Source organism: Natrinema sp. LN54, assembly GCF_052439245.1.
Taxonomy (GTDB): Archaea; Halobacteriota; Halobacteria; order Halobacteriales; family Natrialbaceae; genus Natrinema; species Natrinema versiforme_A.
Genome location: NZ_JBQVRP010000001.1, coordinates 834476 through 889300, shown reverse-complemented (window position 1 = coordinate 889300; position 54825 = coordinate 834476). Strand labels below are relative to the sequence as shown.

56 protein-coding genes and 2 pseudogenes (2 of these 58 only partly in view) are annotated in these 54825 nt (G+C 65.1%); 22 read left to right on the top strand and 36 right to left on the bottom strand.

Annotated features, from left to right (window positions below; all coding sequences use genetic code 11):
* The 3 genes from ACT4ML_RS04465 to ACT4ML_RS04455 form a co-directional block, all read right to left on the bottom strand.
* Positions 1–128: the beginning of a DUF6276 family protein gene (locus ACT4ML_RS04465; protein WP_444719771.1), read on the bottom strand. 277 nt of this gene lie to the left of the window's left edge; the window shows 128 of its 405 coding nt (coding positions 1–128); its start codon is at positions 126–128; the stop codon falls past the left edge of the window.
* 54 nt (positions 129–182) lie between these two features.
* A complete protein-coding gene (locus ACT4ML_RS04460) occupies positions 183–929 on the bottom strand; it encodes a V-type ATP synthase subunit D (RefSeq protein WP_444719770.1) in 747 nt (248 codons plus the stop codon).
* A 107-nt stretch (positions 930–1036) separates the two neighbouring features.
* Positions 1037–1240 carry a zinc ribbon domain-containing protein gene (locus ACT4ML_RS04455; RefSeq protein ID WP_444719769.1) on the bottom strand — a complete coding sequence of 68 codons (204 nt, stop codon included), beginning with the start codon at positions 1238–1240 and terminating at the stop codon, positions 1037–1039.
* A gap of 63 nt (positions 1241–1303) precedes the next feature.
* Between ACT4ML_RS04455 and ACT4ML_RS04450 the strand changes: the two genes are divergently transcribed.
* Complete coding sequence (locus ACT4ML_RS04450) at positions 1304–1606, top strand: hypothetical protein (RefSeq protein WP_444719768.1); 303 nt, start codon at positions 1304–1306, stop codon at positions 1604–1606.
* Positions 1607–1637: 31 nt separating this feature from the next.
* Here the strand turns inward: ACT4ML_RS04450 and ACT4ML_RS04445 are convergent, their stop codons facing one another.
* The 13 genes from ACT4ML_RS04445 to ahaH all read right to left on the bottom strand — a co-directional run bounded on the left by ACT4ML_RS04445 (position 1638) and on the right by ahaH (position 15946).
* Positions 1638–2657 (bottom strand): ABC transporter ATP-binding protein, encoded by a 1020-nt coding sequence (locus tag ACT4ML_RS04445; protein ID WP_444719767.1) that lies wholly within the window; start codon positions 2655–2657, stop codon positions 1638–1640.
* 93 nt (positions 2658–2750) lie between these two features.
* Positions 2751–3641 (bottom strand): ABC transporter permease, encoded by an 891-nt coding sequence (locus ACT4ML_RS04440; protein ID WP_444719766.1) that lies wholly within the window; start codon positions 3639–3641, stop codon positions 2751–2753.
* 1 nt (position 3642) lies between these two features.
* Positions 3643–4566, bottom strand: coding sequence for an ABC transporter permease (locus ACT4ML_RS04435; RefSeq protein ID WP_444719765.1), 924 nt, complete (start codon positions 4564–4566; stop codon positions 3643–3645).
* A gap of 9 nt (positions 4567–4575) precedes the next feature.
* Positions 4576–5721 (bottom strand): extracellular solute-binding protein, encoded by a 1146-nt coding sequence (locus ACT4ML_RS04430; protein ID WP_444719764.1) that lies wholly within the window; start codon positions 5719–5721, stop codon positions 4576–4578.
* A 165-nt stretch (positions 5722–5886) separates the two neighbouring features.
* Positions 5887–7500 carry a long-chain-fatty-acid--CoA ligase gene (locus tag ACT4ML_RS04425; RefSeq protein ID WP_444719763.1) on the bottom strand — a complete coding sequence of 538 codons (1614 nt, stop codon included), beginning with the start codon at positions 7498–7500 and terminating at the stop codon, positions 5887–5889.
* 199 nt (positions 7501–7699) lie between these two features.
* A complete protein-coding gene (locus ACT4ML_RS04420; protein ID WP_444719762.1) occupies positions 7700–9118 on the bottom strand; it encodes an ATP synthase subunit B in 1419 nt (472 codons plus the stop codon).
* Between the two features lie 2 nt (positions 9119–9120).
* Complete coding sequence (locus ACT4ML_RS04415) at positions 9121–10884, bottom strand: ATP synthase subunit A (protein WP_444719761.1); 1764 nt, start codon at positions 10882–10884, stop codon at positions 9121–9123.
* Between the two features lie 3 nt (positions 10885–10887).
* Positions 10888–11220 carry a V-type ATP synthase subunit F gene (locus tag ACT4ML_RS04410; RefSeq protein WP_138243679.1) on the bottom strand — a complete coding sequence of 111 codons (333 nt, stop codon included), beginning with the start codon at positions 11218–11220 and terminating at the stop codon, positions 10888–10890.
* Positions 11217–12269, bottom strand: coding sequence for a V-type ATP synthase subunit C (locus ACT4ML_RS04405; protein WP_444719760.1), 1053 nt, complete (start codon positions 12267–12269; stop codon positions 11217–11219). The genes ACT4ML_RS04410 and ACT4ML_RS04405 overlap by 4 nt, the downstream gene beginning before the upstream one ends.
* A complete protein-coding gene (locus ACT4ML_RS04400; protein ID WP_444719759.1) occupies positions 12266–12847 on the bottom strand; it encodes a V-type ATP synthase subunit E in 582 nt (193 codons plus the stop codon). The genes ACT4ML_RS04405 and ACT4ML_RS04400 overlap by 4 nt, the downstream gene beginning before the upstream one ends.
* A gap of 24 nt (positions 12848–12871) precedes the next feature.
* Positions 12872–13144: a hypothetical protein gene (locus tag ACT4ML_RS04395; RefSeq protein WP_444719887.1), complete on the bottom strand. Its 273-nt coding sequence runs from the start codon at positions 13142–13144 to the stop codon at positions 12872–12874.
* 227 nt (positions 13145–13371) lie between these two features.
* Positions 13372–15627, bottom strand: coding sequence for a V-type ATP synthase subunit I (locus ACT4ML_RS04390; RefSeq protein WP_444719758.1), 2256 nt, complete (start codon positions 15625–15627; stop codon positions 13372–13374).
* A complete protein-coding gene (gene ahaH / locus ACT4ML_RS04385) occupies positions 15614–15946 on the bottom strand; it encodes an ATP synthase archaeal subunit H (protein WP_006430417.1) in 333 nt (110 codons plus the stop codon). Before ahaH ends, ACT4ML_RS04390 begins: the two co-directional genes overlap by 14 nt.
* 157 nt (positions 15947–16103) lie before the next feature.
* Between ahaH and ACT4ML_RS04380 the strand changes: the two genes are divergently transcribed.
* Positions 16104–16727 (top strand): methyltransferase domain-containing protein, encoded by a 624-nt coding sequence (locus ACT4ML_RS04380; RefSeq protein WP_138243683.1) that lies wholly within the window; start codon positions 16104–16106, stop codon positions 16725–16727.
* A gap of 24 nt (positions 16728–16751) precedes the next feature.
* Here the strand turns inward: ACT4ML_RS04380 and ACT4ML_RS04375 are convergent, their stop codons facing one another.
* Positions 16752–17252, bottom strand: a complete 501-nt coding sequence (locus tag ACT4ML_RS04375) for a type IV pilin (RefSeq protein ID WP_444719757.1) — start codon at positions 17250–17252, stop codon at positions 16752–16754.
* Between the two features lie 116 nt (positions 17253–17368).
* Positions 17369–18610, bottom strand: coding sequence for a DUF7096 domain-containing protein (locus tag ACT4ML_RS04370; protein ID WP_444719756.1), 1242 nt, complete (start codon positions 18608–18610; stop codon positions 17369–17371).
* Positions 18611–18812: 202 nt separating this feature from the next.
* Here ACT4ML_RS04370 and ACT4ML_RS04365 point away from each other — a divergent pair.
* Both ACT4ML_RS04365 and ACT4ML_RS04360 read left to right on the top strand, forming a co-directional pair.
* Positions 18813–19472: pseudogene (locus ACT4ML_RS04365) on the top strand (DUF7345 domain-containing protein); the annotation flags it as partial.
* A gap of 39 nt (positions 19473–19511) precedes the next feature.
* The gene (locus ACT4ML_RS04360; RefSeq protein WP_444719886.1) at positions 19512–20162 is read left to right on the top strand and encodes a helix-turn-helix transcriptional regulator; all 651 of its coding nucleotides are present in this window, start codon (positions 19512–19514) and stop codon (positions 20160–20162) included.
* A gap of 30 nt (positions 20163–20192) precedes the next feature.
* On the opposite strand, the gene ACT4ML_RS04355 is transcribed toward ACT4ML_RS04360, so the two are convergent.
* Both ACT4ML_RS04355 and ACT4ML_RS04350 read right to left on the bottom strand, forming a co-directional pair.
* A complete protein-coding gene (locus tag ACT4ML_RS04355; RefSeq protein WP_444719755.1) occupies positions 20193–20927 on the bottom strand; it encodes a hypothetical protein in 735 nt (244 codons plus the stop codon).
* Positions 20928–21169: 242 nt separating this feature from the next.
* Complete coding sequence (locus ACT4ML_RS04350; RefSeq protein ID WP_444719754.1) at positions 21170–22165, bottom strand: radical SAM protein; 996 nt, start codon at positions 22163–22165, stop codon at positions 21170–21172.
* 143 nt (positions 22166–22308) lie between these two features.
* Between ACT4ML_RS04350 and ACT4ML_RS04345 the strand changes: the two genes are divergently transcribed.
* Complete coding sequence (locus ACT4ML_RS04345) at positions 22309–23973, top strand: response regulator (RefSeq protein WP_444719753.1); 1665 nt, start codon at positions 22309–22311, stop codon at positions 23971–23973.
* Positions 23974–24101: 128 nt separating this feature from the next.
* Positions 24102–25217, top strand: coding sequence for a DUF373 family protein (locus tag ACT4ML_RS04340; RefSeq protein ID WP_138246693.1), 1116 nt, complete (start codon positions 24102–24104; stop codon positions 25215–25217).
* Between the two features lie 8 nt (positions 25218–25225).
* Here ACT4ML_RS04340 and ACT4ML_RS04335 read toward each other — a convergent pair whose 3' ends face one another.
* From ACT4ML_RS04335 to ACT4ML_RS04315, 5 genes are all read right to left on the bottom strand, one after another.
* On the bottom strand, positions 25226–26068 hold the full coding sequence (locus ACT4ML_RS04335; RefSeq protein WP_444719752.1) for a polyprenyl synthetase family protein: 843 nt from the start codon (positions 26066–26068) through the stop codon (positions 25226–25228).
* A 107-nt stretch (positions 26069–26175) separates the two neighbouring features.
* Positions 26176–28857: a methyl-accepting chemotaxis protein gene (locus ACT4ML_RS04330; protein WP_444719751.1), complete on the bottom strand. Its 2682-nt coding sequence runs from the start codon at positions 28855–28857 to the stop codon at positions 26176–26178.
* On the bottom strand, positions 28857–30125 hold the full coding sequence (locus ACT4ML_RS04325) for an ABC transporter substrate-binding protein (protein ID WP_444719750.1): 1269 nt from the start codon (positions 30123–30125) through the stop codon (positions 28857–28859). The genes ACT4ML_RS04330 and ACT4ML_RS04325 overlap by 1 nt, the downstream gene beginning before the upstream one ends.
* Positions 30126–30610: 485 nt before the next feature.
* Entirely contained in the window at positions 30611–31564 is a 954-nt protein-coding gene (locus ACT4ML_RS04320; protein ID WP_444719749.1) for an electron transfer flavoprotein subunit alpha/FixB family protein, read from the bottom strand.
* Entirely contained in the window at positions 31561–32352 is a 792-nt protein-coding gene (locus ACT4ML_RS04315; protein ID WP_444719748.1) for an electron transfer flavoprotein subunit beta/FixA family protein, read from the bottom strand. The genes ACT4ML_RS04320 and ACT4ML_RS04315 overlap by 4 nt, the downstream gene beginning before the upstream one ends.
* A 206-nt stretch (positions 32353–32558) precedes the next feature.
* Between ACT4ML_RS04315 and ACT4ML_RS04310 the strand changes: the two genes are divergently transcribed.
* From ACT4ML_RS04310 to ACT4ML_RS04295, 4 genes are all read left to right on the top strand, one after another.
* Positions 32559–33041 (top strand): TRAM domain-containing protein, encoded by a 483-nt coding sequence (locus ACT4ML_RS04310; RefSeq protein ID WP_444719747.1) that lies wholly within the window; start codon positions 32559–32561, stop codon positions 33039–33041.
* 142 nt (positions 33042–33183) lie between these two features.
* A complete protein-coding gene (locus ACT4ML_RS04305) occupies positions 33184–34176 on the top strand; it encodes an MBL fold metallo-hydrolase (RefSeq protein ID WP_444719746.1) in 993 nt (330 codons plus the stop codon).
* Between the two features lie 157 nt (positions 34177–34333).
* On the top strand, positions 34334–34675 hold the full coding sequence (locus ACT4ML_RS04300; RefSeq protein WP_444719885.1) for a hypothetical protein: 342 nt from the start codon (positions 34334–34336) through the stop codon (positions 34673–34675).
* Positions 34676–34875: 200 nt separating this feature from the next.
* Complete coding sequence (locus tag ACT4ML_RS04295) at positions 34876–35334, top strand: Tfx family DNA-binding protein (protein ID WP_444719745.1); 459 nt, start codon at positions 34876–34878, stop codon at positions 35332–35334.
* Positions 35335–35376: 42 nt separating this feature from the next.
* On the opposite strand, the gene ACT4ML_RS04290 is transcribed toward ACT4ML_RS04295, so the two are convergent.
* Positions 35377–35697, bottom strand: coding sequence for a DMT family transporter (locus ACT4ML_RS04290; RefSeq protein WP_444719744.1), 321 nt, complete (start codon positions 35695–35697; stop codon positions 35377–35379).
* Between the two features lie 117 nt (positions 35698–35814).
* Here ACT4ML_RS04290 and ACT4ML_RS04285 point away from each other — a divergent pair, with 117 nt between their 5' ends.
* The 3 genes from ACT4ML_RS04285 (at position 35815) to ACT4ML_RS04275 (ending at position 38723) form a co-directional block, all read left to right on the top strand.
* The gene (locus tag ACT4ML_RS04285) at positions 35815–36600 is read left to right on the top strand and encodes an SDR family oxidoreductase (protein WP_444719743.1); all 786 of its coding nucleotides are present in this window, start codon (positions 35815–35817) and stop codon (positions 36598–36600) included.
* Positions 36601–36713: 113 nt separating this feature from the next.
* Complete coding sequence (locus tag ACT4ML_RS04280; RefSeq protein ID WP_444719742.1) at positions 36714–37676, top strand: hypothetical protein; 963 nt, start codon at positions 36714–36716, stop codon at positions 37674–37676.
* A 144-nt stretch (positions 37677–37820) separates the two neighbouring features.
* Positions 37821–38723: a transposase gene (locus tag ACT4ML_RS04275; protein ID WP_444719741.1), complete on the top strand. Its 903-nt coding sequence runs from the start codon at positions 37821–37823 to the stop codon at positions 38721–38723.
* A gap of 18 nt (positions 38724–38741) precedes the next feature.
* Here ACT4ML_RS04275 and ubaA read toward each other — a convergent pair whose 3' ends face one another.
* Complete coding sequence (ubaA, locus tag ACT4ML_RS04270) at positions 38742–39584, bottom strand: SAMP-activating enzyme E1 (RefSeq protein WP_444719740.1); 843 nt, start codon at positions 39582–39584, stop codon at positions 38742–38744.
* Between the two features lie 182 nt (positions 39585–39766).
* On the opposite strand from ubaA, the gene ACT4ML_RS04265 reads away from it, so the two are divergent.
* From ACT4ML_RS04265 to ACT4ML_RS04250, 4 genes are all read left to right on the top strand, one after another.
* Positions 39767–39952: an HVO_0416 family zinc finger protein gene (locus ACT4ML_RS04265; protein ID WP_138243702.1), complete on the top strand. Its 186-nt coding sequence runs from the start codon at positions 39767–39769 to the stop codon at positions 39950–39952.
* A 182-nt stretch (positions 39953–40134) separates the two neighbouring features.
* Positions 40135–40293 carry a DUF7563 family protein gene (locus ACT4ML_RS04260; RefSeq protein ID WP_444719739.1) on the top strand — a complete coding sequence of 53 codons (159 nt, stop codon included), beginning with the start codon at positions 40135–40137 and terminating at the stop codon, positions 40291–40293.
* A 63-nt stretch (positions 40294–40356) separates the two neighbouring features.
* Positions 40357–42234, top strand: coding sequence for a UvrD-helicase domain-containing protein (locus ACT4ML_RS04255; RefSeq protein ID WP_444719738.1), 1878 nt, complete (start codon positions 40357–40359; stop codon positions 42232–42234).
* A complete protein-coding gene (locus tag ACT4ML_RS04250) occupies positions 42231–43397 on the top strand; it encodes a M24 family metallopeptidase (RefSeq protein WP_444719737.1) in 1167 nt (388 codons plus the stop codon). Before ACT4ML_RS04255 ends, ACT4ML_RS04250 begins: the two co-directional genes overlap by 4 nt.
* 296 nt (positions 43398–43693) lie before the next feature.
* On the opposite strand, the gene ACT4ML_RS04245 is transcribed toward ACT4ML_RS04250, so the two are convergent.
* The gene (locus ACT4ML_RS04245; protein ID WP_444719736.1) at positions 43694–44770 is read right to left on the bottom strand and encodes a hypothetical protein; all 1077 of its coding nucleotides are present in this window, start codon (positions 44768–44770) and stop codon (positions 43694–43696) included.
* Positions 44771–44885: 115 nt separating this feature from the next.
* On the bottom strand, positions 44886–45143 hold the full coding sequence (locus ACT4ML_RS04240) for a DUF7533 family protein (protein WP_444719735.1): 258 nt from the start codon (positions 45141–45143) through the stop codon (positions 44886–44888).
* 122 nt (positions 45144–45265) lie between these two features.
* On the opposite strand from ACT4ML_RS04240, the gene ACT4ML_RS04235 reads away from it, so the two are divergent.
* The gene (locus ACT4ML_RS04235) at positions 45266–45871 is read left to right on the top strand and encodes a riboflavin synthase (protein WP_444719734.1); all 606 of its coding nucleotides are present in this window, start codon (positions 45266–45268) and stop codon (positions 45869–45871) included.
* A 72-nt stretch (positions 45872–45943) separates the two neighbouring features.
* A pseudogene (locus tag ACT4ML_RS04230) lies at positions 45944–46867 on the top strand (NAD-dependent epimerase/dehydratase family protein).
* Positions 46868–46944: 77 nt separating this feature from the next.
* Here ACT4ML_RS04230 and ACT4ML_RS04225 read toward each other — a convergent pair.
* Both ACT4ML_RS04225 and ACT4ML_RS04220 read right to left on the bottom strand, forming a co-directional pair.
* Positions 46945–47967 (bottom strand): PrsW family intramembrane metalloprotease, encoded by a 1023-nt coding sequence (locus tag ACT4ML_RS04225; protein WP_444719733.1) that lies wholly within the window; start codon positions 47965–47967, stop codon positions 46945–46947.
* Positions 47968–48048: 81 nt separating this feature from the next.
* Positions 48049–49356 carry a dicarboxylate/amino acid:cation symporter gene (locus tag ACT4ML_RS04220; RefSeq protein ID WP_444719732.1) on the bottom strand — a complete coding sequence of 436 codons (1308 nt, stop codon included), beginning with the start codon at positions 49354–49356 and terminating at the stop codon, positions 48049–48051.
* Between the two features lie 343 nt (positions 49357–49699).
* Here ACT4ML_RS04220 and ACT4ML_RS04215 point away from each other — a divergent pair, with 343 nt between their 5' ends.
* Positions 49700–50077: a DUF7532 family protein gene (locus tag ACT4ML_RS04215; protein WP_444719731.1), complete on the top strand. Its 378-nt coding sequence runs from the start codon at positions 49700–49702 to the stop codon at positions 50075–50077.
* Positions 50074–51510: a DUF402 domain-containing protein gene (locus ACT4ML_RS04210; RefSeq protein ID WP_444719730.1), complete on the top strand. Its 1437-nt coding sequence runs from the start codon at positions 50074–50076 to the stop codon at positions 51508–51510. The genes ACT4ML_RS04215 and ACT4ML_RS04210 overlap by 4 nt, the downstream gene beginning before the upstream one ends.
* 31 nt (positions 51511–51541) lie before the next feature.
* Here the strand turns inward: ACT4ML_RS04210 and ACT4ML_RS04205 are convergent, their stop codons facing one another.
* From ACT4ML_RS04205 to ACT4ML_RS04190, 4 genes are all read right to left on the bottom strand, one after another.
* The gene (locus ACT4ML_RS04205; protein ID WP_138243711.1) at positions 51542–51805 is read right to left on the bottom strand and encodes a hypothetical protein; all 264 of its coding nucleotides are present in this window, start codon (positions 51803–51805) and stop codon (positions 51542–51544) included.
* 112 nt (positions 51806–51917) lie between these two features.
* The gene (locus tag ACT4ML_RS04200) at positions 51918–52370 is read right to left on the bottom strand and encodes an NUDIX hydrolase (RefSeq protein WP_444719729.1); all 453 of its coding nucleotides are present in this window, start codon (positions 52368–52370) and stop codon (positions 51918–51920) included.
* Between the two features lie 110 nt (positions 52371–52480).
* Positions 52481–53467 (bottom strand): bile acid:sodium symporter family protein, encoded by a 987-nt coding sequence (locus ACT4ML_RS04195; RefSeq protein ID WP_444719728.1) that lies wholly within the window; start codon positions 53465–53467, stop codon positions 52481–52483.
* A 156-nt stretch (positions 53468–53623) separates the two neighbouring features.
* On the bottom strand, positions 53624–53758 hold the full coding sequence (locus ACT4ML_RS04190) for a DUF7560 family zinc ribbon protein (protein ID WP_444719727.1): 135 nt from the start codon (positions 53756–53758) through the stop codon (positions 53624–53626).
* Positions 53759–53968: 210 nt separating this feature from the next.
* Between ACT4ML_RS04190 and ACT4ML_RS04185 the strand changes: the two genes are divergently transcribed.
* Complete coding sequence (locus ACT4ML_RS04185) at positions 53969–54244, top strand: hypothetical protein (RefSeq protein WP_444719726.1); 276 nt, start codon at positions 53969–53971, stop codon at positions 54242–54244.
* 30 nt (positions 54245–54274) lie between these two features.
* Here the strand turns inward: ACT4ML_RS04185 and ACT4ML_RS04180 are convergent, their stop codons facing one another.
* Positions 54275–54825, bottom strand: partial view of an aldo/keto reductase gene (locus ACT4ML_RS04180; RefSeq protein WP_444719725.1) — the 3' portion only. It continues 505 nt past the right edge of the window; only the last 551 of its 1056 coding nucleotides appear in the window; the start codon falls outside the window, past its right edge; the stop codon is at positions 54275–54277.

The following is a 54825-nucleotide window of genomic DNA, read 5'->3' as shown; positions in this document are numbered from 1 at the left end:
GGAGCCGACTCGAGGGACAGACAGTGCGGACAGAACGATGCGACGGCGGCTCCCGACGGTGCGTCCGGGCGGTGTTCCGCCGGGACGGCAAACGAAATCGTGGCTGAACCGCACGCAGAACAGGCCATCGGAGTCGGTGGGTGAATTGCAGGGTGGGGACGACGCGAGACAGTCGGCGCGACTTACTGGTTGGCCGCGGGGGACTGTGCGGCGGTGTCCGGCTGTATATCTTCGAGTTCGTCTTGTGTCGCTTCGGCGTCCTCGGCCTCGGCGGCCGCTTCGGCTTCGCGTTCGGCCTTCTCCTCGGCTTCTTTCTTCTCCTTGATCTTCTTCAGGCGGAACGTCTCCTCGCGCTCCTGTTCTTCGAGTTTCTGCTCGATGTACTCCTGATTGTCGTACAGGTCCGGGAGGAGCTTGAACTCGAGGGCGTTGACGCGGCGTTTGGTGGTCTCGATCTCGCGGAGCATCTTCTTCATCGCCGTCTCGACCTCGGCAGCGAGGATGATGCTCTCGAGCAGGTCCTCGTAGGCCTCGGCGGCCTCGTCGATGCGGGCGGAGGTGCCCATGATCCCGTAGCCGCGCTGGTCGAGGCTCTTGGTGACCTTGGAGGACTCGATCTGCGGGACGACGACGCCCATGATGTTCTTCGACTCGGTGGTGATCTCGGGGTGTTCCTGCAGCGCCGATGCGGCACCGCGGACCGCGACGTCGCCTTCCATCGCCCGGGCCATGTTGATCTTCTTCTGGGCGTCCTCGTAGTCGTCGGCGAGCTCGCCGCGGACGTCCTGGGCCTTGTCCAGAATGTCCATGAACTCCATGATCAGCCCGTCGCGTTTCTTCTCGAGCGTGCCGTGTCCCCGCTCGGAAAGCTCGATGCGATCCTCGATCGCCATCAAGTTCTTGCGGGTGGGCTTGACGTCGTTGGCCATCTTGTGGGGGGCTAGCGCCCCCAGTCGGATAACTGTTTACAGTTTCCGCGCTCCCCACGCGCCCGATTCGTGCGATTCCGTGCCGTCGGTTTCGGTCCGACCGAGACCTATCCGAGGAACAGATCGACCATGTTGCCCGACGACTGACCCTTGTAGAGTTCCGAGTAGCCGCAGTTCGTACAGCTGACGACCATGAAACTCCGGTTCTGGATGTCGAACATTTTCGACAGACCGCCTCCGGTGGTCGAAATTTCGTCGATCTCCGTCTCCGTGTGGTCGCACTTCGGACAGCCGCGATCGTCGTCTCTCATAGTCGAACGGTTCCTGTCAATGCACAAATTCTTTGTGTTCGGGCCCTCGAGTATGCGTCGACCATGTCCGTCGTCTTCGCTATCCTCTTGGTCGTCTCTCTCGTGGTTCCACTGGTCCTCTGGCTGGCGATCAATCAGGAAACCTCGAACCCGACCGTTGTCGACCGCGAGGAGGCGGAACGAATTGCCAAAGCGCAGGGTGGCCGCGATCCGTCGCGGTCGGGCCCAGACTCGCCATCGCGGGGTACCGACGGCAACCCCACGGCCGCTGACCCGGACGATGGCCACCGACCCGACGAGCGCGAGGACCGGACGACGGGATTCGACTGGGACGAGCGCGACGAGTGGGGTACTCGACGCTCGTAACGCTCGCTCCGAATCGACCTCCCTCTCCCGATCACTCCGACTCGAGGACGTGAACCCGGTCCTCGTCGATCGAGAGCGACACGGCGTCGCCGGTGCGGTAGCCGTCGAGGCCGTCGGCGTGTAGCGTTACGGTCGTTTCGTCCGGGAGCGTCGCCGAGAGGTGAGTCCGCTCGCCGAGGTAGGTCACGTCTGCCACGTCGGCCCGAATCGGCCCCGAGCCGATCTCGAACGCCTCGGGGCGAACCGCGACTCTGACCTCGCCATCGGTTCGGGTTCCGACGGGAAGTTCCGCGAACCCGAGGTCGACGTGGCCGTTCTCGGCGACTCCCTCGAGCAGGTTCGACCGCCCGACGAAGTTCGCGACGAACGCGTTCGCGGGACGGCGGTAGATCTCCGCGGGCGTTCCGACCTGTTCGACGCTCCCGTCCTCGAAGACGGCGATGCGGTCGCACATCGCCATGGCCTCCTCCTGATCGTGAGTAACGTAGAGGGCGGTGACTCCGAGTTCGGCGAGCAGGTCGCCGATCTCCTCGCGGAGGCGCGTCTTGAGTTTCGCGTCGAGTCCCGTCATCGGCTCGTCGAGCAGGAGGACGTGCGGTTCGATCGCGAGCGCTCGCGCGAGGCCGACCCGCTGTTGTTGGCCGCCCGACAGCGTCGTCGGCCGCCGATCGGCGAGGTCGCCGATGCCGAGCAACTCGAGTAACTCGTCGGCTCGCGCCCGTCGCTCGGCGGCGGAAACGCCTCGCATCTTCAGCCCGAAGGCGACGTTCGCGCGGACGCTCATGGTGTCGAACAGCGCGTACGACTGGAAGACCAACCCGACGTTTCGCTCCTCCGGCGGGACGGTCGTGACGTCGGAACCGTCGAACAGCACCCGGCCTCGAGTCGGCGTCTCGAAGCCGGCGATCGTCCGGAGCGTCGTCGTTTTGCCACAGCCCGACGGCCCGACGACGCCGAGGACCTCCCCGTCGCGGATCGTCAGATCGATCCCGTCGACGGCCCTCTCGTCGCCGTACGTCTTGGTGAGCGACTCGAGCGCGACCTCACTCACAGCTGATCACTCCCATCGAACATGGATCGAACGGCGTGGTGTGACGAGCGGTTCGACTCGGTCCGTGACGATTTGAGTAGGGTCGTGGTCGTCTCATCGTTGTCGTGCGGTCGTGAATCCGCTATTGCCGATCAGTTGCAGGACGAGGATCGCGACGACGACGATCAGGAAGTAGACCGAGACGGCCGCCGCGGACTGCAGGTGCGAGGCGTTCGAGATGTTCTGATAGAGGAATTTCGCGAACGGATCCGGGCTGCCGCTCGCCACCTTGAACGTGAAGTTGAACTCCGCGGCGGCGAGCGTCCACGTGATAATACAGCCGGCGACGATCCCCCGCTTTGCGTGCGGGACGATGATCGTCAGGAACGTCCGGGGCCACGACGCGCCGAGCGACCGGGCGCTCTCCTCGAGTCGAACGAGGTCCATCGACTGGAAGGAGCTCTGGACGGTCAACACCATGTACGGCGACTTGAGCAGGCAGTAGCCGGCCATCAGCCCGAGCGCCGACCGGCCGTGTTCCGGATAGGTCTGGACGAACGCGATCGCCAGAATCAACCCCGGGACGATCGGCAGGATCGCGAGCGTGTTCACCCAGTGCTTGCCAGTGAATTCGTATCGCGCGAGCGCGTACGCGATCGGGACCCCGACCAGCACGTTCAACACCATCCCGCCGGTCGCGAGCACGATGCTAAACGCCAGTCCCGGAATCGCGTTGTCTCCCGTCTCGCCGAATCCGAGGACGTTTCGCCAGTGCTCGAGCGTGACGAATCCGCGGGGCAAGACGCTCGTCGCCGACTCCGCGAACGAGGAGATCCCTGCGACGACGACCGGAACCATCAGGAACGTGACGACCAGCGCGACGACGCCGACGACGATCGGTCTGCCGACCAGTGTGGAGAACGCCGTCTCCGAGCGGGACCACTCCTCGACCCGCTCGGGTGCGGTCGGCGATTCGCGTGCGTTCGCATCGGTGTCCCCGGTCATTTCAGATCTCCACCGCGTCGGTTTCGACGAACCGCAGTCCGACGAACGTGAACGCGACGATAACGCAGACGTACACGAGTCCGATCGCGGCCGCCACGTCGGGATTGTACGATCCGACGCTCGTCTCGTGGTGTATCTGGAGCGTGACCACTCGGTGACTCTGCAAGATTAGCACCGTCCCGAAGATCGCGAGCCCGGAGCGAAAGGTCAGGATACACGCTGCGACGATCCCCGGCCGAATCTCCGGCAGCGTCACGTGGTAAAAGGTCTGCCACCGGTTCGCGCCCAGTGCACGCGCCGCCTCCTCGGCCTGTGCGTTGACTTCGGCGTAGGTCCCGCGAAGCACCATGGTCGCACGCGGCACGAGCGAGTAGACGTAGCCGAGGAACAGCCCGGTGATCGCGGTCGCGCTCGCCAGATCGATCGCGCTCTGGCCCGTCGCCACCGCGGCCGCGTTCGTCACCAGCCCCTGTCGGCCCAGCAGGACCACGATCAGGTAGGCAACGATGATCCCCGGGAGCGCGATCGGGAACGAGACCGCCGCCACGACGGCCCGCTCGAAGGGAAGGTCGTACTTCTCGAGGGCGTGGGAGACGGCCACGCCGAGCGCGACGCTGACCAGCGTCGCCGCGCCGACGAACCACAGGGTGTTCCAGACGACCTGCCGGTACGTTGCGGTCGTAACCAGCGTTCGCCACGCGTCGAACGACAGGCCCTCGATCCAGACCGTGTCCTCGGCGAGGCTGATCCGAACGAGCATCGCGAGCGGGACGAATCCCGCGACGGTCGCGAGGACGAAAAACGGCAGACACATGATCGCGATCCGCCGGCGCTCGCGGTCGCGCTCGGTCGTCGGCCGGGCGGTCGCAGACGCGAGCGAGGCGACTCGACGCACCGAGGTCGCCGCCGATTCGTGGACGGACATACCGGACTCTCACTGGGCCCCTTGCAGCGGGGTCCGATCGACGAGCTCTTCCTGAATGTCGTCTTGCTTCTCGACCAGCTCCTCCTGATCGACCGTGAACTGCGCGTCGTCGTAGGCCGACTGGTCCGGGAACTCGTCGGGTTGGTCGAGTTCGTCCGCCCGGATCGGCCGGACGTAGGCGTCGAAGAACAGTTCCTGACAGTCGAGCGTGAGCACGAAGTCCATGAACAGCTTCGCCGCTTCGGGGTTGGGCGCGTTCCGGAGCAGGGCGTAGCCGTACGGGACGTTCATCGCGCCCGGTTCGCCGTCCGGTCCGGGCAAGACCGTGACGTCGATCTGGTCCTCGTCGAACTCGTCGTTGTTGTACTTCAGGTTCAGCCCCGTGTAGTCGTACTCGACGACCGTCGAGATTTCGCCGGCGGTCATGGGCCCCTCGACGTTGCGCCGGAAGTCGGCCCCGTGGTCCGCGATCTCCTCGTGGTATTCGATGACGGGGTCGAGATCGTCCAGATCGCCGCCGTAGGCCCTGTTGACCGACAGCGCGGAGGCCTGCCCGTTGGCCGTGTGCGGCGGGGTAAACGCGAGGTCCTTCGCGATATCCGGATGTTTCAGATCCTCCCACGTCTCCGGTGCGTCGAGGCCGCGTTCCTCGTAGACGTCCGTCCGGTAGGTCACCGCGGTCGTCATCTGTCGCGTCGCGGTCACGTGACCGTTGTCCGTCTTGAGGTCATCCGGGACGACGTCCCAGTTCGCCGGTTTGTACTCCGCGGTCAGGTCGTCGTTCATCGCGTCGAGGCCGAACGAGTAGCCGCCGTTGTAGGCGGAGTGGGTCGGGTTCCGAGCGTTCGCGCGCATGTCCTCGAGCGCTTCGCCCGACGACCCCTGCGCGTCGTACAGCGAGATCCCGTACTCCTCCTCGAAGGCGTCCATGACGGCACCCCAGTTGGACCACTCGGTCTGAACGCAGTAGACCTGCAGTTCGTCGGGAAACGACGAGGCGGTTACCTCCGTCTCGTAATCACCGTGGCCGACCGTGTAGGTCTGGCCTCCGCCACCCCCGACGAAATCGCTCAGACAGCCCGCGATTGCGAGCGTACCCGCGGTCGTCCCACTCGCAAGCATCGATCGCCGTGTCCTCCCTGTCGACTCGGACATACGTGAGCAAGCCGACAAGACGCACTAATTCGTTGCTATGTTCATAATAGTAACCTATATAGCACACCGTAGCGGACCCGATCGATCAGCAACGCGTTCGCCGATCGAACGTGGCGTCCAACTCGTCGGAAGAACCGACGGTCAAGCGACCGCCACCCGGCTTGCTCACCCCTGTCCGACCATCCGCTCTTCGTCCTCCCACTCCTCCTGTCTCAGCTCGTACTTCTGGACCTTGCCCGTCGCGGTCGTCGGTAACTCCTCGACGAACTCGACCCGGCGAACGGTCTTGTAGCCCGCGAGGGTCTCGCGCGTGAAGGCCTCGAGGTCGCTCTCGGTCACGCCGGGATCGTCGGGGTCGCCGCTCGCAGGGACGACGTACGCCTTGGGTGTCTCACCCCACTCGTCGCTCGGCGCGGGAATCACCGCCACGTCCGCGATCTCGGGATGGTCGAAGAGGGCGTCCTCGAGTTCGATGCTCGAGATGTTCTCGCCCCCGGAGATGATGATGTCTTTCTTGCGGTCCTGAATGGCGATCATGCCGTTTTCGTCGATCGTCGCGAGATCGCCCGTGTGGTAGTAGCCCTCGACGCGGTCGTTGAAGGCCGTCTCAGTCGCCTCGGGTTTCTCCCAGTACTTCTCCATGATCTGGTTGCCGCGGACGACGACCTCGCCGAGCGTTTCGTCGTCCCGCGGCACGTCGGTGCCGTCCTCGTCGACGACCCGAATTTCGGTTCCGAGGTAGGCCAGCCCCTGTCGCTTCTTGATCCGGAACCGGTCGTCGCTGTCGTCCTCGAAATGCCGCCGCGCGTCGGAGGTCGTGATCAGCGGCCCCGTCTCGGTCGCCCCGTAGACGTGTTTCAGGTACCAGCCGAACTCGTCCTCGACGGTTCGGATCGTCGCCTCGGGCGGTGCGCTGCCAGCGGTCGCGAGCCGAACCTCTCGCTCGCCGGTCGTCTCGGGGTCGTGTTCGTCGTAGTAGCTGACCAGCATGTTCAGCACCGTCGGCGCGCCACACATGTAGGAGACGTCCTCCGATCGCACGGCCTCGAAGATATCCGCGGCGTCGACCCCGCGCGTACAGACGTGTTTCGCGCCGATTCCGGTCACCGCGAAGATGTGGCCCCAGCCGTTGGCGTGGAACATCGGCAGCGTCCACAGGTAGGTATCGTCGTCGGTGATCTCTTGATGGCCGACCAGCAGGTAGGCGTGGATCGTCTCGCAGCGGTGGGTCCGACAGACACCCTTCGGATCCCCCGTCGTCCCCGAGGTGTAGTTGATCGTGATGATCTCGTCCTCGCTCATCTCCGGCCGCTCGAACTCGGTGCCCGCCTCCTCGAGCACAGCGTCGAACTCCTCCCATTCCCCCTCGACGGCGTCGGCGTCGTTCGTCACGAACGTCTCCGTCGGCACCTCGTCGCGGATTTCCTCGATCTTCTCGGCGAAGTCGTAATCCGCGAAGATCGCATCCACGCCCGCGTCCGAGAGGATGTACTCGAAATCGTCGGACGTGAGCCGGTAGTTCAGCGGCGTGTGAACCGCCCCGATCTGCATGATTCCGTAGGCCGCCTCGAGGTGATAGTGCGTGTTCGGGTCCAGCACCGCAACGCGGTCGCCCTTCTCGATGCCCCGATCCTGCAGCGCCGCCGCGAACCGATCGGCCCGCTCGCCGAGTTCGTCGTAGGTAAACCGTTCCCCCGTGGTGGCGACGACCGCCTCGTCGTCGCCGTAGTGCGTTCGTGCCCGGTCGAGGAACTCCGGCACGAGTAGTGGTTTGTGCATACATACCATGCTTCGCTGACGGCCCATACCATAGTTTCCATTAGTTGCACGCAGTGACAGTTCGGCAGTCAGGGAGACGCCGAGTACGAGTCCGACGAGATCTATCCGACCGACGAACGCCGATATCCGTCTCGAGCGATCTGCCGCTGGTCGGTAATCGAGTTGAAGAAAAACGCGACGAACGAACGCGATCGGCGAGTTAGTCGTCGGCCGTGACTTCGGCGGCCTCGGTCTCGTCTTCGCGGTAGTGCTCCGCGATGAGTTCCTCGTCGATCCGGTTGAGTTCCGTCTTCGGCAGCGCCGACAGCAGGTCCCAGCCGAGCTCGAGCGTCTCGTCGATCGAGCGGTTGGTGTCGTACCCCTGCTGGACGAACTCTTCCTCGAAGCGGTCGGCGAAGTCGAGGAACTTGTTGTCGCGCTCGGAGAGGGCCTCGCGACCGACGATGTTCACGAGGTCGCGCAGGTCTTCACCCTCCGCGTAGGCGGCGTACATCTGGTCGGAGACGTCGCCGTGGTCCTCGCGGGTCAGGCCCTCGCCGATCCCGTCGTCCATCAGCCGGGAGAGGCTCGGCAGGACGTTGACCGGCGGCTCGATCCCCTGACTGTTGAGGTCCCGATCCATCATGATCTGGCCCTCGGTGATGTAGCCGGTCAGGTCCGGAATCGGGTGCGTATCGTCGTCGCCGGGCATCGTCAGGATCGGGATCTGCGTAACCGACCCTTCCTTGCCTTCGATTCGACCGGCACGCTCGTAGAGCTGTGCCAGGTCCGTGTACATGTATCCGGGGTAACCACGACGACCCGGGACCTCCTCACGTGCGGCACCGATCTCTCGCAGTGCCTCACAGTAGTTGGTCATGTCGGTGAGGATGACCAGGACGTGGTAATCCTTCTCGAAGGCCAGATACTCGGCCGTGGTCAGCGCGAGCCGCGGCGTAACCTGCCGCTCGACTGCGGGGTCGTCCGCGAGGTTCATGAAGACGACCGATCGCTCGAGCGCGCCGGTGCGCTCGAAGTCGTCCATGAACTCGTTTGCCTCTTCGGCGGTGATACCCATCGCACCGAAGATGACTGCGAACTCCGAGCCTTCCTCGTCGCCCGCTTCCTCTTCTGGCACGGTCGCCTGTCGAGCGATCTGCAGTGCGAGTTCGTTGTGGGGCAGCCCCGAGCCGGAGAAGATCGGGAGCTTCTGGCCCCGGACCAGCGTGTTCATGCCGTCGATGGCGGAGACGCCGGTCTGGATGAACTCCTCGGGGTACTCCCGGGAGTAGGGGTTGATCGCTTCGCCGACGATGTCGTGTCGTTCGTCGGGGACGATCTCCGGGCCGCCGTCGATCGGGTTTCCGGAGCCGTCGAGCACCCGCCCGAGCAGATCCTCGGTGACGGGCATCTTCATCGTCTCGCCCAGGAAGCGAACGGAGGCGTTGCGGTCGATTCCGCCCGTTCCCTCGAACACCTGGATCGAGACGATTCCTTCGCTCGATTCCAGCACCTGGCCGCGCAGCGTCCGCCCGTCCTCGGTCTCGATCTCGACGATCTCGTCGTAACCGACCGGCTCGTCGACCTCGGCGAACACCAGCGGACCGCTGATTTCCGTGATAGTCTGGTACTCTTTCATTGTTAGTACAGTGCGCGCAGTTGGTCTTCGAGGTCGTTTTCGATCTCGTCGATGAACTCGCCCCACTCTTCTGCCGTGCCCATCCGATTGAGCCGCGGTGCGGCGTCGACGTCCTGAATCTCCTCGACCGGAACACCGGCCTCGAGCGCCTCAAAGGCCTCGTCGTTGAACGTCTTGATCGCACCGAGCATCCGGTAGGTCTTCTCGGGTTCGCAGTAGGTGTCGACGTCGTGGAGCGCGTTCTGCTGGAGCCAGGCCTCACGGATGTAGCGTGCGACTTCCATGGTGAGCTGCTGGTCCTCCGGCAGCGCGTCCTTCCCGACGAGCTGAACGATCTCTTGGAGTTCGTCCTCCTCGTCGAGCACGTCGACGGCCCACTGGCGGACCGCCGCCCAGTCGTCGGCGACGTTGCTCTCCCACCACGGGTCGAGCTGGTCCTTGTACAGCGAGTAGGACTCGTTCCAGTTGATCGAGGGGAAGTGCCGACGTTCCGCGAGGTCGGCGTCCAGCGCCCAGAACGTCTTGACGATACGCAGCGTGTTCTGGGTGACCGGCTCGGAGAAGTCGCCGCCCGGCGGCGACACCGCGCCGACGACCGAAATCGACCCTTCGCCGCCGTTGATCAGCTGGAACTTGCCGGCGCGCTCGTAGAACTCCGAGAGCGACGCGGCCAGATACGCGGGATAGCCCTCTTCGCCGGGCATCTCCTCGAGTCGGCTCGAGATCTCCCGCATGGCCTCTGCCCACCGCGAGGTGGAGTCGGCCATCAGCGCGACGTCGTAGCCCATGTCGCGGTAATACTCCGCGATCGTGATTCCCGTGTAGATACAGGACTCGCGGGCCGCGACGGGCATGTTCGACGTGTTGGCGATGAGGCAGGTCCGGGCCATCAGCGGGTTCCCGGTCTGTGGGTCCGGCAGTTCCGGGAAGTCCTCGATGACTTCGGTCATCTCGTTGCCACGCTCGCCACAGCCGATGTAGACGACGATGTCCGCGTCGGACCACTTGGCGAGTTGCTGCTGGGTGACGGTCTTCCCGGAGCCGAACGGACCGGGAATCGCCGCCGTCCCGCCCTTCGCGAGCGGGAAGAGGCCGTCCTGGACTCGCTGGCCCGTCACCAGCGGCTCGGTCGGCGTCTCCTTGTCACCGGCGGGACGGGCCTCTCGGACCGGCCACTCCTGGTGCATCTGGATCTCCTCGCCGCTCGAGAGTTCGGCGACCGTCTCCTCGACGGTGAACTCGCCGTGCTCGATCGACGTGACTTCGCCGCCCTCGTAGTCCGGGGGCACCATGACCTTGTGGTCGATGGTGACGGTCTCTTCGACGACACCGACGGCATCGCCGGGTTCGACCGTGTCACCCTCCTCGACGGTGGGTTCGAACTCCCACTTCTTCTCGAGGTCGATCCCGGGGGCGTCGACCCCGCGGTCGAGGAACGCCGTCCCCATCTTGTCCTCGAGGACGTCGAGCGGGCGCTGGACGCCGTCGTAGATGGAGTCCATCATGCCCGGTCCGAGGTCGACGCTCAGGGGCTCGCCCGTGTTCTGGACGGGCTCACCCGGGCTGACGCCGGAGGTTTCCTCGTAGACCTGAATCGTGGTCAGGTTCCCTTCGATCTCGATGACCTCGCCCATCAGTCCTTCGTCGCCGACGTAGACGACGTCGTTCATCCGGGCGTCGAGGTCCGTGGCGGTCACGACGGGACCACTCACGCTTTCGATTACACCGTCTTCGTCGACGGATTCGATGTCTTCTGCCTGGCTCATAGTTTAGCTGTCTTCGTCCTCTTCCATCAGGTCGATTCCGATCGCGCGTTTGATCTGGTCGCGCAGTCCGCCACCACCGGTGCCGCTTCCGATCGTGACGACGACCGGCTCGACGCTCGTCTCGACCTCTTGGCGAACCGACCGCGACAGGTACTCGAGGTCGTCGTCGTGCATGACGACGATCCCGACGCCCTCGTCTTCGAGGGCCGCCGTCGCTGCGTCATCGAGGCGTTCGTCTTTCTCGTCGTCCGGGACGTTCTCGAACCGTCGCACTCCCGCGAGGCGGAAGCCGGTCGTAAACTCCGGACTGCCGACGACTGCGATTTCCTGGCTCATAGGATCACCAGCTCCTCTTCGATCTCGTTCTCGTCGAGTCCGACCTCGCGACCCCGCGCGATCGCGCGGATGTTCTCGACCTCGCGCTCCTTGGCGAGGATGAACGACAGAACGGGCGATATCGAGGTCGGGTAGACGCTCGAGAGCGTGTCCGCGTACTCGAGCAACGCAGCGTCTAGTGCGTGCTCGAACTGGATAAGGCTGTCAGCATCGCGCAGCCGATCCAGCGCTCCCGAGAGGCGGTCGCCGTAGCGTTTGTTGTCGGCGATGTGGTCGACGAGCGCGTCGTAATCGCCGACCAAGCGGTTCAGGTCCGACTCGTCGAACAACACGCCGCCCTCGATGTAGTAGGCGGCGGGGTCGAGATCGGCCCCGCTCCGCGCGAGGCGCAACGCGTTCCGCGCGTTCAGGAAGTCGATCTCGGCCTCGAGGAACTCGACGTACTTCGCTTCCGGCCCCTCTCGGGGTCGACCGAGGTCCTCGAGCAGGTTCTCGTAGAACGCGCGATCGAGCGCGTTCTCGAGGGGAACGAGCGCGCCGCTCTCTTCGAACTCCTCGTAGGCGTCCTCGAGCTGCTCGGCGAAGATCGTCCCCTCGAGGATCTCGATGACGTCCTCGATCGAGTCGACCTCGACCAGTCGGTCGATCGTGCCGTCGTCGAGTTCGCCCGCCCGAATGAGATCGGTGCTGATCTCCTCGGGATCGGAATCCGTATAGATTCCGCGGACGATCGTCTTCAGGTTCCAGACGTCGAACTTCCGGAGGTACCGAACGACGCGGTCGTAGAGTTGCCCTTCGGACCATTCGAGGAGGTCGTCGAAGTGCTTTGCGAGGTTGCGGTTCAGCGCGTACTCGATCAGATCGACGCCGGAAAACCGCGTTCCGAGCGCGTTGATCTCCCGTTCGTACTCCGTTTCCTCCATGAACCGCGCGATCTCGCTCGGCCCCATCCGGATCAGCTTGCGGTAGTCCTCGTCGGACAACATTGCCGCTCGACGCGAGCGAACGCGAGCGTTCACGTACTCCGGATTCGAGGCTCCCGTACTCATTGCTCGAAGAGTCGGTTACTGATCTCCTGAAGGTTGTCTTCCCAGACGTCCTCGAGCACCGAATCGAAGGTGTTGTTGACGCGGACGCGGGACGCCTCGCTCTCGACGACGACGCCGCCGAGACAGTCGTAGTCACCGGCGTATTCGTAGCCGTCGTAGTCGGCGAGGATCGACTCGATCAGCTCCGCGTCGTCGGACCGACCGTAGACCGCGACGTCGTCGCCCTCGTCGAACTCGTCCGTCGCCGCCTCGAGCAGGTCGCGGGTGAGCTCCTCGCGGGTGTCTCCCTCGAGGGCGGCGAGTTCGTCCTCGACCGTCTCGCGGACTTCCGTGAGGACGTCGCGGCGTGCCTCCAGGCGCTGTTGTTTCGCCTCCAGCTTTGCACTGGAGAGTCGCTGTTCGCGCAACTGCTCGATCTCGCGGTCGACGTCGGCTTCGGCGTCGGCGACGATCTCGTCTGCGTCCTCCTGGGCGGCCGATTCGATCTCTTCGGCGCGCGTTTCGCCCTCAGCGCGGATGTCCTCCGCACGCGCGTGAGCCTCTTCTCGAATGTCCTCAACGACTGTATCCAAACTCATTGTAAGAAAGTTCGATGGGACGCTTTAGACGAAGAGCGCGACCAGTGCGAAGATCACGAGCGTCTCGGGCAGGACCGTCAGCAGAATTCCGATACCCGGCGAGATGGAGTCCTCGGCGAGCGCGCCGACGACCGACGCACCGATCGCTCGCTCCGCATACCCCGCACCGATGGCCGCCAGACCGATGCCCAGCGCCGCCGCCGCACCCTGCTCGATCGCGGGACCGCCGTTACCGGCAGCACCGCCTTCCTGCAGCGCGACCGCGTTCTCTGCGAGACTGTTCAGCACGAGCGCCATTTCGGGTAGAGTTTCGATTGTCATTTTGAGTTTTCCTCGTGGTTTTGCAACCGGACAGGTGGTACTACTCCCCAGCGTGTTCTTAAAACTTCCCAAACCAAACCGCCGATTTGCCCGTTATAACCCCCGATACTCGGCGTCCGGGGGTATTATCCTTTCGATACTGGTGGGAAAATACGAGTCGAACTAGCACGAATTTCGGGCGCCGAGAGGGTGGACGACGAGTGTTACTTCTCGTCGTCGGACCGAATCCCGCCGAAGGGTTCGAACGTCCGTCCACCGCCCTCGTAGAACCGGTTGAAGAACTCGACGTACTCGAGGCGGATCCCCTGCAGCCCGGCGCTCGTAATCCCGAGCAGCAGGACCACGATGTGGCCGAGCACGAGGACGATCACGCCGAGAAGGGTCAGTCCGATCCCGCCGTGAAGCAGGCCGCCGAACATGACCTCGGTCACTTCGTGACCGTGCGAGGTCGCGCCGACCTCCGGCATGTGACCGGTGGCGAAGTGCCACTCTGCGTGCTCATCTTCACCGGTGACGTACACCCCGAAGAACAGCATGTTGACGACGAACGCCATGCCTGCCTTCGCGAGGATGACTGCGGCGATCCGCAGGTACGAGAGCACGTCACCGAGGACGTTGAAGCTCTCGAGCGCGCCGATGATGATGCCGAGTCCGCCGTAGTGTTTGACCTCGCCGTAGACCATCGTCACGAATCCGAGCGCGGCGAGCGGGAGTCCGACGTACATCCCGACTTCGGTGGCGAAGCCGGTGAATCCGAGTTCGAACGCCGCCTCGGAACCGTTCCCGAACGAGGTGTACAGGAACTCCGGCTTGACGCCCTCTCCGTGATGGCTGAAGATCCAGACCCAGACGCCGATCATGAGCAGCGCCCACGAGCCGTTCTCGAGGAACGCGTCGCCGACGCCGTGGTCGAGATCGTTGACGAACCCGAAGGCGTAGCCGAGCGTGAGGTGGGCCAGTCCGATCAGGACGCTCACCATCAGCCACGTCTGGCCGTAGTTCGCGTACACGGGCTGGAGTCCCTTGTGCAGCGGCGGACTGCCGCCGAAGACGACTTCTCCCAGGAAGTGCATCCCGAAGAATTCGCCGTAGAGGACGCCGAACAGCATCGTGAACCCGCCGGCCCACATGCCGATCGCACCCAGACTTCGGATGATGTCCTCGTCGAATCGGCTGTACATGAGGAAGCCGGCGGCCGTGTAGATCATCCCGTACCCGAGGTCACCCAGCATAAAGCCGTAGAACGCCGGGAACGTCAACAGCAAGACGACGGTCGGATCGAGCTCGCTGTACTTTGGCCGATCGATCAGCCGGAGCAGGAACTCGAACGGTTTCGCGGGGCCGGTGTTGTCCTGAATGACCGGCGGTTCGTCGACCATCGTCACGACGTCGCCGCCGGCCGCGGTCGTGCCGCCGTCGGCGATCGCTTCTTGGGTCGCGACTTCGCGTTCTTCCTCTTCGGTCGTCTCCTCGGCACCGCCGGAGCCGCCGTGGTCGACGTCTTCCGTCCGCGTCGGATACCCCTCGTCGTTGTAGTCGGCGCGGACGAGTTCTTCGACTTCGACGCTGTCGCCGACCGCATCGTTCAGTGTCGCGACGAGCCGATCGTACTCCTCGGTCGGGAGCCAGCCCTCCGCGACGAACGCGTGGTCGGTCGTCGCGAACTGCAGCGGCGCTTCCGCCTGCTGAACCTCGATCGTCAGCTCCTCTTCGACGCGCAGGAGGAAGCCGGCTTCCTCCCGCTTGATCTCCTCGAGTTCCGCGTCGATCTCGTCGAGTTGGGACTCGAGGTCGCGCTGCCGACTCTCGAGGTCCGCGACGTAGTCGTCGGGACTCTGATCGGTGTCGGGCACCTCGTACCGGGTGAATTCGACGCCGACCAGCGCGTCGTCGATCGGGTTCTCGTCGGCGCTCTCGGCGGGCGCGGCGACGACCGCCACGACGTTGCCGCCGGTAAACGTCTCGAAGGCCCGAATGTCGTCCGAGGCGCTGACGGCTGCCTCGACCTCCTCGAGCGAGCCCTCACCGACGAGGACGTCGACCGTCTCGTAGCCCGACAGCAGATCGAGATCGATGCCCAGCTCCGCGAACGGAGCCACGCGATCGATCTTTTCGTTGACCTGCCGCAGTTCGTCGTTGATCTCCGCGCGTCGGTCGTCGAGTTCGTTGATCCGCGTTCGGATCTCCTCGAGTCGCTGTTCCCAGCCGTCCTCGAGGGTCCCCGGCTCGGCCTCGTCGGCCGAGAGATCGAGGGTGCTCTCGAGGGCGCGGACGGTCACCAGCTTCTCGGAGGCGTTCTCGGCCCCCTCGATGGGGTCGCCGTTATCGAACCCCTCCCAGGAGCCGTCGTAGTCCGAGAGGTGGACCAAGCTCAGGTCGTGAACCGTCTCGATGACCGTGGGCATGACGCCCCGCGATCCGGTCACCGAGACCTTGCTCATCCGTTCAGGTCTGAGCATGGACGTCCTCCTGGAACAGTTCGACGACGTGAGCGGTCACTTCGTCGACCCGGTCTCGGGCGCGCTCGGCGAGTTCCTCGCGCTCCTGTTCACCTGCTTCGAGGACGCGCTCGCACTCCGCATCGATCTCTTCGCGAGCTTCCTCCAGACGGCGCTCCCTGATCTCTTGGGCCTCCTGTTCCGCTTCCGTGCGAATCTCCTCGGCGCGTTCCCGGGCCTCGGCTATTCGCTCGTCGCGGTCGTTTTCTGCCAATGCGACGATCTCGTCGGCCTCCTCTTCCGCCGACTTAATTCGTTCGAGAACCTCTGGCCTCGGCATATTCTAAGCAGACGAACGTTTGCCAGAGCGCGTATATGGTAGTTGCGAAAGTCCCTCAGCGCGTCGCGATCCGAACGACCGGTAATCCGTAATTACGTACGCCGGTATTCCGACCGGAACAGTAGACATATGCCGATTCGACCGAAACCCGTCACTAATGGGTATTCTCGAGAACAAGGACCGTGCTCGACTGTTCTATAAGTACCTCTCACGGGTCTACGATCAGGTGAACCCCTTCATCTGGACCGAGGAGATGCGAACCGAGGCCCTCTCCCTGCTCGACATCGAGGACGACATGACCGTCCTCGACGTCGGCTGTGGCACCGGATTCGCGACCGAAGGACTGCTCGAGCGCGTCGACGAGGTGTACGCCCTCGATCAGAGCGAACACCAACTCGAACAGGCCTACGACAAGTTCGGGAAGCGAGCCCCACCGGTCCACTTCCACCGCGGCGACGCCGAGCGACTCCCGTTCGCGACGGACACGTTCGACGTCGTCTGGTCGTCGGGCTCGATCGAGTACTGGCCCAATCCCGTCCTCGCCCTTCGGGAGTTTCGCCGCGTCCTCAAACCCGGCGGACAGGTGCTCGTCGTCGGTCCGAACTACCCCGACAACGTCGTCAGCCAACTGCTCGCCGACTCGATCATGCTCTTCTACGACGAGTACGAGGCCGACCGGATGTTCAAAACCGCCGGCTTCGAAGACGTCAAACACGCCTTCATGGGGCCGTCGTACGACCCCGAAGTCGCGATCACGACTATCGGTCGCGCGCCCGAATAGTCGGACAGTCGGATTCGCCGACTCTCAGGTCGCCGTCGCCTCGAGGGTCGCCACTCGCCGACCGTCGATCGCGAGCGTAACGGTAACCGAATCACCCCTTGCGAGCGGCGGGGAATTCGTGTCGGCGACCGACAGACTCGCTCGCTCCCCGACCGTCCACTCCGAATCCGCTCCCGAGTTGAACGGGCCCTCCGGCGTCCCGTTGAAGCCGCTCGCACCGGCATAGGGGACCGGCGGCTGCTCGGCTAGCTCCGTCCCGTTTACCGCCACCGTTACCGACAGCGCCTCGACATCGACGGCGTCGCCGGCGACGTGTTCGATCGAAATCGACGACTGATCGCCGTCGGCCGAGAGTTCGAACGTCGCGGTCGACCCGGGCGACTCGAGCGTCCACGCGCCAACGCCGACAGCGATAACGGCTGCCAGACAGACGGTGAGAGCGACGAGAAGGAGTACGCCGATAATCGGACTTATAGCGCGCGTCTCTCCATCGGTTGTCGTGTTCGATGTCGCCTGTCTAGTCACGAACCGTTCTTGCCGCGCATTATGGGATAAAAGTCCGGCCGCTCGTCATGGACGCCAACTAAAATCCAATCCTATAAATATATTGGAAGGTGGCTTAGATGCACGTACTGACTATCCTAACTACTCGAAACGGTAGTGTTAATACTGTCTCCCGTAGACATTCGTGCCGTCAGTTCGTACTCGCCCGTCGGTGGCACGTACCAGAGACTGTCACTGCCCTTGGTCTCGCCCACTTCGAACCCATTTATTACGATCGTCGCCGATGTGGGCTCGGTGGTCTCCGAATCGGTGACTGTCACGTTGACCGGTCCGTTCGCCGTGGTTTCTTCAATCTTGATTTCTGTTCCGTTCTTGACCATTGTCTTTGTCTTCCCGCTCTTCGGTAGTGCTTTCTTGTTCAAGGTCTGCATCTCCCGATAGATTTTGCCTGTCCCACCGTCGAGATATGCCTCGAGATTGCCGTGGTCGTGGCGGATATCGAATAAGTACAACTGGACCGTCGTATGCTCGTCGAACGACGGTGACTGACCGGTATCGTACGCCCACGGGTACTGCTCTTGGGCGTACCCATAGGCTTCCAGCGTGTTGTTAAACTGGGATGGCTGCGCGCTAGTGCGGCTATCAAATCTGGTCGCCTCGCGGATGTAATCCTCGTCGAGCGTCGAGATGACATACCCGTTTTCGGACGTTTCGACAGTAATATAGTTGTTAGCCCCGTTCTGAGTGTTCCCGTACGCCGCCAACTCCAACTGTGACCGAATTTCGGTCCGGTGCATCTCGAGCCTCCCTTGCTCGTCTTTGATCGACAGCGATACGTTTGAAACCAGATCAGACCGTTCCGCGAGTTCGTCGAATTCCTCGGAGAGTACCGACGCTTCTCTGTAATTTCGAAGCAGCGTCTGCAGCAACTGATTGGTCGATATTTCCCCGCTTGCGTGTGCACGTACAGCCCGTTGTTCGCGCGCCTCGAGAGCGTCTGATCGTTCTGTCAGCCGATCGTATGCGCCCTGTAACAGCGCACGCCGCTCTTCGGACGACGCGTCGTCGAACTCCCGGTCGATGGCGGCGTACTGAGTCTGATCGATCCGGAGTTTGTCGTCCGTACTTGCAAGCGTCGCGCCGAGGTCGGGCCCGTACTCGGTGTACTCGCTTCTCGAGGGTTCCCCGAGAGAGAGGCGATTCGTCGTGTTTTCTACCGGCTGCGGACTCGAGTCCGTCTGGGCGGCGCTCGATACCTGATTCTGCAGCGGCGTCTCGGAGAGCGTATTTGTCGCACTCCCGGAGTCCGCCATTCCGGGGGCGACGGTCAGGGATAAAACCAGAAGCAATGCGAGGAGGGTCGTGATCGCGCGGTTCATCGACCAACCGTATGCTCTCCTGATACAAAAACCGGTCGCACTGCTATTGCGGCTAGATTACAGCGGATAAACTGCCACTAACAATGGGTCGGTGCTGTCAGCAGAACTCCTCTCTCCCGTCGAGATGCTTTACATCCGCTGGTAACGTTTTATTTTTCGATGGAAAGGGTTTTTCCCCCGGGGGTCCACCCTGCTGGTACGCATGCGGGTATCCGCCGCCATCACACTCGCCCTCACAGTCCTCCTCACGCTGTCTCTCTTGGGGGCGGTGGCCGCTACACCGACTGCGTCCGCCTCGCCACCCGTGTACGAGCAGACGGATACAGTCGCCGACCGGTCCCCAAAACCGTTGGAACGAGCACCGCCATCCCATCAGTCGATCGACTCCCCCGGACAATCGATTGAGCCATCACTATCGGCCGCAATGACGGCACAATCGGCTGATTCACTCGATGCACCAGATCCGCAGCAGGTCATCAGAATCGCTGTTCGCGATAACGGCGATGTCCGGTGGACAGTCGAGAGTCGCTTTCTTCTGACGAACGAGAGCGACGCCGCCGTTTTCCGAGAGTACGCCGAGAACGTCACCTCCGGCCAGCACGACGTTGAGTACGATCTCGAGCAGTTCGAGCACTTTCGACAAATGGCACAACAGCGGACCGATCGCGAAATGACGATCGAAGATGACCAGTGGGACGAGCCGCGTATTATCGAATCGCCCGACGATGCCAACCTCAGCGACGAAACGATAGCCAACAACGAGGATGTCCGGATCGGCGTGCTCTCCTACTCGTTTACGTGGACGAACTTCGCCACTGTCGACGGCGATCGGATTCACTTTGGTGATGCCTTCCAGACAGAGAGCGGCACGTGGATCGGCTTGAGTGATGGACAGCGTCTCGTGATTGAGACCCCATCCAACTTCGCCCTCGAGACGCCAACCCGCCTCACGTGGAACGGTCCCTACGAGTTCGACGACAGCGAACTCGAGATCGTTTTCGTCCGGACCGGGGATTCCCTGTTGTCGATGCCGGGATGGCTGATCGGCGGTCTGCTCGTAATCGTTGGTATCGGAGCCGGCGGGTACTTGTTAGCCCGGCGTGACGACCAGACTAAACTCTCGATTCCGACCGATCGACTTCCGTCGTTAGCCGGCGTTAAAATCGGCACCCGTGGTACTGATGGAGAGGGTTCCGCTACCGCGGAGTCCACCGGTTCAGATTCAACAGCTGGTCTCCGATCCGACTCGGGCGCTGTCACCGCTCCGTCCGACAGTGCTGCTCGTCCAGGTGGAACGAGTCTCGAGTTCGAGGAACCCGGCGACGATATCGATCCCGAACTGCTGAGCGACGAGGAACGCGTCCTGCGACTGCTCAAGCAAAACGGCGGGCGGATGAAACAGGCGTCGATCGTCTCGGAGACCGGCTGGTCGAACGCCAAGGTGTCGCAGTTGCTCTCGAAGATGGACGACGACGACGAGATCGAAAAGCTCCGGATCGGACGGGAGAACCTCATCACGTTGCCGGGCGTCGATCCGACCGAACTGGACTGATCGATCGCCTCGACAGCGCCGCGGTGACGCTCAGTTCTCGCTCGAATCCGAGTCGGTAGCGGTCGCGTTCGAGTCGTCAGCGCTCGCGTCCGGGTTGTACTGGATGTCTTGCCCGACGGAGTCGTAGATATCGTCCCAGTCTTTGTCCTCGTCCAGCAGGAAGACTTCGACGGTCAGCGATCCCTCGCCGAACTCCTCGATTCCGTCGGGTCGGACGTCGATATGATAGGTCCCGTTCTCGTCCATGCGAACCTCTCCCGTGCGCTCGATCAGTTTCTGTTCGTCCTCGTTGATCTTGACGAAGAAGTACGGTTCGCCGATCACGTCTCCGTGTTCCGGCGGATCGACGTTCTCCATACTGGTGTTGGCGGTGACCTCGAGGTTGAAGTTCGAGTAGCCGTCACCGCTCTCTGCGGGTTCTGTATCGACGAACTCGACGGATTCGATCCGGTCCTCGCGCTTGTCCTCGAGCGGGCGGTTCGGTTCCTCTGGCGGGTACCACTCCGCAGTTGCGGTCTCGTCCGTATCTGCGGTGTCGGTTCCGCCGCCCGTGTCCGTGCTCCCATCGGTAGCGTTCGGATCGGCGGCGTCACCGGAGTCGGTTGTCGCGTTGTCGGTCCCGTTCGCGCCCGTCTCGCTATCGGTCAACGGCTCCGTCTTGTTTTCGTCCGACGGTCCGTCAGTTTGTGACCCTCCCAGAGCGCTACACCCGGAGAGGGCGACGAGCAGTGCGACCGCGACGACAGCGATGGTTCGGGATTGCATCGTACTCCCTCGTTCCGGGACGATCGCCATTATTACAGTCCGGATAAACGGCTCCGACTCGTTCGACGAGAGACGGCAGAGAAATCGCTCGAGACGGTCGATTTTCGAATTTGCACGCTGTAGAACGATCCGTCTCGTGTCCGAACCCGTTGCCAACGACCGTTTTCGCTCGAGTTCACTCCGTTGTACCCTCGCACAAAAACACCGACGGAAAAGTCGCTCGCTCCGCTCACTCGCGGTCGTTACGCCAGCGGCGTCCGCTCGACCACTTGCCCGTCGTAGGTGGGATACTGCTCGACGATTTCGCCGTCCTCGAGGTCGCCCTCCTCGATCATCTCCTCTAAGAGCCACCAGGCGACCTCGACGTGGTCGGTTTTGACGGTGTAGAACTCCTCGGGGACGCCCAGCGCCTCGAGGCGGTCGGGGTCGGTATAGGTCTTCCCGTAGACGAGGGTGCCGTCGTCGGTGATGTCGTCGAACTCGCGGCGGACGTTGCGGGCCATTCGCTTGAGACGGCGGCGGTGCTGGGCCGCGTCCTTGAAGACGGAGGTACAGAAGTAGACCTTCTCGTGGTCGCCCATCACCTCGAGGATGTCCTCGCGGGAGCCGTCGACGGCGCTCATGTGGTCCTCTTTGAGTTCGAAGCCCTGTTCTTGCATCCGGCGGTAGTTCCCGTCGGACATCTCGAACTCGTTGACGTTACAGAACTCGGCCGCGCCCTCGTCCAAGAAGTCGAGGAACTCCGTTTCGGCGCGGATGCCGGGAATTTCGAACGCGGGGGTGAGTCCCTCTTCGCGGGCGATGTGGAGGATTTCCTCCCACTCGGTGCCGTGGAGGTCGCCCCACTGCTCGTACGGCGGGTGGAAGCGAATTTCGTCGAGGCCGGCTTCCGAGAGGCGGCGCATGTTCTCGCGACCGCCCGTGATACCCGTGTAGAGGTGGGTGTGGTGGTCCTCGCCGAACTCGTCTTTGAGAAGCTCGAGGTAGTGGCAGGTCCGGTCGAGGGCTTCCTGCGGTTCGCCGCCGGTGATCGAGGTGCCCAGCGCGTCCATCCGGTTGGCCTCGATCAGGACGTCCTCGTCGCTCTCGACGAGTCGCTCGTTGGCGTAGACGTCGGTGACGTTCTTGCGGTTCTCACCGAGCGGGCAGTAAAAGCAGTCGCGCTGGTCGCAGTAGCCGTAGACGAACAGCACCATCTTGCCGCCCTTCGCGCACTGCTCACAGCCCTTCGAGATCATTCGAGGGTACATACCCACCCGAGCCTCAAAAGCCGTGCGAATCTACAGCGCCGCTGTGCCCCGTTGGTCGGGTACATGGCTCCGCTCGATTCGCGTGGCGGCCACATACTATTAGACGGTCCGCCCGTACTGTGACCTAACCGATGCCCGGTGGGATCCACGTCCTCTGTGTCGACGCCGACCCCGATAGCCGTGCGTCAACGGCCGCCGCGCTCGAGCGACGGCGCGCCGATATCGACGTGACGACTGCGAAGAGCGGCCGCAAGGGTCTGGCGGTCTTCGACGCCGAGAGCGATGCCGAACCCGACCGGACCGTCGATTGCGTCGTCAGCGACTACGAGCTGCCCGGCGTGGACGGCCTCGAGTTGCTCGCGGCGGTGCGAGAACGCGATCCGACCGTCCCGTTCATCCTCTTTCCGAGCAACGGGTCCGAGGCGATCGCGAGCGAGGCGATTTCCGCCGGCGTCACCGACTATCTCCGGACGGGGTCCGAAACGGACCAGTACGCCGTACTGGCGAATCGCGTCGAAGACGCCGTCGAGAAACGCCGCGCCGAGCGGGCGCGACGCGAGGGCGAACGCGAACTCGCTCGGCACGAGCGGCTGATCGAACTCGTCCCGACCGCGCTCTTCGTGCTCGATGCGGACGCGACGATCGGCTGGTCGAACGAGGAGTTCGCCGACGCGTTCGCGGAGGACAGGGCGGACCTGATCGGGACGCCGTTTCCGAAACTCGTCGAACGGGGGTACTACGACGAGCGCGTGACGACCAAGTACACCGAGGAAGTCCGCGGACTGCTCTCCTCGTCGGTCGACCGCGAGCGGGCGAAGTATCAGGTGCGATTTCACGCGCCGGACGGCGAGGAGCGAATCCACGACGTCCACACCAGGCTCCTCCCGCTCGAGGACGGGGAGTTCACCGGGACGATACACGCGATCCGCGATATCACCCGCCGGCGTCGCTACCGGCGCGAACTCGAGCGCCAGAACGAGCGGTTAGCGGAGTTCACCAGCCTCGTCAGCCACGACCTGCGGAACCCGTTGAACGTCGCACAGGGGAACCTCGACATGCTCGCGGAGCAACTCGACAGCCCGCGCGTCGACGAACTGCAGTGGTCGCTTGCGCGGATGGAGGAACTCATCGACGGGCTCCTCCAGTTGGCCCGGCAGGGGAAGACGATCGGCGACGAAACGTGGCTCTCGCTGGCCTCGGCGGCTCGCGAAGCGTGGTCGACCGTCGACACCGGCGACGCCCGCCTCGAGATCGCTACCGATATCGAGATCTACGGCGACGAGACCCGCGTTCGGGAACTGCTCGAGAACCTCTTCCGAAACGCCGTCGAGCACGGCTCGACGAGCCCTGACTCGCAAACTCATCAGGACGCCGTCGAGCACGGCTCGGCGAGCCCTCTGTCGCGGGCACAGCAGGACGCCGCCGAGCGCGACCCGACAGCCGCCGAGAGGTGCCACGGCGAGGAGACCGATCGCCTGCTCGTCACCGTCGGAGCCCTCGAGTCGGACTCCCGTTCGACCGACGAGGGGACGCGTCCCCACGGGTTCTACGTCGAGGACACGGGGTCGGGGCTGCCGGCAGATCACGAGTCGCTGTTCGAGTTCGGTTACACGACCGAGACGGACGGAACCGGGCTCGGGTTGGCGATCGTCGAGGGGATCGTGACGGCCCACGGCTGGTCCATCGCGGCTCGAAACGGGTCCTCCGGCGGTGCCCGCTTCGAAATCGACGGAGTCAGAGTCGCTGCCAACGCCACTGACACTCCCGTGGCCGACGAGACCGACGGTTCCGACTGAGCGAATCCGGACAGCTCGACCCTGCGTGGTGTGGCTTCGATTATCACGTGAGCAGGAGACCGGTCAGTACGGAACACGGTCTCGTCGTCCCAGAAGAGGGAAATAGCGCGGCGTGCAACCACGAGACGATGCTGTTGGTCCTCTGTGTCGATCTCGACGACGATCTCGGCCGCAAGACCGGCTTCTCGACGCCGGTCATCGGTCGCGACCCGGTCGAGGAGGCAGCCGTGGCGCTGGCCACCGCGGACCCGGAGGACTCGGACGTCAACGTCATCTTCCAGGGGTTGCACGTCTACGACGACCTCACGGAACGCGACGAGAGCGTCGAGGTCGCCGTCGTCACCGGCAACGACGAGGGCGACGTCAGCGCCAACCGCGAAGTCGGAGACGAGGTCGACACCGTCCTCGCGAGCCTCTCGACCGCCGAGGACGTCACCGCGCTCGTCGTCACCGACGGCGCACAGGACGAATCCGTCATCCCGATCATCCGGTCGCGGGTCCCGATCGACGGCGTCCGGCGGGTCGTCGTCCGACAGGCACAGAACCTCGAGTCGATGTACTACACGATCAAGCAGGTTCTCGACGACCCCGAGACGCGCGGGACGGTGCTCATTCCGCTGGGGATCCTCCTGTTGATCTACCCCCTCGCGCTCATCGGGTCCGCGCTGGATATGCCGGGCTTCGTCCTGGGAATGACATCGGCGCTGCTCGGCTTCTATCTCATCTCGCGCGGACTGGGGTTGGGCGATCGGTTAGACGCGACCGTCGAACGCGCCCGCCACTCGCTGTACGCCGGTCGAACGACGCTGCTCGCGTACGTGGTCGCGGCCGCGCTGTTCGTCCTCGGCGGCGTCAGCGGGATGGACACCCTCGAGACGGTCCGCCAGTCGACCGACGGGACCGTCGAGGTGCCGGTCATGCTCGCCGCGCTCGTCAACGGCTCGATCCACTGGTTCGCCGCCGCGGGGGTCACGACCAGTCTCGGACAGATCACCGACGAGTACATCGCCGGCTCGCTGGAATGGCGCTACCTCAACGCGCCCTTTTACGTGCTCTCGATCGCGGTCGTCCTCCACGCGGTGAGCGCCTTCTTCCTCGATCGGGTCGAGATCACCTACCTCGCGACGGCGCTGACGGCCGGCACGCTGCTCGGGATCGCGAGCACGCTGGCCTTCGCCGTCGCTGAGTCGCGGTTTTCCGATTCGGATCGAGAAGAGGGGCAACGAGGCGCCGAGCGGGTCTGAGCGGGCGATTACCGCTCCCGTTCGACCACGAACTCCGCTAACTCGAGCAGATACTGCCGGGCGTCGGGGTCTGCGACCTCGACCCGATCCAGCGCGTCGATCGCCCGGTCGGCCTCCGCCTGTGCGTGTGCGTTCGCCTCCTCGGGCGTGAGATCGGTCACTTGAACGACCGACGGCCGCTCTAAGGCGGCGTCGTGGCCGGTCGGCTTGCCGAGTTCCTCGGGGTCGGCGACGGCGTCTAACACGTCGTCTCTGATCTGGAAGGCGACGCCCACTCGCTCGGCGTACTCGCCAAGCGCCTCGACGGTGACGGGATCGGAGTCGGCGGCGATCGCCCCGAGTTCGGCCGCGGCGCGGAACAGCGCGCCGGTCTTGCGCCGGGCCAGAGTCATGTACTCCTCTTCGTTCGTCGGCTCGGCCGAGAGCTCGGTCGCCTCGCCGATACCGAGTTCGACCATGGCCTCGGCGACGACGCGGGTGGCGTCCGGATCGGCGGAAAAGAGGGCGAAGGCCTCGCCGAGCAAGCCGTCGCTCGAGACGATCGCCGGACCGTAGCCGAACTCGGCCCAGGCGCTGGTCGTGCCCCGGCGCAGCTCCGAGCGATCGATGATGTCGTCGACGACCAGCGACGCCGCGTGGACGAGTTCGATTCCGACGCCGAAGTCGACGGCGTCCTCGGCCGTTCCGCCCACCGTTTCGCAGGCCAGCACCGTCACCATCGGGCGGACGCGCTTGCCGCCGGCGAGGGCCGTGTGTTCTACTTCCGCTCTGAGCGCGTCCGGCTCGAGGCCGTCGACTACCTCGACGAGCCGATCCTCGATCAGCGCCCGACGGCGCTCCAGCAATTCCATCACACCCGCTTAGGACGGGGGTGAAAAGTACGTGACGGTTCAGTAGTGTAGTGGTTGGACCGTTTACACGGAACCGAGAGAAAATCTGCGATGTCAGTCGGTGACGGTTACTCGTCGTCGAACTGGCTGAACGTGAACCCGCTCTCGCGGTCCGACGGGACGGCACCGCCGTCACCGCGGTCGTCGTCAGTGCCGTCTCCAGCGTCGCTGTCCCTCGGTTCCGAGTCCGCCACCGCGTCCTCTTCGGCGGTTTCAATCTCGGTCTCCGCCTCGTCGAGTTCGGCGGCGTCGGCCCCGTCGACGGCATCGTGCGTCTCGACGTCATCGGGAACCGAGTCGGTTGCGGCGTCGGTATCGGGTTCCGGTTCAGCGTCTCGGTCGATACTACCCGCGTCCGTGATCCCGCCGTCCGATTCGGATTCGACCTCGCTGGCATCCTCATCGGACTCCATGCTCGAGTCGCTATCGACGCTGTCGGTAGCACCGTCGGCGCCGTCGATCTCCGTCTCGTCGAACGCGATCGCCTCGGCGTCGGTCTCGTAGTCGTCGGCGGAGACGTCTGCCACCTCATCGGTCTCGAAGTGATCGAGCGTCTCGCTCAGGTACGACGCCTGATCGGTGAGCGAGCTCGCGCTCTCGGTGACTTCCGAGAGGGCGGAGGTCTGTTCCTCTGCGGCCGCGGCGACGCGCTGGGCCTCGGCGGCCGTCGATTCGGAGATGTCGGTCGCCGACGAGACCATGGCGACGGCCTCCTGGGTCGAGGCCGCCTGCTCTTCGGTCGCCGCGGAGATCTCCTGGACGCCCTCGTTCGTCCGGTCGGCGTAGTCGGCGATTTCGTCGAGCGCTTCGACGGCGTTCTCGACGGAGTCGACGTGTTCGGCGACCCGGTCGGCGGTCTGTTGGACCTCCGTCGCGGTCTCGGCCGTCTGTTCGTCGATCCGCTCGAGTCGCTGCTCGATGTCTTCGGCGGTCGATTTCGTGTCCGCGGCGAGTTCCTTGACCTGCGTCGCGACGGCGCCGAAGCCGGAGCCCTCGCCGTCGCCGCCCCGCGAGGCCTCGATGTTCGCGTTCAACGCGAGCATGTTCGTCTCGCGGGCGACCTCGGTGATGAACTCGACCAGTTCGTCGACCTGTGCCATCTCCGCCTCGAGGTCTCGGATGGCCTCGACGGCCTCGGTCGACTCCGCTTCGATCTCGTGCATCCCGTCGATCGCCTCCTGGGCCGCCTCGCGACCGAGGCGGCCGGTTTCGGCCGTCCGCTCGGCGAGGTCGGCGACGTTGTTCGAGGAGGCGGCGATCTCTTCGGTCGTCGTGGAGAGATCGCTCATCTCCTGGTTGACCGAGTGGAGGTTCTCGTGTTGCCGGTCGGCGCCCTCGGAAATCTCTTGGACCGACACGGAGACCTGCTGGGAGGCCGAGCGAACCTCTTCGCTGGATGCGGTCACCTGTTCGCTGGCCGCCGCCACCTCGTTGGCGAAGGTTTTGACGTCGGCCGTCGTCTCCTCGAGGTCGGCGATCATCTCGTTGAACGCCTCGGCGATGTCCGTCATCGCCTGACTCTCGCTTTCGGGATCGAGCCGGCGGGTCAGGTCGCCGTCCGCACAGTCGTCCATCACGGCGCTGAACTCCTCGGCTTTCGCCTCGAGATGGCGGTTTATCGACTCGGTCTCGGCCCGGGCCGCTTCGGCCTCTTCGCGTGCGGTCTCGGCGGCTTCGATCTGGTCGCGCAGCGAGTTCCGCATGCTGTCGAAGCCGTCGTACAGCCGCCCGATCTCGTCGACGCGATCCGTCTCGAGATCGACATCGAGGTTCCCCTGCTCCATCTCGGTCGTCCGGTCGCGCAATCTGGCCAGCGGGCCGACGGTCTGCCGGCCGAGAACGATGCCGACGACGCCGAGCGCGATCAGGCTCGTCAGCACCATCGCGACGACGTTCGTTTCGACGTCGGAGACGACGCCGTACGCCTGCTCGTTCGGAACGGTCGTGACGGCGACCCACTGCGTGTTCCCGACGGGAACGTACGCTCGCACCGCGTCGTCACCCTGAATGCGGGTCAGCCGGCCGCCCAGGGCGGCAGCCATCGCGTCGTCGTCGACCGAGCCATCGACGGCAGACGCGGATTCGGCCTGAAAGACCGCCGACCCGTCGCTATCGAGAATGGCCGTCGACGCGGACGTGTTCTCCTGATGGAGCTGTTGGACCTGATACTCGAGCGTGCCGATGATGACGACGGCTCGATCTTCGCGTTCCGTCACCGGGCTGGCGAAGGCCATGACCTGGTCGTCGAGAGTCGGCGATTGGTACGCTTCCTGGGAGTTCCAGACGGACTCCTCGAGCCCGAGGTTCTCCTCGAAGCCGTCGGTCGCCCACGGTTCCGAAAGGTCCGCGAACGACTCGCCGCGGTAGTCGGCGTTCGTACTCGTCACGATCTCGTTGTTCTCGGTGTCGACGTAGTGGATCGCCCGCACGTCGACGTCCATCCGGGCTTGCTCCTCGACGAGTTGGCCCTGGACTTCCTGCGGATCGCCGTCCTGGAGGACCTGCGAATCGGAGGCGGTCCGCGTCTGGACCCGCATCGTCTCGACCCAGTTGCTGATCGTGTCGGCCTGCATCTCGGCGGTCGATTCGAGTTGCTCGTTCGAGTCCGCCCGAACCGTGTTGTCGATATCGACGTAGCTGACCGCGCCGACGGCCCCGATAACGAGCACGACCGCCAGAATCGATACCACGAACTTCACGAGGTACCGCCGCCTGACGAACGACGGCACCAGAGAGGAAAGCGACGCCATTACGAACTCACCCTGTCCAGTTCGGCGATACCGCCGTCCGCGCTTTCGTCGAACTCCCAGTACTCGAAGACCGCGTCGGTCACGTCGCCGTTGTCGTCGAAGTCGACCGAACTCGAGGCTCCCTGGTACGTGACGGAGTCTCCTCGGGCCGCGAGTTCGATCCCGTCGGCGAGGGACTCCGGTGTGATCTCCTCGCCGTCGCCGGTCGTAACCGCCTGCATGGCGTTTCTAATGGCGGTCCCGTCGTTTTGCCCGGCGTAGGCGTTCGCGAGTAACAGGACGGCACTCGCGTCGTAGGAGTGAGGCGTGAAGACGCCGGGTTCGGCGTCGTAGGTGTCCTCGAACAGCTCCGTGAACGTCTCGGTCCCCGGGGCGTCGACCAGCGGCGCGGTGCCGCGGATGCCGTCGAGCGAGTAATCGACCTGCTCGTGGAGGTCGCTGTCCTGCAGACCGTCGGTGACGAGGATGTCTTCCTCGGCGTCGGCACCCAGGTCGGTGAACACCTGTCCGCCGGTCTCCGGATACCCGATCACGACGAGCAGTTCGGGATCGTCCGATCTGGCTCGTTCGATCGCACCTTCGTAGGTGTCCTGCCCTTCCGTTAGCGGGACCTGCGCCGAAACCGTTCCGCCGTGATCGCTCCGGAACGAGCGCGAGAACGCCTGGCTCAACTGCCAGCCGTAGTCGTTGTTCGCATAGAGGGTCGCGGCGCTATCGTGGCCGAGATCGTTCGCCGCCCGGTCGGCGAGCACGACCGCCTGCAGCGAGTCGGACACCGCGGTCCGGAAGACCAGCCCGGCGTCGTTGAGCGACGTGATCGTCGGCGTGGTCGCGCCGGGCGAACAGCAGACGGAACGGTACGGAATGAGAACCTGCTGAGTCGCCTGCAGCGTCACGTCTGAGGCCGCCGGCCCGTTGACCATCGGATACCCCTCGTCGACCAGCGTGGCTGCACCCTGGACGCCCGTGGACGGCGAGGTTTCGGTATCGACGACTTCGTACTCGATGTCGAGCGAAATCTCGTCTTCGACCTGTCGAATCGGGAGTTCCGCGGCGTTTCGCATCGGTTTCCCGACGGTCTCGAGATTCCCACTCAACGGTTGCATGATGCCGAGTCTGAGCGTTCGGTCGGTTCCGCCGACGTCGCTCCCGTCCTCGATGTCGTTGGAGTCGAGTCCGGGAACCGAACTGAGACAGCCGGCGAGGCCACCGAGGCCGACGCCACAGAAACCGGATAGTAGTTTTCGACGATGCAGTCGATCAGACATATCTGCTCATTTGACTCACCCTATATAATCTCACTGTCTGGATATCGATAATAGTTGGAAATAAATCATCACTCGGCTCGAGATACAGATTTATTGTTGTGGTATTGACTGGTTATATCGCGACTGTTAGGGTCTAGCAACCGATATTTCTGGGAATCAGTACCAAGGGCCAGTGAGAGTGCGCTATGAAATCCTCATCACTAGTCGTACGAGATCAATATCAGGTGTATTATTAATTCTGTAGAACACCCATTTGTGTATATTGTGGTATATATTAGATGCGAGTGGAATACGCACCAACTCGTTCGGTGACAACGAGTGCCCCAGAACGACGCTACACCATCGACACGAGAAACGGACCACTGAAGCCGCGAGTAGCCGCACTGGCCGGTTCACAGGAGAGTACGCAAAGCGAACGAGACTCGAAAGAATTGAGCGTCGAGGAAACAGTGAACGCAGAGCCGTTTCCGTTCGAACCGTGTGGGTTACTGGAACTCGTCGATGAGTTCCGGCACGACGTCGAAGAGGTCGTCGACGATGGCGTAGTCGGCGATGTCCATGATCGGCGCGTTGGGGTCCGTGTTGATCGCGACGATCGTGTCGGAGCCTTTCATGCCGGCGACGTGCTGGACCGCGCCGGAGATACCGATGGCGATGTAGACGTCGGGGGTGACGACCTTCCCGGACTGGCCGACCTGTCGGTTCTTGGGCAGCCAGCCGTTGTCGACGATCGGGCGCGAGGACGACAGCGTCGCGCCGAGCGCGTCCGCCAGATCTCGAATGAGGTCGAGGTTCTCCTCTTCCTCGATCCCGCGGCCGATCGAGACCAGCAGGTCGGCCTCGCTGATGTCGACGTCGCCGCCGCCGACTTCCTCGAAGCCGTTGACGGTCGAGCCGACGGCGTCCTCGTCGATGTCGGCCTCGAAGGCCTCGATCGCGGCGTCGCCGGTGCCCTCCGCAGCGGGCCACTCGGCACCGCGGATCGTGATGACGGCGTCGCCGGAGAGTTCGTTGGTCGTTTCGACCTTCCCGCCGTACATCTCGCGGGTCGCGACGAGCGTCTCGCCGTCGTTGTCGAGGTCGACCGTGTCGGTGACGATCGGCAGGTCGAGCTGGTTGGCGACGGCGGGGGCGTAGTCGAGCCCGTTGACGCTGTTCGGCGTCAGCACGTACTGCGGGGCGAGTTCGTCGTAGAGCTGCGTGATCGTCTGCGTGTAGACGTCGTGGTTGAACTCCTCGCCGTGGGAGACGGTGTGGATCGCGTCGACGCCGTCGCGGTTGAGCTTCTCCGCGAAGTCGTCGACGGTGCCGCTGATGACCGCGAGGTGGAGGTCGCCACCGGTCTCGTCCGCCAGTTGGCGGCCGGCGGTGATGATCTCGTAGCTGACGTCGCGCAGTTCGCCGCGGCGGTGGTCCGCGACCGCGAGGATGTCCGTCATTGTGCCACCCCCTTGTCGCGGAGCAGTTCACCCAGCTCCGAGGCGGTCTCCTCGGCGCTGCCCTCCCAGAACGTAGCGTCGCTCTCGCTTTCGGGCTCGTACATGGCCGTCAGATCGAGTTCGGACTCGACGGTGCTCTCGTCGACGCCGATGTCGGCCAGCGCCTTGACATCGAGTTCCTTGCGCTGTGCCTGTCGGATGCCCCGCAGACTGGCGTAGCGGGGCTCGTTGATACCCGTCTGGATCGTCAGCACCGCAGGCAGGTCGATCTCGGTGAGCTCCTCGACGCCGCCCTCGAGTTCGCGTCGCACGGAGGCCACGTCGTCGTCGAACTCGTGCTCGAGGTGGTTGACGACGGCGCCCCACTGGTAGCCGAGGTTCTCGGCGACCGAGACGCCGGTCGCGGCGAAGCTGTCGTCGCCGGCCTGTACGCCCGAGAGCACGAGGTCGGGGTCCTCCTCCTCGATGACGGCGCTCAGGATCTCCGTCTTGGCGTTGACGTCGAGCAGGTCGACGCCCTCGAGGGAGTCGTCCCAGACGCGGACGGCGCGGTCGGCACCCTTCGCGAGCGCCTGCCGAATGGTCTGTTCGCACTCTTCCGGCCCGATCGTGACCGTCACGACTTCGTCGGCGATGCCGTCCTCCTGAAGCTGGACGGCCTCTTCGATCGCGTAATCGTCCCACTCGTTGAGGTCGGCACCGAGGTACTGCTCCGCGATTTCGGTTCCCTCGATCTCGAACTCGTCTTCGACGGTCGCCACCTCTTTGACCGTAACGAGAATTTTCATCGTTTGTCACTGCTACGCCCATACCGTAAACCTTTTCGAAACCGCACCTCACGCGGAAGCCGTTCAGTTACCATGTTTTCCGAATCATCTCATACGAGCTACGTTTGCTGGCGGTTTTCCCGGTATGAGCTACCAGCGTTTCGTTCGATCGCCCGGTGGATCTCCAAGACGGAAACGGTTTAACGCCACCGCTGGTAGTGTTGAGTATGGCAGACTGTCCACTCGCCGACGACTGCCCGAGCTTCTCGGAACGGATCTCGGGAATGGGATGTCAACATTACGGTGATCGGGGTGGCAAGGAGTGGTGTAACCACTACGGCCAACCGATCGAAGACCTCAAGACACAGCCGGTCAAGTCGGGCGAGGAAGTCGTCATCGACGTCGTCGATATGCACGAGAGCGGTGCCGGCGTCGGTCGAACCGAAGACGGATTCATCGTGATGGTCGACGGCGTCCTGCCGGAAGCCCGTGCGCGAGTCGAGATCACGCGAGTTCACAGCAATCACGCGCGCGCCGAGGAGTTGGAACTCCTCCCGATGGACCCCGACGAAGACGAATCCGACGACGAGGGCGCGGCGGTCGGAGACGACGACGATGAGACCGTCGACGACGAATCCGACGCGGACGAGAGCGACGACGGTCCCGAGCGCGAGCGACTCGGCAGTCGCGACAACTTCTGGGGCTCATAACGCCCTCTCGAGTGGACAGATCGCGCTGCGTTCGGTCGGTGGTTTGTATCCGGAGTTTCGCTTTCCTGATTCGGCCGATGTTCTTATCGACGCACCGTTCCGGCTCACACAACGTTTTCTCGGTCCCGTGCGATGGAGACGCATGGAACGCATTTCGCTGTCGAACTCGGCCTTCGAGGGAGACAACAACGCCTACCTCTTCACCGACGGCTCGGAGACGGCACTGATCGATACCGGCGACTGGACGCGAGCGACCCGCGAGGGACTCGCGGCGGCGCTCGCCGACCGCGGACTCGAGTTCGCGGATATCGATCGTGTCTTCCTCACGCACTGGCACCACGACCACTGCGGGCTGGCCGGCGACATTCAGGCCGAGAGCGGGGCCGACGTGTACGCACACGCCGCCGACGCGGCGCTCATCGAAGGCGACGACGACGCGTGGGAAGCGATGTACGACCGCCAAGAGCGATACTTCGAGGAGTGGGGCATGCCCGAGGCCAAGCGGGAGGTCCTGCGCGAGCGGATGCGCCTCGACGTGGCGACGACCGAGACGCCGACCGTGACCCCGTTCGCGGACGGCGACACGTTCTCGGTTTCCGGCACCGAACTCGAGGTCGTCCACACCCCCGGTCACGCGGCCGGGCTGTGCATGTTCGAAGCCGACCTCGAGCGCGGTCGGGCGGTCTTCTCCGGCGATACGCTGTTGCCAGTCTACACGCCGAACGTCGGCGGCGCGGACGTACGCGTCGACCGCCCGCTCGAGAAGTACCTCCGCGCGCTGCGAGGGATCACCGAGGCCGAGTACGCCCGCGCGTGGCCGGGCCACCGCGACCCGATCGACGATCCCGCCGGACGGGCGCAGTACATCATCGACCACCACGCGGAGCGCTCGTGGCGGGTCCTCGACGCGCTGGATCGGCTCGGCCCCTGCGAGACGTGGACGGTCAGCGCCGACCTGTTCGGCGAACTCGACGACATCCACATCCTCCACGGTCCCGGGGAGTCCTCCGCGCATCTGGAACACCTCGAGCGGGCGGGCACCGTCGTCAGCGAGGGCACCGAGTACCGACTCGCTGACGGCGTCGCCGACGAACTCGCCGGACTCGAGGACGAGCGCTGGAACCTCGAGTACTGACGCCGAGCCTCGTCGACGGAATCGGTCCACTTCTCGAGGGCCGCGAAACTCCGCCCGCGGGAATAGTCAGCCGTATCTTACAGACCGGATCGTAGATATTTCGACCCGATTCAATACCGAGAAGTATTTACTCGTAGCCGAGTTAGGAATGGATATGATGTGGCAAGACCTGATATTCCTCGCCGGAAGCGCCCTCTCGATCGTGTTCCTCGCGCCGACGGTGCGCGACGCGACGGCGAACATCCCCCTCGGCTCGAGCGTCCCGTCGATGACCATCGGCGCGATCTACGCCGCGACGTACGCGACGATGGGAATGACCTTCTCGGCCGCGGGCTCGCTCGGCGTCGCGGCGATGTGGTCGCTGATCGTCTCCTTCCGCTCGCCCGGTCCGCACGACGGCCCCGCGAACATCGTCCGGTTCGCACGCTCGCTGACCCGGCAGGCCCGTCAGGCCGTGACCGAAGAGGAGTACGCCGCGCCCGGCCAGTCCGCCGACTAACTCAAGCGTTCGGCCCGATTTCACCCGTTTTCTGCTGGCGCTTTTTTGACGATAGCGACTGGTCCCGCCAGCCGCCCGGCCTCGAGTCCGCCGGCTAAGTGGGGGATCGTCGGTGCCGAGACCGTGGAAGCTTTGATCCCGCCGAAATAGGCTGTACACATGCACACGCGAGTCCGCGGATTCGGGGGAGGGAGGTCGCCGTGATCGACGACGTCGAGGGACTCCTCGAGGAGATCGGGTTCGACCCCGAGACGAGCGTGTTGACCTACCGGCAGGCGCAGGTGCTCGCACTGCGCGAACGCGACGTCTCGCAGGCCGACATCGCCGACGCGCTCGGGACCTCGCGGGCGAACGTCTCGTCGATCGAGTCGAGCGCCCGCGAGAACGTCGCGAAAGCCCGCGAGACGGTCGCGTTCGCCGAGGCGCTCCGCGCGCCGGTCCGGGTTCGGGTTCCCGAGGGAACCGACCTCTACGACGTGCCCCAGTTGGTCTACGACGCCTGCGACGAGGCCGGCGTCAAGGTCGATCACACCGCGCCGGACCTGATGAAGGTCGTCAGCGACGCCGCAGGGTCGGCCGTCACCGGGCGACAGGTGTCGACGCCGCTGATCGTCGGGGTGACCTCGGAGGGAATGGTCCGCGTTCGCCATCAGGGCTGAATCGATGGAACGGCGTCGACTCGAGGTCTCGTCCCGCCGGGATTAGCCGGTCGAGACGAAATGCAGCCCGACGATTCCGACGACGATGAGGGACAGAAAGACGAGGCGAGCAAGCGTCACCGGTTCGTCGAGCAACGCGATTCCGAGCGTCGCCGTCCCGACCGCACCGATCCCCGTCCAGACCGCGTACGCGGTTCCGATCGGCAACGTCTGGACCGCCCGCGAGAGCAGTACCATACTCAGGAGGAGCGCGACCGCCGTTCCGACGGTCGGGATCGGCCTCGAGAGTCCATCGGAGTAGTGGAGCCCGATCGCCCACGCGATTTCGAACAGTCCCGCGACGAAGAGCAGCGGCCACGACATCGGTGTCACCCCGTCCGGCCTCAGCCAACTATAGCGCGGCGATGTCCGCCCGACCGGCGCGCTGCAATCGCGTCTGATTCCCGGAGAGATTTGTAGGCCGCCCCCGTCGACCCCGGTATGGACTTCGACCTCGACGGCAACAGCGCACTGGTGACCGCCGCCTCGAGCGGCCTCGGCTTTGCGAGTGCACGGGCGTTGGCAGCGGACGGCGCGAACGTCGCGATCTGTGGCCGCGACGCGGAGCGGCTCGCGGATGCGCGCGAAGAACTCTCGGAGACGGGGGACGGCGAGGTGCTCGCCGTGCAGGCCGACCTCACCGACCCGGACGACGTCTCCCATCTCGTGAGCGAGACGGTCGACGCCTTCGGCGGACTCGACCACCTCGTCACCTCCTCGGGCGGTCCGCCGAGTACGACCTTCCTCGAGACCGACGAACAGGACTGGTATCAGGCCTACGACCTGCTGGTGATGAGCGTCGTCTGGACGATCGAGGAGAGCTACGACCACCTCCTCGAGTCCGACTACGGGACGATCACCTGCATCACCTCGCGTACCGTCCGGGAAGTGGCGGACGGCTTGCTGCTCTCGAACTCGGTGCGCCGGGGCGTGATCGGCCTCGTCAAGACTGTCTCGCGGGAGTTCGCCCCCGAAATCCGGGCCAACGCGGTCCTGCCGGGGACGATCGAAACATCCCGGATCGAGGAACTCCTCGAGGCTCGCGTCGAGCGCGGCACCTACGACGACTACGAGGCGGGGCTGGCGGCGATGGCCGACGACATCCCGATGGACCGCATCGGTGAGCCGCGCGAGCTGGGCGACGTCGTCGCATTCCTCTCGAGCCCGCGAGCGAGCTTCGTCAACGGAGCCGAGATCCCGATCGACGGCGGGCTGTTGCGGAGCTAACGCGGGCCGCGCGGTCGGACTCCGCGGGACCGTCGCGCCGTCACCCCCGTCCCGCAGCGGGCACCCGGGCCCCGAACCGTAACCCTCTCGGATCCCCTCCGGAGAGTGGGGGTGTGTACGGTCCAATTCGAGTCGCCGGCTACCTCGCGTTGCTGGTGACGCCGGCCGCATTGCTTCTCGGCGCCGCCCGTGCGCCGCCGGAGCTCCACACCGGGACAGTGGGCATTCCGCTCGGGGTCGCCCTCGCCGGCACCGTCGTCGCCGCGACGGAGCCCCGACGACTCCTCCGGCTCGAGGGACCCGGACTCGCTCGAGCGGACGCCGTCGACGCGGTCGCGGTCGCGGCCGCGGCGGTCGTCACGTACGGACTGAGCGTTCACGCCGGCGTCGGCCCAGTCGTGGCCGCCGCAGTCGTCGGCCTGCTCGTCGGCGTCGGGCTCCCCCGGATCGACGGCTCGGCCTACTGCGGGACGTTCGTGGGGATGGCCTCGCCGGCGCTGTTTCCCTCCCTCGAGTCGGTCGCGACCGCGGGGGCGGTCGCCGGCCTCGCGTTCGTCGCGACGACGGGCGCGTTCGACGGCTTCGGCGGCAAGTACGGGACCATCGCTCTCTTCGGCTGCATCGCGACGGCGGCGCTGTTCGACGTCGATTACGCCGCCGCCGGCGGCCTCGATCCTCGACTCGGCCCGCCGGTCGTCCTCGTCGCCGTCGTCGCGGCGGTCGCGACCGTCGCGCTGCGGACCCGCGGTGGGGCCAGTTCCGTCGTCGCTTCCGCCGCAGTCGGGGTGGTCGCCGGGGTCGCGTTTCCGTCGGTGCTGCCGGAACTGGGGCCGACGCTGGCCGCGGTCGCCTTCTGTGCCTCGTTCGTCGGGATGTCGAGCGACGAGCGGCTGTCGGCCGCGCAGATCGCGGCCGCCGGCCTCCTCTCCGGCCTCGTCTACCTCGCGGTCGCGCCGGCCCTCGCCGGTTCGGGCGGCAAACTCGGAACCACCGCGTTCGTCTCCTGTCTCGCCGTCGCCGGCGCGGTTCGCCTCTCGGCCGTCGGCCGCTCGCACGTCCGTCGGTCGACCCAGTAGGTCCGTTTTCGGTCGCTGTCCCATCTCGGATAATCGCCACGGGCAGTCGTCGCACACCCGATCGCACGACGGCGGTACGTCATTCCGTGCGACCGCGGAGGTATAGTTTTAATAGCGACCGGACATGATAGTCGACTAACTACTGTGTCCCGACTTCGCGACACCCTCGCGGACCTGACCGACGAGCGGTTCCGAACGGCGGTCCTCCTCGGACTCGCGTCGATCCCGTTTACCGTCGCCCTCTCGTGGGAGTCCGCGCCGACGTCGTTTTCGGCCGAAGCCGTCGTCGCAGCCGGTCTGCTCGCCGGCCTCCACTACGCCGACCGCTCGAGCGAGAACGCCGACGTCGGCCTCCTCGAGGGGCTTCGGTACGGCAAGCGACCGGCCGTGAGCCGCCGGGCCGGTGTGGTCGTCGGCGTCGTCGGCTCCGCGCCGGCAGTCGGCTGGGCGATCGGCTACATGCTCGAGCGCGCGTGGTCCCTGTCGGGCTGGCTGGGAGCAGCCACTGTTGCCCTGCTCCCGGCCGTCGTTCCGCTTCTCGTCGCGCTCTTCGCGCTGGCCGGCGGCGTCGGCGCGGCGGTCGGTGACTGGCTGGTCACGCGGGTCGACCGGGCTCGAGACAGGGCTCGGTCACGGGCGGAGCCGGACGCGGACGGCGATGTCTCCGGCTGGTGGCGCTGGGTCGTCGCGTATATCGTCTTCGCGCCGGCGGTGTTGCTCTACACGTTCGGCGTCGGACCGGAGAGCGGTGCCGCGTTCGCCCTCTCGGTGCTGGCGCTGCTCGTGTTAGTTCCGTTCTCCCTCTTCGTCGCCGTCGCGCTCTTCGAGGACGCGGTGACCCTTCGGGAGGTGGGACGCGACCGAGGGCCCAACTACTGGGCGTACGTCGGCGCGCCGCTGGCCGCCTACGCCGTCGTGTATCTGGTCGCGACGGTGCTGGCGTCGCCGAACCCGTCGGGGGACGGTGTGTACGGGTTCGTCGTCGCACTCTGGATTTCATCGGCCGTCTACCTCAGGTACAGGCGTCGATACGTCGGAACGGCCTGATCAATCCGTGGCCCGCGCTCAATCGGCGGAAATCTCGCAGGTTCCCTCGTAGGCCACGTCCCCGACGGACTCGATTTCGGGGTCCTCCCCGCAGACCGGACACGCCGGGTTCGACTGGATCGGCACCTCCTCGAAACTCATGCCCATCGCGTCGTACATCAGCAGCCGTCCCTCGAGCAGATCGCCCTTCTCGAGGAGGTACTTGACGACCTCGGTGGCCTGAATACAGCCGACGGTGCCGGGGAGGACGCCGAGCACGCCGGTCGTCGCGCAGTCGGGGACGGTGCCGGGCTCGGGTGCCTCGGGGAAGAGACACCGATAACACGGCGGTGACTCGTCGCGGTCGCCGCCGCGCTCGTTGGTGAACGACGTGATCTGGCCCTCGAAGCGGTAGATCGCGCCGTGGAACAGCGGCGTCTCGGTGAGCACGCAGTGGTCGTTGAGCAGGTACCGGGTGGCGAAGTTGTCGCTGGCATCGAGGACGATGTCGTACTCCGCGACGAGGTCCGCGACGGTGTCGGCCGTGACGCGGGTCTCGTGGGTCTCGACCTCGATGTCGGGGTTCAGCGCCGCGACGTAGTCGGCGGCGCTCTCGACTTTCGGTCGGCCCACGTCGTCGTCGCGGTGGACGATCTGGCGCTGCAGGTTCGACCGCTCGACGACGTCGTCGTCGACGATACCCAACCGGCCGACGCCGGCCGCCGCGAGGTACTGGATCGCCGGTGAACCGAGCCCGCCCGCACCGACGACCAGCACGGAGCCCTCGAGCAGCCGTTGCTGGCCCTCGGGGCCGATCTCGTCCATGATGACGTGTCTCGAGTAGCGATCGAGTTGGGTCGCGTCGAGGCGCAGGTCGCTCATGGGGGAGTGTTCGCACGAGAGCGAGAAAAGTTCGCGGGTCGGTTCGCTCCGACGGCGCGGCGGTGGGGTGTGACGGCGACGGCGTTCGTTTCGTGGTCGCCGGGACGACGCGTCTCTTCGCGGAGGTGGCAGGATCTTCACCGACCCAACGATTTAATACTGTGGTTACCATTCACACACCTATGGCAACCTCACCCAATGATGCCGGTGACGACGTCATCGATCAATTCCTGTCCGATCGCGGTCACTCGGTCGAACGAGTAGGGTGGGAGCAGGAGTATAACAAGAAGCAGTGTCCCGAATGCGGCGGGCTCCACGACACCTCCGCCAGCTCCTGTACCGTCTGTGGGTGGGAACCAGCGTCGTAACGCACGGGCGTTACGGGCGACTTCGGCACACCGTACGTGCCCCGGCTGTACCGCGCGTGATCCGCACCACTCGCCGTTTTCCGTTTCGTTCCGACACCCCGACCGCTGCCGTCGAGTCCGTTTCTCACAGTGTTCCAACACAATTATGGTGGATTACTTATCATATACCGGTGAGAATAACGATGCCGGAATGCCAGAACTGCGGCGGGTTCGTGACGGACGCGTACGCCCGGGTCTTCACCCCGCGCGAGGTCGACGATCCGCGCGTCTGCCCGGACTGTCAGGACAAGATTCGCGACGGTGCCAACGTCCGAGAGGCGCGCTCTCCTCGCGATCCCTAACCGCCAGTTTCTGTCGAAGAAAACCCACGTCACTTATGGGTGTCGCGCCCTTGTATCGCTACAATGACTACGACGGATACGACGGTTACCCGCCTGTTCGGTGGTCCGGGGAGCGGGAAGACGACCGCTCTTCTCGACCACGTCGAGGAAATTCTCGAGCAGGACGGTGTCACCTTCCGCGACATTCTCGTCGTCTCGTATACGCGAGCGGCGGCCCAAGAGGTTCGCGAGCGGCTCGCCGAGCGCCTCGACGAGAGCCCGCGTGCGCTGCAGGGAAACGTCTGTACGATGCACGCCAAGGCCTACGAACTGCTCGATCTCTCTCGCAGCGACGTGATCGGCGAATCCGATAAGGAGGAGTTCTGCGACGAGTACGGCATCGAGTACGAGGACGAGTACTCGGGTGCCGGCCGCCGGACCGCCCGGTCGACGACGATCGGCAACAAGGTTATCGCGACGAGCCAGTGGCTCCAGCGGACCAGCCGCGATGTCTCCGACTGGTACGATGTCCCCTTCCAGTGGGACGAGGAGGAAGTCAGACTGCCGCCCGAAATCGACCCCAACGCACAGGAGGGCAACAAGTACACGCCGACCTGGCCCAGCGACGACGACCGGATCGATGTCCCCGAGGCGATCCGTGCGTGGCGCTCCTACAAGGGTGACAACGGGAAGATCGGCTTCGCGGACATGCTCGAGCGGGTCCAGCAGCGCTCGCTGCTGCCCAGCGTCGACTATCTGGTGATCGACGAGTTCCAGGACATCACGACGCTACAGTACGACGTTTACGAGGAGTGGAAACCGCACATGAAACAGGTCCTGATCGCCGGCGACGACGACCAGGTCGTCTACTCGTGGCAGGGTGCCGACCCCGCGCTCCTCCTCGAGGAGGAGGTCGACGAGGACGTCATCCTCCCGAACTCCTACCGACTGCCCTCGAACGTGCTCAACGCGGTCAACAAGGAGATCCGCCACATCGACCAGCGCCAGGACAAGGACCTCAAGCCGCGGACCGAAGGCGGGGCCGTCGAGGCGCGCACGAACGGCTCGATGCTCGACGTGGTCCGGATGGTTCGACGCACGCTCGTCGAGGGCGACGGCACCATCATGGTGTTGTTCCGGGCCCGCTACCAGATGTTCCAGTTCATCGACGAGTTCATCACCGAGGGGGTTCCCTTCACCTCGCTGACTGACCAGCGGATGTGGACCGACCGGCTCACCCAGTACGTCCGCGCCGTCGAGGCGATCGACGCCGGCGAGGACGTCACCGGCCTGCAGGCCCGCCGGCTCGCCGACATGCTCCAGGAGTCGGCGTTCGGCACCAACGATCGTGACGCCCTCTTCGACGAGATCGACGATCGACAGGAGGAAGCCGGGATCGACGACCTCGAGCAGCTCATGATCCCCGCGGAGGTCGTCGAGGACCACGCGCCGTTCATGCCCGGCCCGGGGTCGGCGGCCGACATGCTCCGCAAAGTCACCAACTTCCAGAAGAAGAGCATCCGCTCGTACTTCGCCATCGGCGAGTATCAGGGGATGGCGACCGACCGCGTCCGCGTCGGTACGATCCACTCCGCGAAGGGTCGCGAGGCCGACCACGTCTTCGTCGGCACCGACCTCACCGAGAAGGTCGTCGAGCAGATGGTCGCCACCGTCGACGACCCCACGGACGTCCCCAACTGCGAGGAGTTCACCAAGACCACCTCGCCGGTTCCCGTGCTGACCGACAACGAGCGCCGCGTCTTCTACGTCGGCATGTCCCGGGCCCGCGAACGGCTCGTCCTGCTCGAGAACCTCGTCGACGGCGCGCCGACGCTGCCGATCGACGTGCTGCTTCGGAATCAGCTGACCGATTCGACCCTCGAGGAACTGATCGAGGAGGCCCAGGAACCGGTCGCCGAAGCTGATGCGGACGAGGTCGAGGCCGAAGCCGAAGCGCCGTGACCGGTGGGAACGAATGCGGCGTCGCGGGCGCGGCTCGGTTTCCGGAGAGCGACAGTACGGTTGACGGCCGCGAGCGGCGCGACCGCGCGACGACGGTCGTCTCGAGGGCGCTCGCGGACCGCGACGCCGCCGCGTTCGTCCACGCCGGCACCGAGCGCGATCCGGGAATCCGATACAGCTGTCCCCAGCCGGTGACCGAACTGACCGCCGTCGCCTACGACGGGACCGCAAGCGAGTGGCTCGTCCGCTCGGCGGCCGACGCGGAGCGCGGCCATCCCGCCGAGCGACTCGCGTCGGCGCTCGCCGACCGCGGCCTCGAGGGCACGATTCTGACGCCCCCGAGAGTGCCACACGACGCCGCGCTCTACCTCGAGCGGGCCGGCTTCGAACTGGCGTCGACGGACGCCCTCGAACGCGCTCGAGCGACGAAGACGGCCGGCGAACGGGAGCGGGTCGCAGCCGCCCAGCGGGCGGCGAGCGCCGGAATCCGGCGGGCAGCGGCGGTACTCGCCGACGCGACGGTCGTCGACGGGCGACTCGCAGTGGACGCGAGCGACGGTGCCGATCCCGATCCGCTGACCCCCGCCCGGCTTCGGATTGCGATCGACGAGGCCGTCGTCGGTGCGGGCGCGTTTCCGGCGGGCAACACCGCCGTCAATCCCGGCTCGAGCACCGATTCCGACGCGCCGCTCCAACGCGGCGATCCGATCGTCCTCGAGACCGCTCCGCGCGGTCCGGCCGGCTACTACGGCGGCCTGGCTCGGACGCTCGTCGTCGACGGCGACGGCGGCCGGGAGCGCCGGGTCCACGTCGGCGTCACCCAGTCGTTTCGCTCCGCGCGGTCGATGCTGACCGCCGGAACCGAATCGGTGACCGCCGTCGAAGCCGACCTCGAGGCGGAGGTTCGCTCGTTCGGGTTCAGCGACGGCGACGCGATCGAAACGCGGGTCGCGGGCGTCGGCCTCGAGCCGCGCGAACGCCCCGTTGCCGGGGGCGACGAGATCGGCCCCGGGACCGTCGTGCGACTCGACGTGGCCGCTCGAGTGGACGCGGACGACTGGATCCGGATCGCCGACGTCATGGCGGTCACCGACGAGGGCGAGCGGCCGGACTGGCTGGCGGCGCCGTCGCAGTCGCTCGCGCCGACGGCACTGCTCGACTGATTTTCGCGTCGGTGGGACTCGAGAACCGATGGCGGTGATTCCGAACAGGTTCCCGATGAACACGTACGCTCGACAGTAGTACTGCTGGCAGCGGATGTCCCGCTCTCGCTGGTGGCAGGACATCGCCACGCCCTCCCCAGCCGATTCGCTCACTCACTTCGTTCGCTCGCTCATCCCTCGCGCAGTATCGAGTCGCGGTTCGCTTTCGCTCACCGCGCCACAGCGCGCGCCACCGCATGCGGTCCGTTTCGGGTAGTACGTCTCGAGCACGTTCCGTCCGCGCCACTCCCGTGTCCTCAGTCGTCGCCGCTCGAGCCTGCGTCGTACGCCGTTTCGCGGTCGGCGTCCAGCACGAACGGTCCTTCCTCGGGGGTTCGCTTCGTCACGTTCGCGGCCCGCAGGACGTACGACGTGAGGACGGCGTAGGGGGCGAGCGCGATCGTGTACGCGAGGCTGATGAAGACCGTCAGCGGCGTGTAGCCGAGGACGGTGATGTCGGGGAACAGCCCCGAGTCGAGCGCGAGCAGGACGTAGGTGATGAGGACGATCGTCGGGAGCGAGACCGTGAGGAGCGTCGTCGAGAGGTCCGAGAGCTCGAGTTTGTAGTACAGCGTCTTGAAGTACTCGCGACAGACCATGAGCGTGTGCAGCGTGTCCATGATGTCTTCGATCACGCGCTGCTCGGCGGCGGTGAGCTGGTCGCCGTACTCGGTGAGGATGCGCCGGGACTGGTAGAGCTGCCACGACGAATCGTAGTTCAGCCCCGTGAGGAGTTCGTCCGTCGAGCCGTTCGGAACCCGCGAGAGCGTCGTCAGCACCTCCTCGGTGTTCGCGTGGATGTCGGCCTGCAGCCGGTCGACCTCGTCGCGGTACTCCCGACCGGCGGCCCCCTCGAGTCCCTGTAGCTCGTCCGCGCGCTCCTTGATCGACCGGAGGACGACCGCGGTGAACTGCCCCGGTCGCGCCGGGCTCACGTCGACGATGTCCCGGTCCTCGAGTCGCCCCTGAAAGTCGATGGTCGTGTCGACCCGTTCGGACTGGTTGCCAAGCGAGGTGAGCTCCTGCGAGATGCCGACGGCGGCGATCGAGACGACGATCGAGACCAGCAGGATCGTCCCGGAAAGCAGCGTGTTGAACACGGTCTGGACCATCGTCGTCTCGCTCAGGAGGTCCTGATACTCGATCGGCCAAATCCCGCCCATCACGAGCAAGACGGCGAAGACGGCGGCGAGCAACGCGGTCGCGACCCGTTCGCGGTCCCCGTCGAACAGGAGCCACCGCTTGACTCGGTTCTCGCTCGAGCGGTCGAGCCGTCCCCGCGAGGCCCCGACGCGATCGCGGGCGGACCGGAGCAGCGACTCGCCATCGATCATCGGTAGATGGCCGACAGCCCCGACGGGTAAATAGCTACCACCGTCGCGTGGTCACGCGCTGTCAACACAGGCGGTGTGCGTGAATCGATCAGCTGTACGAACCGCTCCCCCGGTGCTACCGCTCGTCGTCGGGTTCCGGCTCCGCGTCCGGCTCTTTCGTGACCGTTCCGACGACCCGTTGCGCCAGAATCTCGGGGATATCGGTGGGCATCGTCAGCCAGTGTTGGATCACCACGAGCCCGATCGCGAGTCCGATGAGCGCCCCGCCGAACAGCGGCCGATCGCCGTTGAGAAGCCCGATCCCGGCCATCGCCGCGGGGAGCGCGAAGACGAGCGTGCCCGCGAGTTTGATCGTATCGATAATACCGGCCATTAGTGGGTGATCGCGGGGGACGACCAAAAACGCGACGACGACTCACGCTCGGATCGACGCGGGCCGGAGCGAGCACGGACGGACCCGGAACGGCTTTCCCCCGTCGTCCGCCACCTGTACGTATGTTCACGGGAATCGTCGAGGAGACCGGCGAGATCGTCGCTCGAGAGCGCACCGAGGACGGCCTCCGGCTGCGGATCGGTGCCGACGAGGTCGCGACGGGACTCGACTACGGCCAGAGCATCAGCGTCAGCGGCGCGTGTCTCACGGTCGAGGAGCACGCCGACGGCGAGTGGTTCGAGGTCTTCCTCGCGACGGAAACCGTCGAGCGGACGTATCTCGGCGACCTCGCCGAGGGCGAGACGGTCAACCTCGAGCGGGCGATGCCGGCCGACGGCCGGTTCGACGGCCACGTCGTGCAGGGCCACGTCGACGCGGTCGCGACCGTCAGAAACGTCGAGTCGGTAGATGAAGACTGGTTCTTCGAGTTCGACCTCCCGGAGGGGTACGACCGCTACGTCGTCGAGAAGGGGTCGATCACGCTCGACGGGATCAGCCTCACCGTCGCCGATCTCGACACCGAAACCGGGCGGGTGACCGTCGCCATTATCCCGACGACCTACGACCTGACGACGCTCTCGGAGAAAGAACCCGGCGATCCGGTCCACCTCGAGGTCGACGTGCTCTCGAAGTACGTCGAACGGCTGCTCGAGGCGCGGTTCGACTGACGGTCACGGTTTGCGTTCTCTTCCGGCGACGTTCGCAACTACGGTTTAGTGGCTGGCTGTTGGAGGGCCGATATGACCGAGAGACGGACGCCGGAGTTCGACCACGACGTAGCGACCGCGATCGTCACGGGCACGACCGGCGACGTCGGTTCGTGGGTCGTCGATCGATTGGCGGACCGGGGCGTCCACGTCGTCGGGCTCGATCTCGAGCGACCCGACGGCGTGCGAGCGAACGCCGACTTCCGGGCCGTCGACCTGACCGAGCAGGGGCCGACGTGGGAGACGATCGAGGAGGTCGACCCCGACGCGGTCGTCCATCTGGCCGCGATGTCGGACCCCGATTCGACGCCCGGAACGCAACTCTTCGAGAACAACGTCACGAGCACGTACAACGTGCTGGTCGCGGCCGGGCGGGCGGAGACCGATGTCGTCTGGACCTCCTCGCAGGCGACCTACGGCGCGCTGTTTTCCGAGACCGACTGAACCCCCGACTCCCTGCCGATCGACGAGTCCCACGAGCGCCGACCCGAGGATCCCTACGGGCTCTCGAAGCGCTGCGGCGAGGCGACCGCTCGAGCGATCGCGCGCCGCTACGGTATCTCAGTGACCACTATCCGGCCGGCGACGATCTTCACGCCGGATGGGGCTCGAGCGCGCCCGTCAGAGGACGCCACGGATCTCTCCGAGGCGGCGTCGGGCGGCGATTTCGGTTCCTACGTCGACGTGCGAGACCTCGCCCGCATGGTCGAGGCGGCGCTCGCGAGCGACCACGACGGCCACGAGGCGGTACTGGCGGTCGCCGACGAGAACTATCTCGGCCGGCCCACGCGGGAGTTGGTCGAGACGGTCTGTGGCGACCTGCCCGCCGACTGCGGCCTCGAGGGCAAGGACGCCGCGCTCTCGAACGCGAAGGCCGCCGCGTTGCTTGACTGGACGCCGACTCACTCGTGGCACGACGGCGCCGACGGGGACGCGTCCGGTCCGACGTGGTTGTGAGGACGCGACAGAAGCCCGTGAGTTCGTGTCCGCGGCTCGAATCCGTGGGGCCTGCTGACCGTCGCGACCGGTGGTCGTCAGCGCTGTGGCGGCTCGAACTCGGTCAGTTCCGGCCGCGAATCGCCGTCGACGCCGTTCGTGACCGACTGATAGGTCCGGCGGTAGCGAGCGATCTTCCGGTAGAGGTAGTAGCCGATCGCGAGGTCGTAGACGATCACGTAGCCGACGAACGCGAGCCCGGTGCCGATCGGGAGGAAACTGGTGATGATCTCGGGGGCGATCCCGACCGTAACGTTGTACGTCCCGTGGACGAAGGCGGCGACGAGCAGCCCCTTGAGGACGATCGGGCCGGCGTACTCCCGGTTGAACTTCGCCAGCCCGAGGTAGTAGCCCGCGATCGCGGAGTAGATGACGTGGCCGGGACCCGCCAGCGCCCGAACCGTCGCGATCCCGCCCGCAGTGGTGAGGAGGCCCGCCTCGGGGTCTGCCTCGCCGACGACGCGGCCGATGTAGATCGCGTTCTCGATGGCCGCGAAGCCGAGTCCGGCGACGGCCCCGTAGACCGCGCCGTCGATGACCGCGTCGAAGCTATCGCTCCGATAGGCGAACACCTGCACGGCGAGTAGCTTCACGCTCTCCTCGATGGGGCCGACGATCAGGTAGAAAAAGAGGAGGCTACCGAGGAACCCGACGCCGAACAACGGCCGCGTGACGGAGTTGACGACCGCGGCGAACGTCGCGAACAGGATCGCCAGCAGGAAGGTCACGACCACCAATCGAAGCGGTTCGCTCGTCGTGATATCGGCGTACCAGATATAGGCCGCGAGCAGCCCCGCCGGGACGACCGACAGCGCGAAGAAACCGGCGAGGTACGGATCCTCGAGGACGAGCGCGGCCGGCGAGACGAGCAGGGAGAGCGTGATCGCGAGCGCGATCAACAACACGATCGCCCGGAACCCGTAGCTGACCGCGTTGTAGAGCGTGTACGCGAACAGATCCGGGATCGATCGCGGTTCCCACGTCGAGACGTCGTAGAGATCCCTCGATCCGTCGCCGCTTCGCTCCGCCGCTCGTTCGACCGGGTCGCGCCTGCGCTCCATGGCCGTGTGTATACGCGCCGGCCCGGTATAGGTTCGGCAACCGGCGACGGACAGTACCCGTTCAGTGTCCGACGGCCGCACTCAGTCGTCGTCCGCACTCGATGCCGAGTCCGGGATATCCGCCGCCGACCAGACGGGAGCCGTGCGGTCGATCTTGTCGTTCCAGCCGGCAACGAGCGTCGTGATGGCCAAGTCGCCGGTCACGTTGTTCATCGTTCGCAGGCGGTCGAGGATCGGATCGACGCCCGCCACCATTCCGACGACCTCGAGCGGGAGGCCGAGTTGCGTGAGGACCATCGTGAGCATTATCAGTCCACTCCCGGGAACGCCAGCGGTGCCGACGCTCGCGAGGAGGGCCGTCGTGACGACGGTGAGCTGTTCGCCGATGGTCAGGGTCTGTCCGACCATGTTGGCAGCGAAGACCGCCGCGACGCCCTGATACATCGCCGTCCCGTCCATGTTGATCGTCGCGCCCAGCGGCAGCGAGAAGCTGTAGACCTCCTCGTCGACACCGAAGTTCTCGTCGGCGTCGTTCATGGTGACCGGGAGCGTCCCGCTAGAGGAGCGGATCGAGAGCGCGGTCACCATCGCTTCCTTGCTGCCACGGAGGAAATCGACCGGAGACTCCCGGAGCAGCCCCCACTGGATGATCAGCAGGTAGGTGATGCCGATGTGGAGTCCGACTGCAATCGCGAGCGCGCCGATGAGTTTGACGAACGGCGCGATCGCGTCGACCCCCGCGTTACCGAACGTTGTCGCCATCAGGGCGAAGACGCCGATCACGCCGTACTCCATGACGCCCCAGACGACCTTGAACATCGCTTCCGCGCCGGTCTCCGCGAGTTCGAATACCGTTTCGGTGCCCTCGTGGACGGCCGAGCTGACATCGTACTCGTCTTGTAGATAGGCCAGCGCGAGTCCGAACACGATCGTGAAGAAAATCGTCGGGAGGACGTCCCCGTTCGCCATCGCCCCAATCGGGTTCGTCGGCACGATGTTCATGAAGACCTCGACGATGTCGGGAGCCTCTTTGGTCTCGACGCTCGCGTCGGCCACCTCCAGTCCGGTCCCGGGATTGATGAGATTAGCGACGAACAGCCCGACAGCGATCGCGATCGCTGTCGTGGCCAGATACAGCGTTATGACCTGCCCGCCGATCTTTCCGAGGTTCGACGGCGAGAGCCGTCTAGCGCCCATGAGAAGCGTGAAAACGATGATCGGAATCACGATCATCTGAAGTAGCCGGACGAAGAGATCGCCGAGCGGCTCAAGCCGCGTCGCCGGTTCCCCGACCGCCAGGCCGAAGAGTGAGCCAAGAACGAACGCGACACCGATGCGGTAAATAATCGGAACGGATCGATATTGATCGTAGAGCTGCCGGATTGCCATTGTTATATCCTCTGTCGAAACACACGATCAATAAAAACACCGATACCGAACCATTCGATTGGTATATGCGGGTTTGGTGGTGGGAATTGATATTCTAGACTATTCCCGTATGTTTGCTAATATTTGTATAGGAATTAACGTTGGTGGCGGAGATCCTGTACGAACGGAACGTCCCACTCACTCGATCGCGGGCTGACTGGGATTCTGACAGCACCCCTCCACCGTTTCTAGGACGGCGACAAAATGCGGCCGGCTCGACTATCACGGGCTCACGAGAACCGATCACTTCGATAGACGGCGCGGACTCGGAATTATCAAAGGCCTCCCGGCCCAATCGGCGGGTATGCACTTCGACCAGCGAACCCAGCAGGCGCTTCGCGACGTCGGCCTCGAGACCGACGATCTCCGGGCCGCCTCGGAGGCGGTCGTCGAGGCCGTCGCCGAGGACGCGGCCGCACTCGAGGCGTTCTTCGCCGACCACGACACCGTCTACTCCGACATGGACATGGCCCACTCGAGTTCCGACTATCCGGAACACGAGGTCGACTACGCCGACTTGACGACCCACGCCGACGAGATGCGCGGTTGGCTCCGCTTCGAGACGTGGGGCGTCTCCGTCGAGGACGGCCGGATTTTAGACGAGGACTACGTCGAACTCTCGCTCGGGCCGACGATCAACGATCGGGTGCGGTTCGCCGCCGACCGCGATATCCTGCGATGACGACGGCTCGAGTCCGGGGCATCTACACGACGGCCGTCACCCAGCTGTTGAGCGAGGCTGATTGCGAGGTCGTCCAGGCCTCCGAGCCGATTCGGGAGCGCTTCGACCAGTCGTTCGACGCTGCGCCGGCCGACGCGACAATCGAGACGACCCGCGACCGGCAGGGGGTCGAAATTTCGGGCGATCCCGACGCGGTCGAGACGGTCGCCGGGGAACTCGAGACCCTCGCGATCGACGCCTTCCGCTGGGACGACGACATCCCTCGCGGCGCGGTCTTCGACGCGGAAGTGCTCGAGGCCGCCGGCGGCAGCGGTGCGGTGGTCGATCTCGGCGACGGTCAGCGCGGCTATCTCAACTACGACGACGCGGACGGCTACGTGGACGCCGGCGACCGGTACCGGGTGCAGGTTCACGAACCCGCGCCGCCGTGGGACGACGACCGCCCGCTCGTGCGACCGGCGCTCGAGGTGCAGGGTGGCCTCTGTACGCTCTCGAAGGACCGGACCGGCGTCTCGGCGGCGCTGCGGGGCGAGCGCGCGGAGGAACTGGTCGGCATGACCGATCTGCTCTCGGTCGACGTACCCGACGGGTGGGGACTGCGCTGGCAACACGCCGCGACCGACGCCGACCTCGCGGCGATGGGCACCGCGCTCGAGGACGCGGTGAGTCGGGCGCGGGTGCTCGAGGACGCGCTCGCCGACGCGCCGGAGGACCCCGGTGAGCCGGGACTGCTCGCCACGCCCCGGCGGACCAAGTGGTGCTGGTTCGGTCGCGAGACCCGGTTCGCGCTGGACGGCGTCCGGCGGCGAGTCGAGACGACGATGCCGGGCCATCACCGGTCGAAGGCCGCCGATCGGGCCGCGAGCGCCGCGGTCGACTTCGCGGAGGCGGTCTGTGGTTCGATGGGAGCGGACGTGGCGGCCGACGGCGAGTTCCCCTTCGCCGCGGTCGCCCGACAGTTCGGTCCGATAAAGGGCGACCGCCTCGAGATCGGCCACGGCAAACCCGACGGCCGGCTCATCTCGCTGGGTCGCGGCGAGGTCACCGAGTGGGACCCCGAGGGGAAGGTGACCCTCGAGCGCTCCATGCGCGGGGGCGGCAGCTACGACGCGCTCGGCGTCGCGAAGGAATCGGGCGACGTGGCCGTGACGAAGTTCCGCGAGGGCCGCTGGTGGTATCCGACGACGTACAAGGCCGCCGACGGTACCTCGAAGGGAACCTACGTCAACGTCTGTACCCCCGTCGAACTGTTCCCCGACACGGTTCGATACGTCGACCTCTACGTCGACGTGATCCGTCAGGGGGACGGCACGGTCGAAATCGTCGACGCGGACGAACTCGAGGCCGCCGTCGACGACGGTCTGGTCGGCGAGGAGTTAGGCGAGAAAGCGATGGACGTGGCCGAAGCGGTCGAGCGCGCGCTCTCGAACTGACCGACTCGAGGCGGGTGCCGAGTTTCGTCGCCTATGCGTTTTCTGACCGGTCGTCCGCCGGCGTGTGAATCCGGTCGTCGAGGACGATCTCGAGGCGGCCGTCCGCGAACAGCCGGTCGATCTGGCCGTGCGTGAACCGGCCGTCGCAGTCCTCACCGACGAAGGTGACGAGGCGGTCGGTTCGCTCGACGACGGTGGCCAGCGAGTCGCCGGTCCGGTAGTAGTAGCGAACGGTCGTTCCGGGGTGGAGCGCCTCAGCAGTGACGCTGAGATATTTCCGGCGGTGGAGGGTCATACCCCGGGAACACGGCGAAATCGATATAGCTCTTCTGGCTGTCGACCGAACTCGCGGTGCCGGTCGGTGCTGTCGCAGTGGGCGATCGAACGGCGGTCAAATCGAATCGCAGTCAGTCCGACACGCTCGCGACCGTCTCGGTCCCGGTGGCGGTCGGGAGCAAGCCGACGTACTCGTCGAGATCGAGCGCGAACTCCCCCGCGGTCCGTGGGCGGATCCAGCGGAACTCGAACTCGGAGCCGTGTTCCCCACCGCCGTCGGTGACGGTGTGGGTCCAGCGGTCGCGCGGTTCGTGGACCGTCGAGTGGAAGAAGTGACGCACGTAGCGCCTGCCCTCGCGTCGCGTCCAAACGTCAGTCGTCAGGTGACTCGTCCCGTTCAACGACCCGAGGCCGCTCTCCTCGAGGACCTCCCTGAACAGCGCCTCGCGCGGCGATTCGCCCGACTCGAGCGTTCCTTTGGGGATCTGTAAGCCGTCGTGGCCCGGTCCCTCGAAGACCAGTAACTCGCCCGTGCCGCGAGTGATGTAGGCACAGGCCTTCTGGACGTAGGTTACGTCGCACATGATACAACGTACCACACCGTTCCGGCGTAAAAACCTATCATAGGGGTCATTAAATGACCTTAAGGTGGTCGAAAGATCGGTTCGGCGGTCGATCGACGAGCGTTGCGCGGTCAGTCGGAGGCGACAGGCGCGTCGTCCGTGACGGGCGCGGCACCGTCGATATAGGTGAAGAGCGTCGCCAGCGCCGGGCCGGAGACGTTATGCCAGACGCTGAAGAGGGCCGGAATCAACGCAGCCTTGGGACTGAAGTATACCGTCGCGAGCGTGACCGCCAGTCCGCTGTTCTGCAGGCCGACTTCGAACGCGCACGCTCGCGCCCGGTCTTCGGCCATGTTCGCCGCGTGGCCGATGGCGTAGCCGGACCCCAGTCCGAGGCCGTTGTGCAACACGACCGCGAGGAAGACGAGCGCGCTCGCGGCGAGGATCGTCTCGACGTTGAGGCCGACGACGGCTGCAACGATGGCGACGATGGCGACCACGCTGATCGCCGGGAAGATCGACAGCCCGGCCTGTGCGACCGCCGGCGCGTACTCGTCGAGCACGTAGCGCAACACGAGCCCGCCGATAACCGGGAGCAAGACGACCTTCACGATCGAGGTGGCCATCTCGCCGAACGTGACCGAGATCGATTCGCCCGCGAGCAGGACGATCCACGCCGGCATCACCAGCGGCGCGGCGATCGTCGTCACCGTAGTGATCGACACCGACAGCGCGACATCGCCGCGACCGAGGTAGGTCATCACGTTCGAGGCGGTCCCGCCCGGTGCCGCGCCGACGATGATCAGTCCGAGCCCGATCTCTTCGGGCAGTCCGAGCGCGAAGACGAGGACGTAGGCGATCGTCGGCATCAGGAGCCACTGGCTCATCGCCCCGATGGCGACGTCCCGCGGCCGCTCGAGAATGCGGCGGAAATCAGCCGGGGTCAGCGTCAGCCCCATACCGAGCATGATGATGCCCAGCAGCGGGGTGATATAGGGCCCGATCGGGGTGAACGTCTCCGGCGAGTAGAGCGCCAGCGGGGAGACGATCAGCACCCAGAGGACGAAGTACTTGCTCGTGACCGTTCCGATCCGTTCCAGCGTCCGTTGCCAACTCATCCGATTCTCACCGCTGTGGGAGACATAATCACCCGTCGGTAAGTGTGGTATATCAATACTACGGCTTCCGGACGCTCGAGGCCGTTTTCGGCCGATAGTTGAACCGAAGCACAGCTAATCGCAATGGGGATCGAACGGCGACTAGTCACGACGGGATCAGGTCGCGAAGTGGCTTTCCGCGACCGACCGCCCGCAGACGGGACAGCCGTTGGCTAACGTCGCCTCGCGCATCGGGTCGGTTACTGGGATCTCACGGCCGCAATCCGGGCAGATGAATTCGTACGGTTTCATGGGTCTAGATGGTGTGCTCGACACCTATTCCTACGGACTGGGTCCCGATAGGGGATGTACCCAGATATGGAGGGACGTATATAGGCGGGATGGCGGCGGCGGGCCGGTGACTCCGCGGTCAACTCGGCTCCGTGCGCCATCATCCCCCAAATTCAGACGCCGGACAGTTCAGGCTGAACGATTAAGCCATGTTACCATCTACCACCGGAAATGGGCACGCTAAACGAAGAGATGGCCGACGTCCGCGCGGACGTCGGCGACGTGCGATCGCAGCTCAGAGCGGAGATCCCGGAGTGTTTCGAGTTCGATGTCGCGGTCGGAAACATCACGTACAACGCCAATAGCAACAGCGTCTCCGTCACCGTCGAACCGAGTTCTCGAGCCCGAGAGCAACTCTCGGACCGCCTCGGCGGGGTGAACGTGAAGACGGACGGGCAACTGGAGTTCGAGTTCAGGCTCACCGAGTCCGACTCGAACGCCGAGTGAGTCGGCCGCCCAGGCCTCGAGTCGCGCCGATCAGTCGGCCGCGAGCTTGTCGAGCCCGGCCGACTCGATGTCGTCGCCGTCGACCGACGAGCGCAGCGAGTCCATGCCGTCGTCGCGGTCGATATCGAAATCGTTCTCGTAGAGTTCCGCGACGCGGCTCATCTCCTCCTCGGAGAGCTTCGGCACGTCGCTGGCGGCCGCCCACTCGTCGATGTCCGCCTTCGTGCGGAAGGTGGGCGTCACGGTGGCGACGGGGTCGTGGCTCAGGAGCCACGCGATCGACGCCTGCCCCATCGTCCGCTCGCCGTCCCGCTCGAGGAAGCGAAGCTTCTCGAGTTTCTCCCAGCCGGTCTCGTACCATTCCTCGGGACGGAAGCCGCGGTGGTCGCCCTCGCCGAGTTCGGTCTCGGGGGTGACCTGCTCGTTGAGGATGCCCGACGAATGCGGGACGCGGGGGATCAGGCTCGTCGACGAGCCCGTTCGCTCGATCGTCTCGAGGAAGTGGTCGCCGACCTCCTGTTCGAGCATGTTCCAGACGAGTTGCACCGAATCGAACTCCTCTTCGATCGCCAGATCGCCCT

What these genes read in the sequence shown, in the direction of transcription:
- ACT4ML_RS04255 (WP_444719738.1), top strand. Translation starts at nt 40,357, where the DNA reads ATGACTACGACGGATACGACGGTTACCCGCCTGTTCGGTGGTCCGGGG.
- ACT4ML_RS04400 (WP_444719759.1), bottom strand. Translation starts at nt 12,847, where the DNA reads ATGAGTTTGGATACAGTCGTTGAGGACATTCGAGAAGAGGCTCACGCG.
- ACT4ML_RS04310 (WP_444719747.1), top strand. Translation starts at nt 32,559, where the DNA reads ATGGCAGACTGTCCACTCGCCGACGACTGCCCGAGCTTCTCGGAACGG.
- ACT4ML_RS04235 (WP_444719734.1), top strand. Translation starts at nt 45,266, where the DNA reads ATGTTCACGGGAATCGTCGAGGAGACCGGCGAGATCGTCGCTCGAGAG.
- ACT4ML_RS04260 (WP_444719739.1), top strand. Translation starts at nt 40,135, where the DNA reads ATGCCGGAATGCCAGAACTGCGGCGGGTTCGTGACGGACGCGTACGCC.
- ACT4ML_RS04195 (WP_444719728.1), bottom strand. Translation starts at nt 53,467, where the DNA reads ATGAGTTGGCAACGGACGCTGGAACGGATCGGAACGGTCACGAGCAAG.
- ACT4ML_RS04215 (WP_444719731.1), top strand. Translation starts at nt 49,700, where the DNA reads ATGCACTTCGACCAGCGAACCCAGCAGGCGCTTCGCGACGTCGGCCTC.
- ACT4ML_RS04330 (WP_444719751.1), bottom strand. Translation starts at nt 28,857, where the DNA reads ATGGCGTCGCTTTCCTCTCTGGTGCCGTCGTTCGTCAGGCGGCGGTAC.
- ACT4ML_RS04370 (WP_444719756.1), bottom strand. Translation starts at nt 18,610, where the DNA reads ATGAACCGCGCGATCACGACCCTCCTCGCATTGCTTCTGGTTTTATCC.
- ACT4ML_RS04220 (WP_444719732.1), bottom strand. Translation starts at nt 49,356, where the DNA reads ATGGCAATCCGGCAGCTCTACGATCAATATCGATCCGTTCCGATTATT.
- ACT4ML_RS04450 (WP_444719768.1), top strand. Translation starts at nt 1,304, where the DNA reads ATGTCCGTCGTCTTCGCTATCCTCTTGGTCGTCTCTCTCGTGGTTCCA.
- ACT4ML_RS04190 (WP_444719727.1), bottom strand. Translation starts at nt 53,758, where the DNA reads ATGAAACCGTACGAATTCATCTGCCCGGATTGCGGCCGTGAGATCCCA.
- ACT4ML_RS04335 (WP_444719752.1), bottom strand. Translation starts at nt 26,068, where the DNA reads ATGGAATTGCTGGAGCGCCGTCGGGCGCTGATCGAGGATCGGCTCGTC.
- ACT4ML_RS04380 (WP_138243683.1), top strand. Translation starts at nt 16,104, where the DNA reads ATGGGTATTCTCGAGAACAAGGACCGTGCTCGACTGTTCTATAAGTAC.
- ACT4ML_RS04185 (WP_444719726.1), top strand. Translation starts at nt 53,969, where the DNA reads ATGGGCACGCTAAACGAAGAGATGGCCGACGTCCGCGCGGACGTCGGC.
- ACT4ML_RS04290 (WP_444719744.1), bottom strand. Translation starts at nt 35,697, where the DNA reads ATGTCGTGGCCGCTGCTCTTCGTCGCGGGACTGTTCGAAATCGCGTGG.
- ACT4ML_RS04430 (WP_444719764.1), bottom strand. Translation starts at nt 5,721, where the DNA reads ATGTCCGAGTCGACAGGGAGGACACGGCGATCGATGCTTGCGAGTGGG.
- ACT4ML_RS04265 (WP_138243702.1), top strand. Translation starts at nt 39,767, where the DNA reads ATGGCAACCTCACCCAATGATGCCGGTGACGACGTCATCGATCAATTC.
- ACT4ML_RS04245 (WP_444719736.1), bottom strand. Translation starts at nt 44,770, where the DNA reads ATGATCGATGGCGAGTCGCTGCTCCGGTCCGCCCGCGATCGCGTCGGG.
- ACT4ML_RS04325 (WP_444719750.1), bottom strand. Translation starts at nt 30,125, where the DNA reads ATGTCTGATCGACTGCATCGTCGAAAACTACTATCCGGTTTCTGTGGC.
- ACT4ML_RS04315 (WP_444719748.1), bottom strand. Translation starts at nt 32,352, where the DNA reads ATGAAAATTCTCGTTACGGTCAAAGAGGTGGCGACCGTCGAAGACGAG.
- ubaA (WP_444719740.1), bottom strand. Translation starts at nt 39,584, where the DNA reads ATGAGCGACCTGCGCCTCGACGCGACCCAACTCGATCGCTACTCGAGA.
- ACT4ML_RS04410 (WP_138243679.1), bottom strand. Translation starts at nt 11,220, where the DNA reads ATGAGCCAGGAAATCGCAGTCGTCGGCAGTCCGGAGTTTACGACCGGC.
- ACT4ML_RS04455 (WP_444719769.1), bottom strand. Translation starts at nt 1,240, where the DNA reads ATGAGAGACGACGATCGCGGCTGTCCGAAGTGCGACCACACGGAGACG.
- ACT4ML_RS04355 (WP_444719755.1), bottom strand. Translation starts at nt 20,927, where the DNA reads ATGCAATCCCGAACCATCGCTGTCGTCGCGGTCGCACTGCTCGTCGCC.
- ACT4ML_RS04305 (WP_444719746.1), top strand. Translation starts at nt 33,184, where the DNA reads ATGGAACGCATTTCGCTGTCGAACTCGGCCTTCGAGGGAGACAACAAC.
- ACT4ML_RS04345 (WP_444719753.1), top strand. Translation starts at nt 22,309, where the DNA reads ATGCCCGGTGGGATCCACGTCCTCTGTGTCGACGCCGACCCCGATAGC.
- ACT4ML_RS04350 (WP_444719754.1), bottom strand. Translation starts at nt 22,165, where the DNA reads ATGATCTCGAAGGGCTGTGAGCAGTGCGCGAAGGGCGGCAAGATGGTG.
- ACT4ML_RS04340 (WP_138246693.1), top strand. Translation starts at nt 24,102, where the DNA reads ATGCTGTTGGTCCTCTGTGTCGATCTCGACGACGATCTCGGCCGCAAG.
- ACT4ML_RS04320 (WP_444719749.1), bottom strand. Translation starts at nt 31,564, where the DNA reads ATGACGGACATCCTCGCGGTCGCGGACCACCGCCGCGGCGAACTGCGC.
- ACT4ML_RS04420 (WP_444719762.1), bottom strand. Translation starts at nt 9,118, where the DNA reads ATGAAAGAGTACCAGACTATCACGGAAATCAGCGGTCCGCTGGTGTTC.
- ACT4ML_RS04210 (WP_444719730.1), top strand. Translation starts at nt 50,074, where the DNA reads ATGACGACGGCTCGAGTCCGGGGCATCTACACGACGGCCGTCACCCAG.
- ACT4ML_RS04205 (WP_138243711.1), bottom strand. Translation starts at nt 51,805, where the DNA reads ATGACCCTCCACCGCCGGAAATATCTCAGCGTCACTGCTGAGGCGCTC.
- ahaH (WP_006430417.1), bottom strand. Translation starts at nt 15,946, where the DNA reads ATGCCGAGGCCAGAGGTTCTCGAACGAATTAAGTCGGCGGAAGAGGAG.
- ACT4ML_RS04285 (WP_444719743.1), top strand. Translation starts at nt 35,815, where the DNA reads ATGGACTTCGACCTCGACGGCAACAGCGCACTGGTGACCGCCGCCTCG.
- ACT4ML_RS04225 (WP_444719733.1), bottom strand. Translation starts at nt 47,967, where the DNA reads ATGGAGCGCAGGCGCGACCCGGTCGAACGAGCGGCGGAGCGAAGCGGC.
- ACT4ML_RS04240 (WP_444719735.1), bottom strand. Translation starts at nt 45,143, where the DNA reads ATGGCCGGTATTATCGATACGATCAAACTCGCGGGCACGCTCGTCTTC.
- ACT4ML_RS04405 (WP_444719760.1), bottom strand. Translation starts at nt 12,269, where the DNA reads ATGAGTACGGGAGCCTCGAATCCGGAGTACGTGAACGCTCGCGTTCGC.
- ACT4ML_RS04425 (WP_444719763.1), bottom strand. Translation starts at nt 7,500, where the DNA reads ATGCACAAACCACTACTCGTGCCGGAGTTCCTCGACCGGGCACGAACG.
- ACT4ML_RS04415 (WP_444719761.1), bottom strand. Translation starts at nt 10,884, where the DNA reads ATGAGCCAGGCAGAAGACATCGAATCCGTCGACGAAGACGGTGTAATC.
- ACT4ML_RS04390 (WP_444719758.1), bottom strand. Translation starts at nt 15,627, where the DNA reads ATGCTCAGACCTGAACGGATGAGCAAGGTCTCGGTGACCGGATCGCGG.
- ACT4ML_RS04440 (WP_444719766.1), bottom strand. Translation starts at nt 3,641, where the DNA reads ATGACCGGGGACACCGATGCGAACGCACGCGAATCGCCGACCGCACCC.
- ACT4ML_RS04395 (WP_444719887.1), bottom strand. Translation starts at nt 13,144, where the DNA reads ATGGCGCTCGTGCTGAACAGTCTCGCAGAGAACGCGGTCGCGCTGCAG.
- ACT4ML_RS04460 (WP_444719770.1), bottom strand. Translation starts at nt 929, where the DNA reads ATGGCCAACGACGTCAAGCCCACCCGCAAGAACTTGATGGCGATCGAG.
- ACT4ML_RS04300 (WP_444719885.1), top strand. Translation starts at nt 34,334, where the DNA reads ATGTGGCAAGACCTGATATTCCTCGCCGGAAGCGCCCTCTCGATCGTG.
- ACT4ML_RS04435 (WP_444719765.1), bottom strand. Translation starts at nt 4,566, where the DNA reads ATGTCCGTCCACGAATCGGCGGCGACCTCGGTGCGTCGAGTCGCCTCG.
- ACT4ML_RS04200 (WP_444719729.1), bottom strand. Translation starts at nt 52,370, where the DNA reads ATGTGCGACGTAACCTACGTCCAGAAGGCCTGTGCCTACATCACTCGC.